At 73.3% G+C, this 57671-nt stretch carries 44 protein-coding genes and 1 pseudogene; 9 read left to right on the plus strand and 36 right to left on the minus strand.

The features are described from left to right. The first annotated feature begins 147 nt into the window (after positions 1-147). Positions 148-1110, plus strand: coding sequence for a porphobilinogen synthase (gene hemB, locus OERS_RS05320; RefSeq protein WP_068625070.1), 963 nt, complete (start codon positions 148-150; stop codon positions 1108-1110). Positions 1111-1115: 5 nt separating this feature from the next. Next, a complete protein-coding gene (gene hemL, locus OERS_RS05325) occupies positions 1116-2486 on the plus strand; it encodes a glutamate-1-semialdehyde 2,1-aminomutase (protein ID WP_068625023.1) in 1371 nt (456 codons plus the stop codon). Between the two features lie 173 nt (positions 2487-2659). Here the strand turns inward: hemL and OERS_RS05330 are convergent, their stop codons facing one another. Further along, positions 2660-3247: an HdeD family acid-resistance protein gene (locus OERS_RS05330; protein WP_056644498.1), complete on the minus strand. Its 588-nt coding sequence runs from the start codon at positions 3245-3247 to the stop codon at positions 2660-2662. Between the two features lie 270 nt (positions 3248-3517). On the opposite strand from OERS_RS05330, the gene OERS_RS05335 reads away from it, so the two are divergent. The 3 genes from OERS_RS05335 to OERS_RS05345 all read left to right on the plus strand — a co-directional run bounded on the left by OERS_RS05335 (position 3518) and on the right by OERS_RS05345 (position 7473). Beyond that, a complete protein-coding gene (locus OERS_RS05335; RefSeq protein WP_082608341.1) occupies positions 3518-3859 on the plus strand; it encodes a metal-sensitive transcriptional regulator in 342 nt (113 codons plus the stop codon). A 26-nt stretch (positions 3860-3885) separates the two neighbouring features. Continuing rightward, positions 3886-4254, plus strand: coding sequence for a heavy-metal-associated domain-containing protein (locus tag OERS_RS05340; RefSeq protein WP_068625024.1), 369 nt, complete (start codon positions 3886-3888; stop codon positions 4252-4254). A 378-nt stretch (positions 4255-4632) separates the two neighbouring features. Then, entirely contained in the window at positions 4633-7473 is a 2841-nt protein-coding gene (locus OERS_RS05345; protein WP_068625025.1) for a heavy metal translocating P-type ATPase, read from the plus strand. 162 nt (positions 7474-7635) lie between these two features. Here the strand turns inward: OERS_RS05345 and OERS_RS05350 are convergent, their stop codons facing one another. The 6 genes from OERS_RS05350 to OERS_RS05375 form a co-directional block, all read right to left on the minus strand. After that, on the minus strand, positions 7636-8169 hold the full coding sequence (locus OERS_RS05350; protein ID WP_139107710.1) for a hypothetical protein: 534 nt from the start codon (positions 8167-8169) through the stop codon (positions 7636-7638). 341 nt (positions 8170-8510) lie between these two features. Beyond that, positions 8511-9314, minus strand: a complete 804-nt coding sequence (locus OERS_RS05355; RefSeq protein WP_056644487.1) for an ABC transporter permease — start codon at positions 9312-9314, stop codon at positions 8511-8513. Continuing rightward, positions 9311-10567 (minus strand): ABC transporter ATP-binding protein, encoded by a 1257-nt coding sequence (locus OERS_RS05360; protein ID WP_322788281.1) that lies wholly within the window; start codon positions 10565-10567, stop codon positions 9311-9313. Before OERS_RS05360 ends, OERS_RS05355 begins: the two co-directional genes overlap by 4 nt. Further along, positions 10564-10869 (minus strand): transcriptional regulator, encoded by a 306-nt coding sequence (locus tag OERS_RS05365; protein ID WP_056644484.1) that lies wholly within the window; start codon positions 10867-10869, stop codon positions 10564-10566. Before OERS_RS05365 ends, OERS_RS05360 begins: the two co-directional genes overlap by 4 nt. Next, a complete protein-coding gene (locus tag OERS_RS05370) occupies positions 10862-11599 on the minus strand; it encodes a hypothetical protein (RefSeq protein ID WP_248948376.1) in 738 nt (245 codons plus the stop codon). Before OERS_RS05370 ends, OERS_RS05365 begins: the two co-directional genes overlap by 8 nt. Before the next feature lie 205 nt (positions 11600-11804). Next, positions 11805-12953: a hypothetical protein gene (locus tag OERS_RS05375; RefSeq protein ID WP_068625027.1), complete on the minus strand. Its 1149-nt coding sequence runs from the start codon at positions 12951-12953 to the stop codon at positions 11805-11807. Between the two features lie 293 nt (positions 12954-13246). Between OERS_RS05375 and OERS_RS05380 the strand changes: the two genes are divergently transcribed. Next, on the plus strand, positions 13247-13996 hold the full coding sequence (locus OERS_RS05380) for a CPBP family intramembrane glutamic endopeptidase (protein ID WP_068625072.1): 750 nt from the start codon (positions 13247-13249) through the stop codon (positions 13994-13996). A 94-nt stretch (positions 13997-14090) separates the two neighbouring features. Here OERS_RS05380 and OERS_RS05385 read toward each other — a convergent pair whose 3' ends face one another. From OERS_RS05385 to OERS_RS05405, 5 genes are all read right to left on the minus strand, one after another. After that, positions 14091-15821 (minus strand): dipeptide ABC transporter ATP-binding protein, encoded by a 1731-nt coding sequence (locus OERS_RS05385; RefSeq protein ID WP_068625028.1) that lies wholly within the window; start codon positions 15819-15821, stop codon positions 14091-14093. Then, positions 15818-16867 (minus strand): ABC transporter permease, encoded by a 1050-nt coding sequence (locus tag OERS_RS05390; RefSeq protein WP_056644471.1) that lies wholly within the window; start codon positions 16865-16867, stop codon positions 15818-15820. The genes OERS_RS05385 and OERS_RS05390 overlap by 4 nt, the downstream gene beginning before the upstream one ends. A gap of 1 nt (position 16868) precedes the next feature. Next, on the minus strand, positions 16869-17981 hold the full coding sequence (locus OERS_RS05395; RefSeq protein WP_082618128.1) for an ABC transporter permease: 1113 nt from the start codon (positions 17979-17981) through the stop codon (positions 16869-16871). A 148-nt stretch (positions 17982-18129) separates the two neighbouring features. Beyond that, on the minus strand, positions 18130-19776 hold the full coding sequence (locus OERS_RS05400; protein WP_068625029.1) for an ABC transporter substrate-binding protein: 1647 nt from the start codon (positions 19774-19776) through the stop codon (positions 18130-18132). Positions 19777-20087: 311 nt separating this feature from the next. Continuing rightward, entirely contained in the window at positions 20088-21059 is a 972-nt protein-coding gene (locus OERS_RS05405) for an HdeD family acid-resistance protein (protein ID WP_068625030.1), read from the minus strand. Positions 21060-21284: 225 nt separating this feature from the next. Here OERS_RS05405 and OERS_RS05410 point away from each other — a divergent pair, with 225 nt between their 5' ends. Then, entirely contained in the window at positions 21285-24158 is a 2874-nt protein-coding gene (locus OERS_RS05410) for a lysylphosphatidylglycerol synthase transmembrane domain-containing protein (protein WP_068625031.1), read from the plus strand. A 31-nt stretch (positions 24159-24189) separates the two neighbouring features. Here the strand turns inward: OERS_RS05410 and OERS_RS05415 are convergent, their stop codons facing one another. The 12 genes and pseudogenes from OERS_RS05415 to pdhA all read right to left on the minus strand — a co-directional run bounded on the left by OERS_RS05415 (position 24190) and on the right by pdhA (position 38197). Continuing rightward, a complete protein-coding gene (locus OERS_RS05415; protein ID WP_068625032.1) occupies positions 24190-25350 on the minus strand; it encodes an acetyl-CoA C-acyltransferase in 1161 nt (386 codons plus the stop codon). Then, on the minus strand, positions 25347-26204 hold the full coding sequence (locus OERS_RS22385) for a 3-oxoacid CoA-transferase subunit B (RefSeq protein ID WP_056761085.1): 858 nt from the start codon (positions 26202-26204) through the stop codon (positions 25347-25349). Before OERS_RS22385 ends, OERS_RS05415 begins: the two co-directional genes overlap by 4 nt. A gap of 1 nt (position 26205) precedes the next feature. Then, positions 26206-27078 carry a CoA transferase subunit A gene (locus OERS_RS05425; protein WP_083201242.1) on the minus strand — a complete coding sequence of 291 codons (873 nt, stop codon included), beginning with the start codon at positions 27076-27078 and terminating at the stop codon, positions 26206-26208. Then, entirely contained in the window at positions 27075-28001 is a 927-nt protein-coding gene (locus OERS_RS05430) for an HpcH/HpaI aldolase/citrate lyase family protein (protein WP_083201243.1), read from the minus strand. Before OERS_RS05430 ends, OERS_RS05425 begins: the two co-directional genes overlap by 4 nt. After that, positions 27998-28549 carry a MaoC family dehydratase gene (locus tag OERS_RS05435; RefSeq protein ID WP_082608336.1) on the minus strand — a complete coding sequence of 184 codons (552 nt, stop codon included), beginning with the start codon at positions 28547-28549 and terminating at the stop codon, positions 27998-28000. Before OERS_RS05435 ends, OERS_RS05430 begins: the two co-directional genes overlap by 4 nt. A gap of 104 nt (positions 28550-28653) precedes the next feature. Continuing rightward, a complete protein-coding gene (locus OERS_RS05440) occupies positions 28654-29838 on the minus strand; it encodes an acyl-CoA dehydrogenase family protein (RefSeq protein ID WP_056644454.1) in 1185 nt (394 codons plus the stop codon). After that, the gene (locus OERS_RS05445) at positions 29835-32099 is read right to left on the minus strand and encodes an ATP-binding protein (RefSeq protein ID WP_068625033.1); all 2265 of its coding nucleotides are present in this window, start codon (positions 32097-32099) and stop codon (positions 29835-29837) included. The genes OERS_RS05440 and OERS_RS05445 overlap by 4 nt, the downstream gene beginning before the upstream one ends. A 53-nt stretch (positions 32100-32152) precedes the next feature. Further along, the gene (locus tag OERS_RS05450) at positions 32153-33781 is read right to left on the minus strand and encodes a carboxyl transferase domain-containing protein (protein ID WP_068625074.1); all 1629 of its coding nucleotides are present in this window, start codon (positions 33779-33781) and stop codon (positions 32153-32155) included. 44 nt (positions 33782-33825) lie between these two features. Then, positions 33826-34554 (minus strand): 2-oxo acid dehydrogenase subunit E2, encoded by a 729-nt coding sequence (locus OERS_RS22420; RefSeq protein ID WP_457920624.1) that lies wholly within the window; start codon positions 34552-34554, stop codon positions 33826-33828. A 603-nt stretch (positions 34555-35157) separates the two neighbouring features. After that, positions 35158-35967 (minus strand): annotated as a pseudogene (locus OERS_RS22425) (biotin/lipoyl-containing protein); the annotation flags it as partial. Further along, positions 35967-36998, minus strand: coding sequence for an alpha-ketoacid dehydrogenase subunit beta (locus OERS_RS05460; RefSeq protein WP_068625034.1), 1032 nt, complete (start codon positions 36996-36998; stop codon positions 35967-35969). The gene OERS_RS05460 and the pseudogene OERS_RS22425, both read right to left, overlap by 1 nt. Continuing rightward, the gene (gene pdhA / locus OERS_RS05465; protein WP_068625035.1) at positions 36995-38197 is read right to left on the minus strand and encodes a pyruvate dehydrogenase (acetyl-transferring) E1 component subunit alpha; all 1203 of its coding nucleotides are present in this window, start codon (positions 38195-38197) and stop codon (positions 36995-36997) included. The genes OERS_RS05460 and pdhA overlap by 4 nt, the downstream gene beginning before the upstream one ends. Positions 38198-38356: 159 nt before the next feature. Between pdhA and OERS_RS05470 the strand changes: the two genes are divergently transcribed. Continuing rightward, a complete protein-coding gene (locus OERS_RS05470; RefSeq protein ID WP_056644442.1) occupies positions 38357-38830 on the plus strand; it encodes an Lrp/AsnC family transcriptional regulator in 474 nt (157 codons plus the stop codon). A gap of 258 nt (positions 38831-39088) precedes the next feature. Here the strand turns inward: OERS_RS05470 and OERS_RS05475 are convergent, their stop codons facing one another. The 7 genes from OERS_RS05475 to rpmB all read right to left on the minus strand — a co-directional run bounded on the left by OERS_RS05475 (position 39089) and on the right by rpmB (position 46216). Then, positions 39089-42892, minus strand: coding sequence for an SCO7613 C-terminal domain-containing membrane protein (locus OERS_RS05475; RefSeq protein ID WP_068625036.1), 3804 nt, complete (start codon positions 42890-42892; stop codon positions 39089-39091). 62 nt (positions 42893-42954) lie between these two features. Continuing rightward, complete coding sequence (locus tag OERS_RS05480; protein WP_083201245.1) at positions 42955-44262, minus strand: YibE/F family protein; 1308 nt, start codon at positions 44260-44262, stop codon at positions 42955-42957. 207 nt (positions 44263-44469) lie between these two features. Beyond that, positions 44470-44751, minus strand: a complete 282-nt coding sequence (locus OERS_RS05485; RefSeq protein ID WP_056644436.1) for an HU family DNA-binding protein — start codon at positions 44749-44751, stop codon at positions 44470-44472. Between the two features lie 391 nt (positions 44752-45142). Continuing rightward, on the minus strand, positions 45143-45448 hold the full coding sequence (locus OERS_RS05490) for a type B 50S ribosomal protein L31 (protein ID WP_056644431.1): 306 nt from the start codon (positions 45446-45448) through the stop codon (positions 45143-45145). Between the two features lie 48 nt (positions 45449-45496). Then, positions 45497-45802, minus strand: coding sequence for a 30S ribosomal protein S14 (gene rpsN / locus OERS_RS05495; RefSeq protein ID WP_056644428.1), 306 nt, complete (start codon positions 45800-45802; stop codon positions 45497-45499). Between the two features lie 10 nt (positions 45803-45812). Then, positions 45813-45980: a 50S ribosomal protein L33 gene (rpmG, locus tag OERS_RS05500; RefSeq protein WP_056644425.1), complete on the minus strand. Its 168-nt coding sequence runs from the start codon at positions 45978-45980 to the stop codon at positions 45813-45815. Then, positions 45980-46216, minus strand: coding sequence for a 50S ribosomal protein L28 (gene rpmB, locus OERS_RS05505; protein ID WP_056644422.1), 237 nt, complete (start codon positions 46214-46216; stop codon positions 45980-45982). Before rpmB ends, rpmG begins: the two co-directional genes overlap by 1 nt. Positions 46217-46330: 114 nt before the next feature. Here rpmB and OERS_RS05510 point away from each other — a divergent pair, with 114 nt between their 5' ends. Then, positions 46331-47650, plus strand: a complete 1320-nt coding sequence (locus tag OERS_RS05510) for a CobW family GTP-binding protein (protein ID WP_083201246.1) — start codon at positions 46331-46333, stop codon at positions 47648-47650. 120 nt (positions 47651-47770) lie between these two features. On the opposite strand, the gene OERS_RS05515 is transcribed toward OERS_RS05510, so the two are convergent. The 5 genes from OERS_RS05515 to OERS_RS05535 all read right to left on the minus strand — a co-directional run bounded on the left by OERS_RS05515 (position 47771) and on the right by OERS_RS05535 (position 57433). Then, positions 47771-52105, minus strand: coding sequence for an endo-alpha-N-acetylgalactosaminidase family protein (locus tag OERS_RS05515; RefSeq protein WP_083201247.1), 4335 nt, complete (start codon positions 52103-52105; stop codon positions 47771-47773). 52 nt (positions 52106-52157) lie between these two features. Continuing rightward, positions 52158-54038: a glycoside hydrolase family 35 protein gene (locus tag OERS_RS05520; protein ID WP_248948381.1), complete on the minus strand. Its 1881-nt coding sequence runs from the start codon at positions 54036-54038 to the stop codon at positions 52158-52160. Continuing rightward, complete coding sequence (locus OERS_RS05525) at positions 54035-54982, minus strand: carbohydrate ABC transporter permease (protein WP_248948383.1); 948 nt, start codon at positions 54980-54982, stop codon at positions 54035-54037. The genes OERS_RS05520 and OERS_RS05525 overlap by 4 nt, the downstream gene beginning before the upstream one ends. Beyond that, positions 54979-55932, minus strand: a complete 954-nt coding sequence (locus OERS_RS05530; protein WP_056761102.1) for a carbohydrate ABC transporter permease — start codon at positions 55930-55932, stop codon at positions 54979-54981. Before OERS_RS05530 ends, OERS_RS05525 begins: the two co-directional genes overlap by 4 nt. A 190-nt stretch (positions 55933-56122) precedes the next feature. Further along, entirely contained in the window at positions 56123-57433 is a 1311-nt protein-coding gene (locus tag OERS_RS05535; protein ID WP_068625039.1) for an ABC transporter substrate-binding protein, read from the minus strand. Positions 57434-57671: the final 238 nt, after the last annotated feature.

Raw genomic sequence — 57671 nt, forward strand, 5'->3', positions numbered from 1 at the left:
CACCAGCACCCCCACGTCCCCGGCCCCCCTCGACCAGTCGTCAGAAGCACACCGGGCCATACCCCGGCCCAGCTCTGACAACCCATCCCCCACAGAAGGCAGGAACCTCCCGTGATCCGTCCCCGCCGCCTGCGCTCGACCCCGCAGATGCGCCGGCTCGTCGCCGAGACCCGGCTGCACGCCGCCGACCTCGTGCTCCCCCTGTTCATCAAGGAGGGCCTGACGGCGCCCAAGCCGCTCGGGTCCATGCCGGGCATCGTGCAGCACACCGAGGCGAGCCTCGCCGAGGCCGTCGCACAGGCCACCGCGGCCGGGGTCGGCGGCGTCATGCTGTTCGGCATCCCCGAGCACCGCGACGCGACCGGCTCGCAGGCCGACGCCCCCGACGGGATCCTCAACCGGGCCGTCCGCATCGCGCGCGACGCCGCCCGGGACGCCGCCGCGGGCACGGGCCGACCGGGACCGGTCGTCATGGCCGACCTGTGCCTCGACGAGTTCACCGACCACGGGCACTGCGGGGTCCTGACGACCGGCCCGGACGGCGACCTGGTCGTGGACAACGACGCGACCCTCGTCCGCTACGCCTCGATGGCCCGCGCGCTCGCCGAGGCGGGCGCGGAGGTCGTGGCGCCGTCGGGCATGATGGACGGCCAGGTCGCCGTGATCCGCGAGGCCCTCGACGACGCCGGGCACGCGGGCGTGAGCATCCTGGCGTACAGCGCCAAGTACGCGAGCGCGTTCTACGGTCCGTTCCGCGAGGCCGTCGACTCGACGCTCCAGGGCGACCGCCGCACCTACCAGATGGACTCCGCGAACTTCCGCCAGGGCCTGCGCGAGGCCGACCTCGACCTGGCCGAGGGCGCCGACATGGTCATGGTCAAGCCCGCGGGCTCGTACCTCGACGTGCTCGCGGCCGTGGCCGAGCGCAGCGACGTCCCCGTCGCCGCCTACCAGGTCTCGGGCGAGTACGCGATGATCGAGGCCGCGGCCGCGAACGGCTGGATCGACCGGCGCGGCGCCGTCCTGGAGTCCGTGCTCGGCATCAAGCGCGCGGGCGCCGACATCATCCTGACCTACTGGGCCCTCGAGATCGCAGAATGGATTCGGTGACACCGATGACGATCCACCCCGCCGGCTCCCCGGCGCACGCGACCACCCTCCACGACAACCACGAGGCGTTCGTGCGCGCCCAGGGCGCGATCCCCGGCGGCGTGAACTCGCCCGTGCGGGCCTACGGCTCGGTCGGCGGCGACCCGCGGTTCATCGCGAGCGCGCGTGGCGCGTACGTCACCGACGTCACGGGCCGCGAGTACGTGGACCTCGTGTGCTCGTGGGGTCCCGCGCTCCTGGGCCACGCGCACCCAGCAGTCGTCGCGGCCGTGCAGGACGCCGCTGCGCGCGGACTGTCGTTCGGCGCCCCGACGCTGGGCGAGGTCGACCTCGCGGAGGAGGTCCGCCGTCGGGTCCCCGCCGCCGAGCGCGTCCGCCTGGTCTCGACGGGCACCGAGGCGACCATGACCGCGGTGCGCCTCGCGCGCGGCTTCACGGGCCGCAACCTGATCATCAAGTTCGCGGGCTGCTACCACGGGCACGTCGACTCGCTGCTCGCCGAGGCGGGATCGGGCGTCGCGACGCTCGCGCTGCCCGGCTCGGCCGGCGTGACCGAGGCCAGCGCGGCCGAGACCCTCGTGCTGCCCTACAACGACCTCGACGCCGTCGAGCGCGCGTTCACCGAGCGCGGCTCGGAGATCGCCGCGGTCATCACCGAGGCAGCCCCGGCGAACATGGGGATCGTCCCGCCGGCCCCCGGCTACAACGAGGGCCTGCGCCGCATCACGTCCGCGCACGGCGCGCTGCTGATCCTCGACGAGGTCCTCACGGGCTTCCGCGTGGGTCCGAGCGGCTGGTGGGGCCTGGAGTCGGGCATGGTCGCGGGCGCCCTCCCCGAGTACACACCCGACCTCTTCACGTTCGGCAAGGTCATCGGCGGCGGCATGCCCGTCGCGGCACTGGGCGGACCGGCCTCGATCATGGACCAGCTCGCGCCGCTCGGCCCGGTCTACCAGGCGGGCACGCTCTCGGGGAACCCGGTCGCGGTCGCGGCGGGCCTCGCGACGCTGCGCCTGGCCGACGCCGCCGCGTACGCGCGCGTCGACCACGTCGCGCAGGTCGTGGGGGACGCCGCGAGCGCGGCCCTCGCTGCCGAGGGTGTCGCGCACCGCCTGCAGCGCTCGGGCAACCTGTTCTCGATCATGTTCGGCGACTTCGCCGCCGCGGCCGGGGTCCGCAACTACGCCCAGGCGCAGGCCCAGGACGCGTTCCGCTACAAGGCGTTCTTCCACGCGATGCTCGACGCCGGGGTCAACCTGCCGCCGTCGGTCTTCGAGGCGTGGTTCGTGTCGTCGGCGCACGACGACGCCGCGGTCGAGCGCATCCTCGCAGCGCTCCCGGACGGAGCGAAGGCCGCGGCGCGAGCCACGGCCTGAGCCCTGCACACCCGGCCCGGGCGCGGGGTGAGGGGGCCTGGTGGGTGAGCGGCGCCGTCGGGCACCTTCCTCCGTGCCCGACGGCGCCGCTCACCTCACGCCCTGCCGCGCCGTGGTGCACGGCGCGGCAGGCGGCCCCGCCGGTCGAGGGGCGCTCGACCGACGCTGGCCGGTCAGTAGGTGACCTGACCGGCCTTCTTGCCGAGGCTGCGGATCTGGAAGCCGAACGCGATGAGCGAGATGCCCCACACGAGGGCCACGATCGCGAGGATCCAGACGATCGACACGACACCCGCGCCGACGTTGAAGAGCACGAGCAGACCGAACACGAGCGACAGCAGGCCCGCGAAGACTCCCCAGCCCCAGCCGCTGCCGGGGACCTTGCGCAGCTCGATGCTCGCGATCGCCTGGAAGATCCCGAGGACCACGGCCCACAGACCCACGATCCACACGAGGACCTCGGCGGTCTTGCCGGGCCACACGAGCAGCACGATGCCGACCGCGACGCTCACGAGGCCGACCGTGACGAGCGCTGCGGTGCCGCCGGTCCCCCGGCGACGGATGCCCTCGACGATCTCGAACAGGCCGTCGACGAGCGTGAAGATCGCGACGATCCAGATGAAGACGACGGCCGTGATCTCCGGCCACGCGAGCGCGACGATGCCGAAGAGGATCGCGATCACGCCGCGGATCACGGGCCAGTACCAGACTTGCTTGGCGGCGGAGGAGAAGGCTGTGAGGATCGGGTCCTGCGTTGTCATGGTGGGCTCCTGACGTCGGGTCGAGTCCCGCCAGGAACGCTGGAGCACCGTCCGTGCGGGCTGTTCGGTTCTCATCGAACACCCGAAACGGCACGATGTCGTGGCGAACGTCGCATTCGTCGCAGAGGGCGGGCTGCGCGTGCGCGGCCGGGGGGGCACGGGCTGCCTGCGCGGGACCTTCGGCCCCTTGACAAGGGGATACCCCTCCCGGGTACCTTGGAGGGTGGTACCCAGTAGGGGTATCTGCGAGAGCGAACACGGAGGCCCCGCATGAGCGACACGACCACCCAGCACCCGGTCGAGCCGGGTCTTGCCCCTGCCCACACCGGCCCGCACGGATACGCCTCCGACAAGGAGGCCTACCTCAAGCGCATGCGCCGCATCGAGGGTCAGGTCCGCGGGATCGCCCGCATGATCGACGAGGACGTCTACTGCATCGACATCCTCACCCAGGTCTCCGCGGTGACCAAGGCCCTCCAGGCGGTGTCCATCGGACTCGTCGAGGACCACCTCGGCCACTGCGTCGTCGACGCCGCCCGGTCCTCCGAGGCCGAGGGCGCCGCCAAGGTCCGCGAGGCGTCCGAGGCCATCGCCCGACTCGTCCGCAGCTGACACCCACCCCCTCTCAAGGAGCACCCATGAGCACCGTCACCACCCTCGGCGTCACCGGCATGACCTGTGGCAACTGCGTCTCGCACGTGACCAAGGACGTCGGCGCGGTCGCCGGCGTCGAGAACATCAGCGTGGACCTGAACGTCGGCGGGGCCTCCGAGGTCACCGTGTTCTCGGACGACCCGCTCGACGAGGCCGCGCTGCGCGAGGCCGTGGACGAGGCCGGCTACGAGGTCACGAGCTACGAGGTCCAGCTCGACGCCCAGGCTGCGCAGTCGGCCGAGCAGGCCGCGGACCGCAAGGCGCACAACTGCGGCTGCGGCTGCGGCACGGACTCCGCGGCGGACGCGGCCCCGGCCGTGAAGACGTACGACCTCCAGGTCCCCCAGGCCTGACGCTCCCGGTCGCGACGGATCAGTTGTCAGAACCACGCCGGTCCATGCACCGGCCACGTTCTGACAACTGATCCGCGCAGTGGGCTTCAGCGCCCGTGAGGCCCCAGCCCCACGCACGCCCTGACCGCTCGACCCGCCCGACGACGGAGCACCGGCCGGGCGCCCGGCCCACGCTCCGCCGTCGGGCACCGCTCCACCCGCATGCCGCGTGCCGACGCCTCGGCCACGCCGCCCGCTGGACCGACGGTCGCACACCGTGACCCGCGACAGCTCGTGGAGCGCCCCCACCGTCCTCCGCCCGCGAACAGCGGGCCCGCGACGGAGAACCCCACCCGGCGAGACCCGCCGGACGCATCACCGGACCTCCCAGGAGCAACCATGACCACCCCCACCGGCCTGACCGCTGGCCCCACGTTCGTCGAGGTCGACCTCGCGATCGAGGGCATGACGTGCGCGTCGTGCGTCGCGCGCGTCGAGAAGCGGCTCAACCGCGTCGACGGCGCCCAGGCCACCGTGAACCTGCCGCTCGAGAGCGCGCACGTCGTGCTGCCCGACGGCGTGACCGACGCCGAGCTCGTCGCAGCGGTCGAGAAGGCGGGCTACCAGGCGCGGGTCACGGGACGGCGCGTCGCCGCGTCAGCGGTTGCCGCGAAGGCGGCTGCTGCGGCGCCCGTCGCTGAGCCTGTGGCGCCCACCGGCGGCGTGGTGACGGGCGCTCGTGCTGCCGGGGCCGGGGTTGGTGTCGGCGTCGCGACTCCCGCAGCCGGGACCTCGACGCCCGCCGCGGCCGAGTCCGCACCGGCGAGCCCCTCGGTTCGCCCGATGTCCGACGCGGCCCCGGCCGCGACCGACACCTCGGCCCCCACGCGCGACCGCGGCGCCGACCTCGCCCGACGACTCAAGGTCGCCGCGGTCCTCACGCTGCCCGTCGTGCTGCTGTCGATGATCCCGGCGCTGCAGTTCCCGGGCTGGCAGTGGGTCGTCACGGCCCTCGCGCTGCCGGTCGTGACGTGGGGCGCGTGGCCCTTCCACACCGCTGCCTTCCGTGCGGCCCGCCACGGCGCCTCGACCATGGACACGCTCGTGTCGATCGGCGTGATCGCCGCGACCCTGTGGTCGCTGTGGGCGCTGCTGCTGGGCGGCGCGGGAGAGATCGGCATGCAGATGCAGGTCTCGCTGCTGCCGTCGCGGGAGCATGCCGCGATGCCCGAGCTCTACTTCGAGGTCGCGGCCGTCGTCACGACGTTCCTCCTCGCGGGCCGCTGGTCCGAGCACCGCTCGCGCCGCAAGGCCGGCGACGCGCTGCGCTCGCTCCTCGCGATGGGCGCCAAGGACGCCGAGCGCGTCACGACCGGGCCCGACGGTCAGCGCGTGACCGAGCGCGTGCCCGTCACCGCCCTGCGCGAGGGCGACCTGTTCACGGTCCGCCCGGGCGAGAAGATCGCGACCGACGGCGTCGTGGTCGAGGGCAGCTCCGCCGTCGACACCTCTCTCCTGACGGGCGAGCCCGTGCCCGTCGACGTGACGCCGGGCGACGACGTCACCGGCGCGACCGTCAACACCTCGGGCCACCTGCTCGTCCGTGCGACGCGCGTCGGCGAGGAGACGACGCTCGCGCAGATCGGTCGCCTCGTGAGCCAGGCGCAGACGGGCAAGGCTCCCGTGCAGCGCCTCGCGGACCGGATCTCGGCCGTGTTCGTGCCGATCGTCCTCGTCCTGGCCGTGCTCACCCTGGGTGGCTGGCTGCTCGCGGGGGCGAGCACGCAGTTCGCGTTCACGGCGGCCGTGGCCGTGCTCATCATCGCGTGCCCGTGCGCCCTGGGGCTCGCGACGCCGACGGCCCTGCTCGTCGGGACGGGCCGCGGCGCGCAGCTCGGCATCCTCATCAAGGGCCCCGAGGTCCTCGAGTCCACGCGCCGCGTCGAGGTGATCGTGCTCGACAAGACCGGCACCGTGACGCAGGGGCGCATGGCCCTCGAGCGTGTGGTCACGCGCGACGGCGAGCTCGACCTGTCGTCGGAGCCGGCGCGGGCTGCTGCTGGTTCGTCGAGCGAGGGACCCGACGGCGCCGCTCACCACGCCCTGCGCCTCGCCGGCGCTGTCGAAGGGTTGAGCGAGCACCCGATCGCGCAGGCCGTCGCGGCTGCCGCGGCGCGGGTCGCGGGGGTCGGACCGGGGTCGGCTGCTCCTGAGGTGCCTGCCGGTGCTGGCGGCACCGTCGCAGAGCAGGTCGGGACAGCGGCTCTCGCGGCCTCCCCCGATCAGGTGTCAGAAGTACACCGGGCTATCCCCCGGCCCAGCTCTGACAACTCGTCCGTGGCGGGGGTCGAGACCGGGGGTGTCGAGACCGGGGCCGACGGCGTCGTGATCGGCTCCGCGCAGGTCTTCGACTTCGTGAGCTCTCCCGGTGGCGGGGTCAGCGGCCTGGTCCGCACCGCGCACTCGGGCCTGTCCCCCGCGGGAGCGCTCAACGCGCAGCGGGTCCTGGTCGGACGCCCGTCGTGGCTCGCCGAGCAGGGCATCACGTTCGACGCCTCGGAGCCCTCGAGCCCCGAGGACGAGGCTCGCCCCGGCACCGCGGGGACCGACCTGCGCCGCGCGTTCGACGAGGCCGAGTCCACGGGCGCGACCGCCGTCGTCGTCGCCTGGAACGGCACCGCCCAGGGCGTCCTGGTCCTGCGCGACCCGGTCAAGGAGACCTCGGCCCAGGCCGTGGCCGAGCTCCGCGAGCTGGGCCTGCGCCCCCTCCTCCTCACGGGCGACAACGCGGGCGCGGCGCGGGTCGCCGCCCGGCAGGTCGGCATCGCGGAGGAGGACGTGATCGCGCAGGTCCTGCCGCAGGACAAGGTCGACGTCGTCGCACGCCTGCGCGCCGAAGGTCGGGTCGTCGCGATGGTCGGGGACGGCGTGAACGACGCCGCAGCACTGGCCGGCGCTGACCTGGGGCTGGCCATGGGCACGGGCACCGACGTCGCGATCGAGGCGAGCGACATCACGCTGGTCCGCGGCGACCTGCGCTCGGCCGCGACGGCGATCCGGCTCTCGCGCCAGACGTTGCGCATCATCAAGCAGAACCTCTTCTGGGCCTTCGCCTACAACGTGGCGGCGATCCCGCTCGCGGCGGCGGGCCTGCTCAACCCGATGATCGCGGGGGCGGCGATGGCCATGAGCTCGGTGCTCGTCGTCGGGAACTCGCTGCGGCTGCGCTCGGCGGGCTGAGCACGGGCCTGCGCGGGCGGGGTTCTGCGCGGGCGGGGTTTGCCGGGGTGCCGAGAACGAGGTTCCGCGCAGTCGAGAACGGGGTTGCGGTCGCTATCCACCGGATAACGACCGCAACCCCGTTCTCGGCACCTGGAGAGGGCTCGACGGTGCCGGTCAGGACTACGACGCCCAGCCGGCCGCGATCGTCGCGACCGCCCCCACCATGAAGACTGCCGTGCAGGAGCCCCCGACGATCCGGGCGACCCGCATCGCCGGAGGCGTCGGGCCCTCCCCCGGGTCCAGGAGCCCCAGGCGCGCAGGACCGGCGAAGGAGGGGCGGACGGGGACGTGGAACTGGCGGACGTCGTCGTCGGTCAGTGCCGGCGGGGGCTCGTGCGCGAGCGCCGCCGCGGTCCGCCGATCGCGCAGCCGGCCGACCTGCAGCGCGTAGAAGGCCAGGACGCCGTACTGGCTCAGGTAGAACAGCCCCAGCGCGAGCACCGTCACGCCGAGGCAGACCGTCACGGCCGACTGCGAGGACCAGAGCACGGCACCGCCGACGACCGTGATCGCCGCCCCGAGCAGCAGCCACAGCGGCACCGTCCCCCAGCTGCGGGAGTGATCGGTCGTGTAGCGCGAGGCCGACCTCGTCGGCCTGCTCGAGTCCGCGAGCTGGTCGGCCAGGCTCGGCTTCTCGTCCTCCCACCACGCCACGGGTTCCACCTCTCGTCGTGGCGGTCCGGCGACCACCGCCTGGGAACAGTAGCGGCCATGGACCCAGGGCTCAACGGGGAGGACTGCCCATCGGTCGGCACCGACCGCGTGCCCGGCCGATCAGCACGTGCGAGCTGGAGAAGCGTGGCGGTGCTCGGCGGACCGAGGAGAAGAGGTCCCTCGCTCAGTCGGTGGTCGTTCGTCCTGCCGAGCACGAGGTTCCGCGCTGTCGAGAACGAGGTTGCGGTCGCTTTCCAGTGGATAGCGACCGCAACCTCGTTCTCGGCACCTCGTCGGCACCTCGTCGGCACCTCGTCGGCACCTCGTCAGCACCCAGAGGGCTACTTGAACCGGCGCCCCTCGTCCCGCCGGTACGCCCACACCGCCAGGACCGCGAACACCACGGTCCATCCCACCAGCACGACCCACGCGAGCGCGTACGCCGGCTCGCCCGTGAGCGCCTGGACCAGCAGGTCGCGACCGGCACGCGTCGGGGTGGTCATCGAGATCGTGTCGAGCCACGGCGGGAACAGGAACGGCGGCAGGAACAGGCCGCCCGCGAACGCGAGCGGGAACAGGATGACCTGCACCACGGGCAGCGCGGCCTTGGCCGAGAGCGAGTACCCGATCGCGATGCCCAGCAGCACGAACGGCACCGACACGAGCAGCACGGTCCCGACTCCCGCGAGCAGCTGCGACCACGTCACGGTGGCCGCGGTCAGCAACCACCCGATGAGGATGAGCGGCACGAGCCCGAACAGCGAGAAGATCCCGCCGTTGAGGATGCGCGCGATCATGCGCGGCGCGGGGCCCGCCGGCAGCGAGCGCAGGAACGGGTCGAACGGCAGCGCCCGGTCCTCCGCGACGCCCAGCCCGTACGTGAACAGGCTCGCGGAGCAGATCGCGAACAGCCCGAGCGACGCGACGGCCGTGGTCGCCGCGACAGGGTTGTCCGCGACCTCCTTCTGCGGCACGACGAAGAAGAACATCGCGAGCGCCGGGAACAGCAGGTTCCCGAGGACCGCGATCGGCACGCGCACGGTCTCGAGGAACTGGTACTTGAGGTGGATCCAGGTGAGGGTCGCGGCGCTGGGCGGACGCCCGCTCACGCCGGGGGTCGTGGTGACTGCGTCGAGGGTGCTCATCGCGCGCTCTCCTCCTCGGAGGTCCGGTCCAGGGTGCCCGACGGCGCCACGCCCGTCGGGGTTCCCGCGTCACCGCGGGAGGGGGGCGCGTCGGGCCTGACGAGCCCGGTGCTCGTCGGGCGCGAGGCGCGGGCCGGCCGGCCGGTCCCGGGTGCGCGTCCCGGAGGAGCACCACCCGCAGGGCCGCTCGCGACCATCTGCTCGAACGCCTCCTCGAGGCTCGCGCCCCGGATCTCGAGCCCGTGGAACGGCAGGCCCGAGGTCACGAGCGTGCGGACGAGCTCGTCGGCGTCGGCCGTGTACAGCTCGTAGCGCCAGCCAGCGGCAACAGTTCCGGCATCCCTGGTTCCCATGCCCCCGGCTCCGGCCCCGCTCTCCACCGCGGCGGCCCCACCGGATCCGCCGGCTCCCCCGGCGCCCCCCGCACCGCCCTCAGCGGTCCGCTCCGAACGCACCACGCCCGGCAGGTCGGTCCCCAGGTCCGCGGAGCTGCGCACGACGACGCGCCGCAGCCCGACGCGGCGCAGGATCGCGTCGAGCGTGTCGTCGGCCTTGACCACGCCCTGGTCGATCACGACGACGCGCTGCGCGAGCGCCTGCACCTCCTCGAGGTAGTGGCTCGTGAGCAGCACGGTCCCGCCGCCCGCGTGGTACTCGCGGATCGCGGCCCACAACGCCTGGCGCGCCCCGACGTCGAGCCCCGTGGTGGGCTCGTCGAGCAGCACGACCCGGGGCCGCCCGACGAGCGAGAGCGCGACCGCGAGCCGCCGCTTCTGCCCGCCGGACATGGCCCCGGTCTGGCGCCCCGCGAGCTCGGACAGCCCGAACTGCTCGAGCAGCTGACCCGTGGGCACGGGGTTCGCGTAGTGCCTGCCGACGAAGTCGACGACCTCGCGCACCTTGAGCGTCGCGGGCAGCCCGGTCTCCTGCGGCGTCAGGCCGAGCCCTTGCCGGGACGAGGCGTCGCGCGGGTTGCCGCCGAACAGACGCACGACGCCCGAGTCGGGCTTGCGCTGCCCGCTCACGAGCGAGAGCAGCGTCGACTTCCCGGCGCCGTTGGGGCCCAGAAGGCCCACGAGCTCGCCGGCCCCGACCTCGAGGGTCACGTCGTCGAGCGCGACGACGTCGCCGAAGCGGCGGGTCACGTGCTGCGCGGACACGAGGGACCCGCCAGGTGCCGAACCTCCTCGCGCGGCGGGACGGGCGGTGGTCGGCGGGGTCTCCCGTCCGGCGGCTGGGTGCTGGGTGGTCACGATCCGGCTCCTCTCAGGAGCGTGCTCAGGGACTCGGTGTAGACCTCGAAGGCGCGGCGCCCCCGAGGGGTCAAGCTGATGTAGGTGGCCGGCGTGCGGCCCTCGTGGGTCTTGGTGACCGTCACGTACTCGGCGTCCTCGAGCTTGCGCAGGTGTGTCGACAGGTTGCCCGCGGTCATGTCGAGCAGCTTCTGGAGCTTGGGGAACGCGATCTGGTCGCCCGCGCCGAGGGCCGCGAGCGTCGCGACGACGCGCAGGCGCGACTGGGCATGGATGACCGGGTCGAGCTCGACGTCAGGCACGGGCGCCTCCCGCGATCCGGCGCCGGGTCCGCAGACGCAGCACCTGCTCGACGAGCGCCATGAGCAGGAACCCGCCGCCGCCCGCGGCGGCCATGACGAGGTACAGGCCTGGCTGCCCCACGATCGTCGCGGCCCCGGCGACGAGCAGGATCCACACGCCCAGGACGTACAGGCGCGTCTCCTGCCACATGGCCCCACCGGCGAGGTACATGATCCCGACCACCAGGCACGACAGGGAGTTGCTCGCGAGCGCCATGACCTCGGGATTCGCTCCCGCCCGGGCGAGGCCGCCCAGGACCATGCTCATGGCGGCGAACGAGATGAACCAGGCCCAGCCGTAGAGCGCGCCCGAGCGGGCGCTCGCCCCGCGCACCCCGCTCACGCGGGTCATGATGTGCACGATCGTGATCGCCACGGCGCTCACGATGAGGAAGCTGAAGGCGAGGAAGGCCCAGGGCTCGGGCTGCCCGACGGCGCCACCCGCCCCGGTCGGTCCGGTCACCGCCCCCGCGGCGTCGGCCGTGCGCAGCGAGCTCACGGAGAGCGTCGTGTAGCCCAGCAGCCAGGCCAGCCCCCAGACCCCGTAGAGGACACGGCCGTCGGGCTCGACGTCCTTGGCCTTCTCCTGCTGGGCCGCGATGAGGCGCAGGCTCTCGGCAGGGTCGAGCGGCAGGTCGTCGTCGGGCTCCTGGACGGGTCCGGCGGTCTGGTCGGGATTCTGGGCGGGCACAGGGGGCTCCTTCTTCACCACGACGGTCGTGGTTTGCGCTGCAAACTACTTTGTAGCCTGCCAGGAGGAGCGGTCGAGCGCAAGGGGTCTCGGGCACGGGAAACGCGAGCCGCCTGCGCCGAGAAGTGAGTAGATGCCCCTGATCCGCGTGGATCAGGGGCATCTACTCACTTCTCGGCGTCGGCAGGTACGGACCTGGTGCGCGTCAGGACGTCGCGGAACCCGAGGTGCCCGCGGCACCCTCCGCGCCCGTGCCGCTCCCGGTCCCGCTGCCCGTCCCTGTACCGGGCAGCTGCTCGAGGTCGGTGCCTCCCGAGCCCGAACCGGCACCCGAGCCGCCGGTGTCCCCACCCGTCCCCGGCGTCGGGTCCGGGGCCGGGGTGACCGGGGTGGTGGGATCGGGGTCCGGGACCGTGGTCGGCGGGTCGGTCGGTGCAGGGGCCGGCACGCTCTCGCTCGGCGCCGGGCTGGGCGTGGTGCCCGAGCTCGGCACGTCGGTCGAGGGATCGGTCGTGCCGCCCGTCGTGTCGCCGGTGTCCCCGGTCGAGGCGGGCTCGCGCGAGACGACGTGGCTGATGGTCGTCCCCGAGCCCTCCTCGCCGCGCAGGATCTCGCTCAGGGGCCGTCCGGCGATCACCTCGACCAGGGTCACGCCCACGAGGAGCACGACGAACACCGCGACGGTCGACAGGATCAGGGTCCGCCGGCTGGGCCGACGCGAGTCCGTCGGCTCGTCGCCCGCTTCCCCGTCGCCCGAGGCGCTGCCGTCCTCCAGACGGTCCGTGGCGCCGTCGGGCCCGTCCCCTGCCTGCGCGCCCGCCGCGGTGCGCAGGTCGTCGAGGTGCGTGCCCTCGAGGTCGTCGGGGCCCAGCACCGCAGTGTCGCCGAGCCGCGCGGTGTCGCCGACCGCGGGGAGCACCGCGGTGCCGCGACCCCCGGTCGCGTCCGTGCCCTCCCCCGACTCACCGGCGGAGCCGTCCGAGCCCCCGGCGCCCTGTCCGTGCGAACCCGCGAGCGTCGGCAGCAGGACCTTGCGCCCGTTCTTGCCGACCGGCAGGACCACGCCCGCCTGGAGCGCCGCCTTCATCTGGCGTCGCGTCTTGAGGATCGAGCGCGTGTAGATGTTGTTCCCGACGATCGTCAGGACCGAGGCGATGCCCGCACCGATGATCGTCCCGGCGACCCCCAGGTACGACAGCAGGACCGTCGAGCTCACCGCAGCGAGCGCGCTCGCCACGACCTGCGTGACGCTGATGCCTGGCGGCTTCTCGTCGAGGTCGTCGGCGGGGTCGTTCGGTGCTGCAGAGTCGTCTCGGGCGGTCGGGCTGATGGAGGGGGGTCTGTTCGAAGTCACGGTCCTCCCAGCGTAGGAAACGGGTCTGCACGCCCCCCGGACGCCTGTTGACCAACCCACGAGGATTGTGTGAAGACCGCTCGGCGCGCCTTCGCACGGGGTGCTATAACGACCAGGTGACCACTCCTCCCGGCACTCCCCCCGGCTCTGGCGCCGAGCCAGCAGCACCGACCGGCACGCCGCGCGAGCCCGGAGCAGCGGGGGTCGGTGTGGCACCCACAGGCGAGGCCGGGGGCGGGAAGCGGTCGCGCTGGGCCCCCACGACGGCCGACCGCCCCGAGACCCGCCGCCGCATCGGGGCCGAGATCTGGATCCTGCTGGGACTGAGCCTCGGCCGGTCCGGGGTCTACGCGGTCGTTAACATCGTCGCGCGCCTCACCGAGGGCACCCCGCTCGCCCAGCAGAGCGCGAGCCTCAACAACAGCCAGTCGCCCCGCCCGTACCTCGACCTGACCTACCAGATCCTCAGCATCGGGTTCGCGCTCATCCCGGTCGCGCTCGCGCTCTACCTGCTCTCGGCGCGCGGTCGGTCGGTCACGCGGGCGATCGGGCTCGACGGCAGCCGGCCGTGGCGCGACACGGGCTGGGGCGTCGCGCTCGCCGCGGTCATCGGCATCCCGGGCCTGGGGCTGTACGTCGCCGGGCGTGCCCTCGGGATCACGGTCGAGGTCAACCCGGCCAACCTCGCGGACTACTGGTGGACCGTGCCGATCCTGATCCTCGCGGCCCTCCAGAACGGCCTGCTCGAGGAGGTCATCGCGGTCGCGTACCTGTTCGAGCGCACCAAGGACCTGGGCTGGGGACGCGTGAAGTTCGTCGTGTGGAGCTCGCTGCTGCGCGGCTCGTACCACCTGTACCAGGGCATCGGGCCGTTCGTCGGGAACGTGGTCATGGGCGTCGTGTTCTCGTGGTTCTACACGAGCAGGTGGGGGCGGCACCGGGTGGTCCCGCTCGTGATCGCCCACACGATCCTCGACGTGGTCGCGTTCGTGGGCTACGCCCTGCTGCCGCGCGAGTGGCTCGAGGCGCTGGGCGTCGGATAGTGGCACATCGCTGAGTGCGGAGCTCTTGCGCGACACGCCGGGCGCGTCGCGCAAGAGCTCCGCACTCAGCGGACCGTCAGACCCGCAGCGGAACTCAGACCCGCAGCGCCGCCAGCTCCTCCCGGCGCTCGGCCTGGAGCACCGGGTCCGGCACGGGCAGCGAGGCCAGGAGCTGCTTGGTGTACGTGTGCTGCGGCGCGCCCAGCACCTCGGCCGACGTGCCCTCCTCGACGAGCCGGCCCCGGTAGAGCACCGCGATCCGGTCGGCGAGCAGGTCCACGACCGCGAGGTCGTGGCTGATGAAGAGGCACGCGAACCCCAGCTCGCGCTGGAGCTCGGCGAACAGCTCGAGCACGCGCGCCTGGACCGACACGTCGAGCGCAGACGTCGGCTCGTCCGCGACGAGCAGCTCGGGATCGAGCGCGAGCGCGCGGGCCAGGCTCGCGCGCTGACGCTGGCCGCCGCTCAGCTCGTGCGGGTAGCGGTCGCCGTACGCACGCGGGAGCTGGACCGACTCGAGCAGCTCGTCGACGCGTCCCCGGGCGTCCCCCGCGTCGGCAGCCCGCCCGTGCACCACGAGCGGCTCGGCCACGCACTCGGCGATCGTGAGCAACGGGTTGAAGCTCGACGCCGGGTCCTGGAACACGAACCCGATGCGCGGACGCACGGGCCGCACCTCGCGCTCCCGAGCGCCCCGCATCTCGACGCCCAGCACCGACAGCGATCCGCCCGTCACGGGCGTGAGACCGCCGATGGCCCGGCCGATCGTCGTCTTGCCCGAGCCCGACTCGCCCACGAGCCCCAGCACCTCGCCGGGACGGATCGACAGGTCCACCCCGTCGACCGCGACGAACGCGGGCTTGCGGAAACGCCCCGGGTACTCGATCCGCAGCCCCTGGGCCACGACGACGGGTTCCCCCTCGGCCCAGCCGTCGGCGCGGGCCTCGACCCGGGCCGCCGCGTTGACCACGCCCCCGCCGACGCGGGGCACCGCGTCCAGGAGCGCGCGCGTGTACTCGGCCTGCGGGTCCTCGAACAGCGACCGCACGTCGGCCTGCTCGACGACCTTGCCCTGGTACATCACGGCCACGCGGTCCGCGAGGTCCGCGACCACGCCCATGTTGTGCGTGATGAGCACGATCGCGGTCCCGAACTCGTCGCGGCAGCGCCGCAGCAGGTCGAGGATCTCGGCCTGGACGGTCACGTCGAGCGCGGTCGTCGGCTCGTCCGCGACGATGAGCCCGGGGTCGAGCACGAGCGCCATCGCGATGACGATGCGCTGCTTCTGCCCGCCCGAGAACTGGTGCGGGTACTTGTCGACCGCCGTCTCGGGGTCGGGGATCCCGACCCTGCGCAGCACGTCGACCGCCTGCCGGCGCCCTTCCGCACGGCGCACGCGCCGGTGCGCGCGCAGCCCCTCGACGATCTGCCACCCCACGGTGAAGACGGGGTTGAGCGCGGCCGACGGCTCCTGGAAGACCATCGCGACGTCCGTGCCGCGCACGGCCCGGAGCTGGGACCGGGTCAGGCTCACGACGTCGGACCCGCCCGTCCCCTCCTTGTTCGACAGCACGACGGCGCCACGCGCCGTCGCGGTCTCCGGCAGCAGACCGAGGATCGTCTTGGCCGTCACGGTCTTGCCGCTGCCGCTCTCGCCGACGACCGCGAGCACCTCCCCCGGGGCGACCTCGAGGTCGACCCCGTCGACCGCCAGGATCGGTCCGGCGTCGGTCGCGAACGAGACCGTGAGGTCCCGGATGGTGACGACCGCGCCCTGCTCGCGCGACGTCGTCGGGCCTTCGCATGCTGCCTGCTGCGCGCTCACGGGCGCACCTCGATTCCCTCGTCGCCCAGCGTCCCCGAACCTTCCAGACCACCCAGACCCGCCGGGCCGGCCACGAGCGAGCCTCCCGGCACGACCGACGTCTCCGCGACCTCGCCCGCACCGACGGCCGCCGCCCGGCGGCTGCGCAGGCGGGGGTCGGCCAGGTCGTTGAGGCTCTCGCCCACGAGCGTGATGCCCAGGACCGCGAGCACGATCGCGAGGCCCGGGAAGAGCGCGGTCCACCAGATCCCGCTCGTCACGTCGGACAACGACTTGTTGAGGTCGTAGCCCCACTCGGCCGCGGCCGTCGGCTCGATCCCGAAGCCCAGGAACCCGAGCCCCGCAAGCGTGAGGATCGCCTCCGACGCATTGAGCGTCACGATGAGCGGGAGCGTGCGCGTCGCGTTGCGCAGCACGTGCCGACCCATGATCCGGCGGTGCGGCGTGCCGATCACGCGCGCCGAGTCGATGTACGCCTCGGCCTTGATCCGCACGGTCTCGGCGCGGATCACGCGGAAGTACTGCGGGATGAAGACCACGGTGATCGAGAGCGCGGCCGCGAGGATGCCGCCCCACAGCTTGGACTGGCCTCCGCTGATGACGATCGCGAGCAGGATCGCGAGGAGCAGCGACGGGAACGCGTAGATCGCGTCGCACAGGACCACGAGCACGCGGTCGAGCCAGCCGCCGAAGTACCCCGAGACCAGGCCCAGCAGGATGCCGATCACGATCGACGCCGCGATCGCGACCACGATCACCAGGGCCGCGGTCTGCGCGCCCCAGATCACGCGCGACAGGACGTCGTAGCCGCCCACGGTCGTGCCGAGCAGGTGCTCGGCCGACGGCGGCTGCTGCGCGCCGAACGCCCCGTCCGCGTTGCGGAGCTGGCTGTACCCGTAGGGCGCGAGCAGCGGCGCGGCCAGGGCCGTGAGGAGGAAGAGCCCCGTGATGATCAGGCCCGCGACGAGCATGCCGCGCTGGAGCCCGACGCTCTGGCGGAGCTGGTGGACCACGGGCAGGCGTCCCCAGGAGAGTCGTCGTGCCATGTCAGTACCTCACCCTCGGGTCGATGAGCGCCGCGAGGACGTCCACGAGGAAGTTCGTGATCGCGACGATCACGGCCAGCAGGACGACGATCCCCTGGACCGCGACGAAGTCACGGGCCTGGAGGTACTGCGAGAGCATGAAGCCGAGGCCCTTCCACTCGAAGGTCGTCTCGGTGAGGACCGCCCCGGCCAGGAGCATCGCGATCTGCATGCCCATGACCGTGATGATCGGGATGAGCGCCGGCCGCCACGCGTGCGTGCGGACGAGGCGACGCTCCGAGACGCCGCGCGAGCGGGCCGCGTCGACGTAGTCGGTCGCGAGCGTCCCGATCACGTTGGTCCGGACGAGGCGCAGGAACACCCCGGCGGTCAGGAGCCCCAGTGCGACCCCGGGCAGGACCGCGTGCATCAGGACGTCGCCCAGGACGGCGGGGTCGCCCGTGCGGATCGCGTCCACGACGTAGAAGCCCGACGGGTCCGGGAGCGAGAGCATCTGCAGCTCGGCGCCGGTCGAGGCACGACCCGCGACGGGGAACCAGCCGAGGCCGACCGAGAAGATCAGCTTGAGCAGGAGGCCCGCGAAGAACACGGGGGTCGCGTAGCAGAGGATCGCGAAGACGCGCAGGAACGCGTCGGGGACCCGGTCGCGGTGGTGGGCCGCGAGCAGCCCGAGCGGGATGCCGACCAGGAACGCGATGATCAGCGCGTAGACCGCGAGCTCGAGCGTCGCCGCGCCGTAGGTCGTGAGGATCTCGGAGACCGGGCGGTTGTCGCTGATCGTGGTGCCGAAGTCGCCGCGCAGGATCCCGCCCAGGTACTCGAGGTACTGGACGATGATGGGGCGGTCGTAGCCGGCCGCGTGGATGCGCTCGGCGAGCTGGTCGGCCCGGAGCCTGCCGCCGAGCGCCGCGGTGATGGGGTCGCCCGTCGCGCGCATGACGAAGAAGACGGTCGTCACGAGGATGAAGACGGTCGGGATGATGAGGAGGAACCGGACCAGGACGTACCGCCCGAGCCCACCTCCTCCGGACGTCCTGGGCCGCGGGGTGGTGGGGCGTGGGGTCCTGGCGCCTGGCGGGTCGGCCGTGGTCACCTGGTCGGTCGTCGTGGTCATGTCGTCCGTTCGTCGTGGTCCGAGCCACGCTGCTCGGTTGCCTGCGGTGCTGCGGGCGCTCGGCGGAGGTCGCTCGCACGGCCCGCCGAGAGCCGTCGGGGCGGGGCGGCCCGGCCGTCGCCGGTCGGGCCGCCCGCGCCCTCGGGGATCAGCTCTTCGAGAGCGCCCCGTAGCGGAACTTGAACGACGCGTCGAGCGTGTCCTCGGTCCCGGCGACGCCCGTGCCGACGACCGCGACCTGTGCGCCCTGGAGGTACGGGACGGTCGAGAGGTCGGCGGCGACCTTCTCCTGGATCTCCTCGATGAGGGCCGTGCGGGCTGCCGCGTCGGGCGTGGCGGCCTGCTGGAGGATCAGGTCGTTGACCTCCTGGTTGTCGTAGTGGTTCGCGAGGAAGTTCTCCTGGAGGAAGAACGGCGTGAGGTAGTTGTCGGCGTCCGAGTAGTCCGGGAACCAGCCGAGCTGGTAGGCGGGGTAGACGTCGGCCGTGCGGTCCTTGGCGTACTGGACCCACTCGGTGGTCTGCAGGTCGACCGTGAACAGGCCGCTCTTCTCGAGCTGGTCCTTGATGAGCGCGTACTCCTCACCGGAGGACGGCCCGTAGTGGTCGTTGCTGTACTGCAGGTCGAGCACCACGGGGACGGTGACCCCGGCGGCCTCGAGCGTGGCCTTGGCCTTGTCGGCGTCGGCCCCGCCCTGCCCGTCGCCGTAGAGCTCCTTGAGCGGCTCGACCGCGCCGGTCAGACCCGCAGGGACGTACGAGTACAGCGGCGTGTAGGTGCCCTTGTAGACCTGGGTCGCGATCTCCTCGCGGTCGATCAGGTCCGCGACGGCCTGGCGCACGGCGAGGGCCTTGGCCGGGTCCGCGCCCTCGGCCTTGGCGCCGTAGGGCTGGGAGTCGAAGTTGAACGTGATGTAGCGGATCTCTCCGCCCGGGCCGTCGACGACCTTGACCTTGTCGTTGCCCCGGAGGTCGTCGATGTCGGTCGCGGACAGGCTGCGGAAGGCGACGTCGATGTTGCCCTCCTGGATGTCGAGCTTCAGGTTGGAGGCGTCGGTGTAGTACTTGGTGTTGACCTTCGCCGTCTTGGCCTCGCCGAGCACGCCCTGGTAGTCGGGGTTGGCCTCGTAGGAGATCAGGTTGTTGAAGTCGTACTTGGCGATCGAGTACTGCCCGGCGAACGCCTTGCCCGCGACGATGTCGGCGTCGGGCGTGAGCGCGTCGGCCGCGAACACCTCCTCGTCGACGATGGGGCCGGCAGGGCTCGACAGGATCTGGGGGAAGACCTGGTCGTCGGGCGACTTGAGCGTGAAGACGACGGTCGTGTCGTCGGGCGTCGCGACGCTCTCCAGGTTGTAGAGCAGCGAGGCGGGGCCGTTCTCGTCGTTGATGGCGACCTGCCGGTCGAACGTGAACTTCACGTCGGAGGACGTGAGGTCGTGGCCGTTGGCGAACTTCAGGCCCGGCTTGAGCTTGACGGTGTACTCGGTGGGCGCAGTGAACTCGGCGGACTCCGCGATGTCGGGCTCGACGTCCGGGCTCCCGTAGGGGGTGTTGAGCAGGAACGGGAACACCTGGTTCATGACCGCGAACGACCCGTTGTCGTAGGAGCCGGCCGGGTCGAGCGTCGTGACCTTGTCGGTCGTGCCGATCGTCAGCGCGCCTCCTGCGCTCGCGTTGCTGCTGCCGCCGTCGTCGTTCGTCCCGCTGCCGCTGCCGCACGCCGTGAGCGTGAACGTCACGACGGCGATGCCTGCCGTTGCGGCGAGGAGCCGCTTCCTCGAAACGGTCGTCATCCGTCACACCTCTTCTTCGGGGTCATGAGGTGGGTGCGCGGTGGCGCTCCCACGGCCTGGTTCTGCGACCAAGGTCCGTGATGTCTAACACACTGTTGTTTCGGTCAAGCACCCCGGAACGGCTCAGCACGGCGGTTCCGAGCATCTTGTTACCGGGTCGTAACCCCCGCCGCCACATGGTGAGACGGATCACAGTCGTGAAGTTACCGAGGAGTACGTTCCGGTGCGTCACGGCTATTTCGAGGCGGTGGACCCCCGCCGTGCGGGGTCGCCCGCTCGGGACCGCCAGCGCTGTCACCGGCGGCGCACGCTCAGCGCCCGGACGTCTCCTGCCCGACGTCGGAGCCCGGCTCGCGCGGCCCGGTCACCTCGTCGGGAGCGGGGGTCGGCAGGCGGTCCTCCGCAGGGACGTCGGGCACGCTCCCGGCGCCGGCGCCACCGAGCTCCTCGACCGGGCGAGCCGGCGACGGCTCGCCGCCCGACCCGGCCGGCCCGCCCGACCCGGCCGCCGTCCCGGTGACCTCACCGCCCGCGGTGAGCTCCGCCGTCGGGCCCGACGCCGGTACGCCCTCCGGAGCGGGCGTCGCCGCGGCCTCCGCGACCACCGGGGCCGTGGCCCCCGCGCCCAGCACCGACCCGCCCGTGACGACCACGCCCGCCGCGACCGCCTGCGCACGCAGGTCAGCGAGCTCGCGCGCGACCGACCGGACCCCGAAGCCCGAGACCACGTGGATCGCCCCCGCGACGAACGCGTACAGGCCGAACACGACGACCGTCAGGCTCAGGACGTCGTCGGCGTCGACGGGGCGCGTGACGAGCAGCAGGCCGAACAGCGTCGAGACGATGCCGAACGTCAGCAGCCACGGCCACCCCAGGTCCCTGTTGCGCACGAGCCCGGCCGCACCCACGATCGCCGTGACCCCCAGGACCAGGACCCACACGACCAGGACGTAGTAGAGCGCGGTCACGCTGAGGTCCGGCCAGAACATGACCGCGGCGCCGAAGAGCAGGTTGACGACGGCCTGCGCGAGCCACCAGGTCCACCCGACCTGCTTGCGGTGCGCCAGGCCCTGGACCGCGACGAGGACCGCGTCCGCCACGAGGAAGATCCCGAAGACCCAGCGCAGCGTCTCGAACGCCTCGAGCGGCTGGATCATGAGCAGCAGCCCGAGCACGACCAGGAGCAGCCCGCGCACCACGGGGAGCCACCAGACGTTCTTGAACGCGTTGAGCGGTTCGGGGATCTCGACCGTGTCCCGCCCTCTGCGCCTGCTCCGGACCATGCGCCACCACCGTTCGTCGTGCGCCGTGCACCCTGCCCCGCGCCCAGGGCGATCGCCCTCGGCGCGCCTGCCAGGATGGGAGCGCTACCTGCGTTCATCCTGCTGGAGGTTGGTCACACTCGCCCGGCGAAGCATGCTGGACAACGGGAGCAAGCGGGCAAATCACCCGGCAGAAAGTGGCGTAATACCGCGCCTCTCGGGACCTCCCGCCCTAGACTCGCAAGCATGTCTGCGCGTGCTCACGACCCGGCCGGTCCTCCGGCGACGGCCGAGCCACGCCCCCAGGTCCACGAGGTCGGGTCGTTCGAGACGACCGAGCACGGGGCACCGGACCCCCGCTCGTTCCGTGCGTTCCTCGCGACCCCGCGCGCCGTCGGCGACGGGACGGACCCCACGGTCCAGATCGTCGACACCCCCGAGGCGCGCGTGCGCCACCCGAGCGACCTCGTCGGGATCGTGCTGTGCGCCCTGGGCGTCGCGCTCGTCATGTTCATGTCCGTGTACGCGCACGGCACCACCGCGGGCGTCGCCGAGGACGTCCAAGGGTTCTCCGACCTCCTCGCGAGGATCCTCTTCATCCCGGTCGCGGTCCTCGAGGGCCTCGTGACACTCGCGATCCCCACGGCCGTCCTCATCGAGCTCGGCATCCGCAAGCTCGGACGCCAGGTCGTCGAGTCGATCGCCGCGGCCGCGATCGGCATGCTCCTGGGCATCGCCATGACCTACTCGGTGCTGACGTTCGGGTCGGCCGACCTGATCCAGGGCCTGTCGGTCCGCATCCGCGGCGAGTGGCAGCTCAGCATCCCCGGCTACGTCGCCGCGATCAGCGGACTGCTCACCGCGGCCGGCCCCCGCACCCGGCGCCGCACGGTCGCCTGGTCCTGGAACCTGCTGTTCATCGCGCTCGGCGTCGTCCTCATCACGGCCCAGGTCTCGCTGCCGGGCGCGATCATCACGCTCCTGCTCGGCCGGATCGCCGGCAACGCCGTCCGGTGGGTGTCCGGGGTGCGCAGCGAGCGAGCCTACGGACCGCACCTGGTCGACGGCGTCAGGCGGGCCGGGTACTCGCCCACCGCCCTCGTCCGCGTGCGCGACGTGTCCCAGCCCGCAGAGCTCGCCGAGGCGGCAGAGGACCCCATCACCGAGGTCAACGCCGACGGCGAGATCACGGGTGAAGTGCACGTCGGCGTCGTGCGCATCGCCGGCACGGACGAGGACTCGGCGCTCACCGCGGACGCGCGCATCACGGGCGACCACCTGTCCGGCGCCCTGGGCGACGGGGTCAGCGAGCCCGCCGAGGCCCCGTCGGACCCCGCGGCCATCGCGCTGACCCGCTCCGGGGACAACCGCGTCTACGCGATGTTCACCGAGGACGGGGTGCGGCGCGACGTCGTGGTGCTCGACGGCGACCGGCAGGTCGTCGGCTTCATCACGCGGTTCTGGCGCTCGCTGCGCCTGCGAGGCATCGAGGGGCGCGCCGCGATCTCCCTCAAGGCCGTCGCCGAGCGCACCGCGCTGCTCGCCTACGCGGCCCGCGCCGCAGGGGTCCGGACGCCGCGCCTGCTGGGCGTGGCCGAGGCCGACGACTCGATGATCCTGGTCCAGGAGCACGCGGTCGGCGCGGTCTCGCTGCGCGACCTGCCCGACGACGAGGTCACCGACGCCGTCCTCACCGAGGCCTGGCACCAGATCCAGCTCGCGCACGACGCCGGGCTCTCGCACCGCGCCCTGACCTCCGACGTCATGCTCGTGAGCCGGGGAGAGCCGGGAGGCGCCTCGACGCACCCGGCGGGGACCGGCCCGGGCACGGGCCCCGCGTCGGCGGCGGTCGACCTCCGCCCCGAGGGCGTCGAGGCCGGCCCCGACGACTCCGAGGTCAAGGTCTGGCTGACCGGGTGGGAGCAGGGAGACATCGCGTCGTCCGAGCTGTCGCGCCGCATGGACCTCACGCAGATGGTCGCGCTCCTCGCGCTCCGCGTGGGCGCGCAGCGCGCCGTGGCCTCGGCCGTGAACGTGCTGCCCAACGAGGACATCGCGGCGATCGGGCCGCTCCTCCAGTCGATCGCGCTGCCCGTGAGCACGCGCGAGGAGATGCGCGCCAACAAGGAGCTCTTCAAGGACCTGCGGGCCGCTCTCGTCGAGCGCCTGCCGGAGACGGACGTCGAGCCCCAGCGCATCACGCGCTTCGGGGCCCGGACGATCATCACGCTGACGCTGACGATCGTCGCGGTGACCGTGGTCGTCACGACCATGAACTTCCAGCAGATCGCCGAGGCCGTCTCCCAGGCCAACCCCTGGTGGGCCGTCATCTCGTTCGCGCTCGGCATCCTCACCTGGTTCGGCGCCGCCCTGACGTTCGTGGCGTTCTCGCCCGTGAAGCTGCCCATGATCCGCGCGACGCTGACCCAGATGGCCGGGTCGTTCGTGGCCCTCGCGGCACCGGCCGGGATCGGACCGGCGGCCCTCAACCTGCGCATGCTCACCAAGCGGAACGTGTCGACCCCCATGGCCGTCGCGACCGTGGCCCTGGTCCAGGTGTCGCAGTTCGTCATCACGATCCTGCTGCTGGTCGTCCTGTCGATGACGGCCCGGTCGGGCGGTCTGATCAAGCTGCCCTCGACCACGGTGCTGCTCGCGATCACGGGCGTCGCGCTCGCCGTGATCGCGACGCTGCTCGTCCCGGCCGTCCGGCGCTGGGTGCTCGCCAAGATCCGGCCCACGGTCCAGCAGGTCTGGCCGCGACTGTCGGAGATGCTCAGCCAGCCGGGACGCCTGGCCCTCGGCTTCGGCGGGAACATCATCATGACGCTCGGCTACGTGCTCGCGTTCGACGCGGCACTCGCGGCGTTCGGCCAGGAGCTCGCGCTCGTCGACGTGGCCGTGATCTACCTGGTCGGCAACGCCGCGGGCGCGGCGGTCCCGACCCCCGGCGGCCTGGGCACGATCGAGATCGCCCTGACCGCCGGCCTGACCGCCGCGGGCATCCCGCCAGCGATCGCCACCTCGGCCACGATCCTGTTCCGTGTCGCGACCTACTGGGCCCGCATCCCCATCGGCTGGGCCGCGATGCGCTTCCTGCAGCGCAAGGGCGACCTCTAGCGCGCGAGCTCCCGCAGCCGCTCCGGATCACCTAGCCCTGCAGCACCACCGCCGACCCCTGTCCCCCGCCGCCGCACAGCGCGGCCGCCCCCACGGCGTCGCCGCCGAGAGCCGCGAGCCGCCGCGCCAGGTGACCGACGATGCGCGCGCCCGACGCCCCGATGGGGTGCCCGAGCGCGATGGCTCCGCCGTTGGCGTCGACGATCGCGGGGTCGACGCCCAACAGGTCCGTCGACGCGAGGGCCACGACCGCGAACGCCTCGTTGATCTCGATCGCGGACAGCTCCCCGACCTCGAGACCCGCCCGGGCGCTGGCCGCGCGGATCGCGTTCGCGGGCTGCGCGTGCAGCGAGACGTCGGGCCCCGCCACGAGCGCATGACCCAGGATGCGGGCGCCGGTCAGTCCGCGCCGCTCCGCCTCCTCGTCGCTCACGAGCACGAGCGCCGCGGCGCCGTCGGAGATCTGCGAGGCGTTCCCGGCCGTGATGGTGCCGTCCTCGCGGAAGGCGGGACGCAGCCGCGCCAGGACCTCGGCCGTGGTGTCGACGCGCACGCCGTCGTCGGCCTCGACCAGGCGCCCGCCCCGCCCGGGCGTCTGGAACGGCGCGATCTCGCCCCGCAGGAAGTCGGCCGCCGCGGCTGCCCGCGCGTGCGACGACGCCGCGAACGCGTCCTGGGCCGCTCTGCTGATCCCGAGCCCCTCGCCGTGGCGCTCGGTGCTGAGCCCCATCGAGTCCCGCTCGAACGCGTCGCGCAGCCCGTCGTGCGCGAGCGTGTCCACGAGGGTCACGTCGCCGAGCTTCCGGCCCGCCCGCGACCCGACCCACGCGTGCGGTGCGAGGCTCATGGACTCCTGCCCCACGGCCACGACGACCTGGGCCTCGCCCGCGGTGATGAGCCGGTGCGCCTGCACCACGGCCTCCATGCCGGACAAGCACACCGCGTTGAGCGTCATCGCGGGCACCGAGTACGGCACGCCCGCGCCGACGGCGGCCTGCCGTGCCGGGTTCTGACCGGCCCCGCCCTGGAGCACCTGTCCGGCGAGGACGAGCTCGACGTCGTCGGGCACCAGTCCTGCGTCCGCGAGCGCCGCGCCCAGCGCGTGCGCCCCGAGCGTCGCGGCGGGCACGGTCGCGAAGGCGCCGTTGAAACGCACGAAGGGGGTGCGCGCGTACCCCACGATGACGGTCATGCTTCCTCCTGGTGTCCTGGGCGGGTCTGGGTGCGGGTGGTCGCCCCGGCCGCGGGCCGCGGTTCCTCCAGCCCGACGGCGTAGCTCGCCTCGGTCGCGTCGCGCACCTCGTCGAGGGTCACGCCGGGCGCGACGGCGCGGAGCACGAGGCCGCGGCGCGAGGCCCCGGGTGCTGCCGGTACTGCACCGGTCCCAGCTCCGAGACCCGCCCCCGATGAGTTGTCAGAAGGTGGCCGGGGAATACCCCGGCCACGTTCTGACAACGAGTCCGTGGCGGTCGGGACCCCGGGGGATGCGGGCGGCGCGAGGTCGACGACGTCGAAGACCGCGCGGTCCGTGATGATCCGGTCCACCACGGCCTGCCCCGTGAGCGGCAGCCCGCACACGTGCCGGAGCTTGGGTGACCCGTCGCGCGCCACGTGGTCCATGAGGACGACGATGCGCGGCGTGCCCGCGACGAGGTCCATGGCCCCGCCCATGCCCTTGACGAGCTTCCCGGGCACGGTCCAGTTGGCGAGGTCGCCCGTCTCGGACACCTCGAGCGCACCGAGGATCGCGATGTCGACGTGCCCGCCCCGGATCATGGCGAACGACGTCGCGGAGTCGAAGTAGCTCGCGCCCGGCAGCGCCGTGACGGTCTGCTTGCCGGCGTTGATGAGGTCGGCGTCCTCCTCGCCGTCGAGCGGGAACGGCCCGATCCCCAGCATCCCGTTCTCGCTCTGCAGCGTGATCGAGACTCCGGGCGGCAGGTGGTTCGCGACGAGCGTGGGGATGCCGATCCCGAGGTTCACGTAGTCGCCGTCGTGCAGCTCGGCCGCGGCGATCGCGGCCATCTGGTCCCGGTCCCAGGGCATGTCAGGCCTCCTTTCCTGCGGCGGGCACCGGGGCGGCGGCCTCGGCACCCGTGCTCGGTCCCGCGCCGTCCCCGCCCGCCGCGGGCGCGGCAGCCCCCGGCGCCGCCCCGCGAGCCCGCACGGTGCGCTGCTCGATGTCCTTGACCCGCGGCCGCGCGGGCACGAGCCGGTCGACGAAGATCCCGGGCGTGACCACGACGTCGGGATCGAGGGGCTCGTCGGCCAGGATCTCGGCCTCGACCACCGTGACGCGGCCGGCCGTCGCGACGAGCGGGTTGAAGTTGCGCGCCGTGAACCGGTAGGTGAGGTTGCCGTAGGCGTCGGCCCGGTGCGCGTGCACCAGGGCGAGGTCGGCGACGATGCCGCGCTCGAGGACGTAGCGACACCCGTCGAACTCCTCGACGGGCTTGCCCTCCGCGACCGGTGTCCCGACGCCCGTGGCCGTGTAGAACGCGGGGATGCCTGCTCCGCCGGCGCGCAGGCGCTCGGCGAGCGTGCCCTGCGGCACGAACTCGACCTCGAGGTCGCCGTCGAGGTACCGCTGCGCGAACAGCTTGTTCTCCCCCACGTAGGAGGACAGGACCTTGTCGACCTGGTCGCTCTCGAGCAGCAGCCCGAGCCCCTTGCCGTCGACGCCCATGTTGTTGGACACCACGGTCAGACCCCGCACGCCCGAGTCACGCACGGCCTCGATGAGGTCGGCCGGGATGCCGCACAGCCCGAACCCGCCCACGGCGATCGTCATCCCGTCGCGCAGCAGCCCGTCGAGGGCGGTGGCCGCGTCGGGGTAGCCCTTGGCGCCCTGCGGGTCGCTCCTCGCGTCGCGTCGGGCCGGGGCGTCGTCGCTCACCGGCCGGGTTCCGTCGGTCGTCATGTCGGCCTGCTTCCTGTGCGGAGGGCGTCCGGGGCCGTGCGCCCGGTGGTGTCCGGGGTCTCGAACGATCCGGCGGTCCGTGCCGACCCGGCCGCGTCGGCCTCGTCAGCCTGCCCGGCCGCGTCGGCCCGCCGCAGCACTGCCTCGGCGTGCCGGAGCGAGGGGCCGTCGATCATCACGCCGTCGTGCACGAACACGCCGTCGTGCCCGCGTGCGGCGGCCAGCAGCGTGCGGGCGCCCTCGACGGCGGAGCGCGGGGGCGCGTACGCGGCCCGGATCACGGGGACGTGCGACGGGTGGATGCACGCGGTCGCGGCGAAGCCGACGGCCGCGGCGTCGAGCGCCTCGTCGCGCAGACCGTCGAGGTCCTCGATCGCGAGGTGCACCGCGTCGACCGCGGCGATGCCCGCGGCCCCCGCGGCGAGCAGCACCGCGGAGCGCGCGGCGCGCGCGACGTCCCGGTAGCCCCCGTCGGGGAACCGGCTCGACGTCCCGCCGAGCGAGGCGACCAGGTCGTCGGCCCCCCACATGAGGGCCACGACGCCGGGCCGGCGGGCCAGCTCGGGCGCAGCCAGCACTCCCGCGGCCGTCTCGCACAGCGCGACCACGCGCAGCCCGCCGAGGTCGAGCGGCAGCCGCTCGTCGGCCTTGGGCACCATGACGGTCCGGTAGGCGGTGCGGGCGAGCGCGGCCAGGTCGGCGAGGTGCTCCGGGGTCCCGACCGCGTTGACCCGCACGATCGTCCGCGCCGGGTCGAGGGGTTCGGCGAGCAGCGCGTCGCGGGCAGCGGCCTTGCGGTCCGGCGCGACCGCGTCCTCGAGGTCGAGGATCACGGCGTCGGCGCGATCGAGCGCCTTGCGGTACCGGTCCGGCCGGTCGGCGGGGCAGAAGAGGAGCGCGGGCCCCAGGTCGAAGGTCGTCACGAGGGGTCGCCCTCCTGCCCGACGGCGTCACGCGCCCCCGCGCCCGGCCCACCCTCCGTGGTGGTCGCGACGGCCGTCTCGTGCGCGGCGCGCGTCCACACGAGCGTCGACCGCACGGCCCGGGCCACGAGCACGCCGTCCTGGTTGTGCCCGCGGTGCTCGAACGTCACGACGCCCTGCCCGGGCCGCGAGGCGGAGGGCCGCTTCTCGAGCACCACGGTCGAGGAGTACAGGGTGTCGCCGTGGAACACCGGGTGCGGGAACGCGACCTCGGCGAACCCGAGGTTGGCGACGATCGTGCCCTGCGTGAGCTGCGCGACCGAGGCCCCGACGAGCGTCGAGAGCGTGAGCATCGAGTTCACGAGGCGCTGCCCGAACGGCTGGGTCGCGGCCCACGCGGCGTCGAGGTGGAGCGACTGGGTGTTCATGGTCAGCGTCGTGAACAGGACGTTGTCGGCCTCGGTCAGCGTGCGCCCCGGGCGGTGGACGTAGCGGACCTCGGTCTCGAGCTCGTCGTAGTAGAGCCCGCGCTGCTCGATCTCCCGCATCCTGCGCTCCTTCCTGCTGGTCTGATGTGTGTCCCAGGTGCCGAGAACGAGGTTGCGGTCGTTCTGGCCGGCATACCGACCACGACCTCGTTCTCGACCGCGGCTCAGGCCGTGAGCCCCAGCCCGCGCGCGATGATCATGAGCTGCACCTCGGTCGTCCCCTCCCCGATCTCGAGCACCTTGGAGTCCCGGTAGTGGCGGGCCACGGGGTTCTCGTTGAGGAACCCGTAGCCGCCGAAGATCTGCGAGGCGTCGCGCGCGTTGGCCATGGCCGCCTCGCTGCCCACGAGCTTCGCGATCGACGCCTCGACCTTGAACGGCGCGTCGTTCGCGAGCTTCGACGCCGCGTCGTAGTAGCAGAGCCGTGCCTGGTGGACGCGGGCCGCCATGCGCGAGAGCGTGAACGCGATGTGCTGGTTCGAGCCGATGTCGCGGCCGAACACGTTGCGCGTCCGCGCGTACCGCAGCGCCTCCTCCAAGCACCCTTGGGCAGCCCCCGTGGCGAGCGCCGCGAACGCGACGCGGCCCTCGTCGAGCACGCGCAGGAAGTTCGCGTACCCGCGCCCCTGCTCGCCCAGCAGGTTCGCCTCGGGGACCCGGACGTCCTCGAAGGTCAGCGGGTGGGTGTCGGACGTGTGCCACCCGACCTTGTCGTACGCCGGCCCGACCGTGAACCCCTTCGTCCCCGACGGCACGAGGATGCTCGACAGCTCCTTCTTCACGGTCCCGTCGGCCCGGGTCTCCTCGCCCGTGACCGCGGTGACGGTGACGACGCTCGTGATGGGCGTCCCGGAGTTGGTGATGAACTGCTTGCTGCCGTCGATGACCCACACCCCGGCGCCGCCGTCGGGCCCGGTCTCGATCTGTGCCGTCGTGCGCGTCGCGCCCGCGTCGGAGCCCGCCTCGGCCTCGGTCAGCCCGAACGCCGCGAGAGCCCGTCCCGTGACCAGGTCCGGCAACCACCGCTCGCGCTGCGCGGCGGTCCCGTGCCGGACGATCGGCATGATGCCGAGCCCGACGCCGGCCTCGAGCGTGACCGCGATGCTCTGGTCGACGCGCGCGAGCGCCTCGACCGCGAGGCACAGCGAGAGGTAGTCCTTGCCCTGGCCGCCGTGCTCGACGGCGAAGGGCAGGCCGAACAGCCCCAGGTCGCCCATCTCGCGGATGATGTCGAGCGGCAGGCGGCGCTCGGTGTCGTACGTGTACGCCGCGGGCGCGACGACGGTGTCCGCGAACTCGCGCACGGTGTCGCTGAGCTTGCGCTGCTCGTCGGTGAGCTCGGTGTTCATGGCGCTCCTGGGGTGTGGGAGGGGACGGGGACGGCCGGGGTACCGGCCTGGGTGGGGACGTGCGAGGGCGGCGTGACCACCGCGGGGGCAGGCCCGTCCGCCGGGGCGGGAGACACGTCGTCGGGCACCTGGTCGACGCGCGCGACCACCTCGTCGCGGCGCACCAGGTCTCCCGGGCGGATCGTGAGCCGCACGACGCCCGCGTGCGGGGCCCTCAGCGCGTGCTCCATCTTCATGGCCTCGACCGTGACGAGGACCGCGCCCGCGGCGACGGTCTCGCCGTCCGCGACCGCGACCGTCACGACCGTGCCGGGCATGCCCGCGCGGACGTCGGGGCTCGTGAGAACGTCGGCGCCGTCGGCGTAGGCACCGCGGGCGGCGGCGCGGAGGGCGAGGAGCTCGGCGCGCGTCGGGACCGCGACCTGGACCACCCGGCCCTCGCGCGCGAGCCACACGCTCGCGTCCGTGTGGTCGGCCGCCAGGTCCACGGTCTCTCCCACCCCGTCCACGACGTAGCGCCACGCGTGCGCGCTCCCCGCGACGGGGGTCAGCGCGGCCCGCCGGGCTGCCCCCGGCCGTGGGTCCCCGTCCACGTGCACGACGGCGTCGCTCGCCTCTCCCGTCACGGTCACCTCGCGGGGTGCACGCGTCGGGGTCGTCGTGCCGGGCGCCGTGTCGACCAGGGTGACCCTGCGTGGGCGCGGCGCGGCGTTGAGACGCCAGCCGTCGTCTGAACCCCACGGGCCGGTGGCGTGCGGCGTCGCGCCCCGGGAGCCGGGAGCGCGCGCCCCTAGCGAGAACAGCGCGACGGCCACGAGGTCGTCCTCGGTCGCGGTCCCCGGGGGCACTCCCCCGGCCGCCACGAACCGCTCGATCAGCCCCGTGTCGAGGTCGCCGGACCGGACGTCCGGGTCCCCGAGGAGCGCCCGCAGGAAGCCGATGTTGGTGTCGACCCCCAGGACGAGCGTCTCCGCGAGCAGGCGGTCGAGCCGGTCGAGCGCCTGGGCGCGGTCGGCGCCGTGCGCGACGGCCTTCGCGAGCAGCGGGTCGTAGTCGCCCCCGACGCGGAGCCCCTCGGTGAGGCTGCTGTCGAGACGCCACCCCTCGCCGTCGGGCTCGGTGAGCGCGAGGACCTCGCCCGTCGCGGGCAGGAACCCGCGGGCCGGGGACTCCGCGTAGACGCGGGCCTCGATCGCGTGGCCCCGCAGGACGACGTCCTCCTGCGCGAACCCCAGCGCCTCCCCCGCCGCGACGCGCAGCTGGGCCTCGACCAGGTCGAGGCCCGTGACCATCTCGGTCACGGGGTGCTCGACCTGCAGGCGCGTGTTCATCTCGATGAAGAAGAACGTGGTCGGGTCGTCGGCGGGCACGAGGAACTCGACCGTCCCGGCGCCCTCGTAGTCCACGCTGCGCGCGACCTCGCACGCGGCGGCACCGATCCGGGCACGGGTCGCAGCGTCGAGCAGCGGCGACGGCGCCTCCTCGACCACCTTCTGGTGACGGCGCTGGAGGGAGCACTCGCGCTCCCCCAGGTGCACGACGGCGCCGCGCGAGTCCGCGAGCACCTGCACCTCGATGTGGCGCGGCCGGGCGACCAGGCGCTCGACGAGCAGCGTGCCGTCGCCGAACGACCGGGTCGCGACGCGTCGGGCGCTCGCGAGCGCAGCCGGGAGGTCGTCGGCCGACGTCACGACCTGCATGCCCTTGCCGCCGCCCCCCGCCGAGGGCTTGACCAGCAGCGGGAAGCCGACGTCGCGCGCGGCCCGCGCGAGCGCCTCGTCGTCGAGCGCTCGGCCCGTCACGGGGTCGCGGCCCGTGCTGCCCGGCACGACTGGGACCCCGCGCGCCGCGACGATCTCCTTGGCCGTGATCTTGTCGGCCATGGCCTCGAGCGCCGCGACGCTCGGCCCGACGAACACGATGCCCGCGTCCGCGCAGGCCCGCGCGAGCTCGGGGTTCTCCGACAGGAAGCCGTAGCCGGGGTGGACCGCGTCGGCGCCCGTCGCGCGGGCCGCGTCGATGATCGCGGGCACGCTCAGGTACGACTCGGTCGCGGGGGCCGGGCCGATCCGCACCGCGACGTCGGCGAGGGACACGTGGCGCGCGCCGGCGTCGGCGTCGCTGTGGACCGCGACCGACCGGATGCCGAGGCGCCGCAGCGTGGCGATGGTGCGGCACGCGATCTCGCCGCGGTTGGCGACGAGGACCGTGCCGAAGGGGCGCCGCCCCGCGGACGAGTTGTCAGAGCTGGGCCGGGGCATACCCCGGCTCGCTTCTGACAACTGGTCGGTGGTGTGCTGCGGGAGCATGGCCCTCACATCCTGAAGAGCCCGAACCGCGGGCCCTCGGTCGGGGCCAGAGGCGTGCGGGCGCACACGTCGAGCGCGAGTCCCAGCACGCGGCGCGTGTCGGCGGGCTCGATGATGCCGTCGTCCCAGAGCCGGGCCGTCGCGTAGTACGGGTCGCCCTGCTCCTCGTAGCGCGAGCGGATGTCCTCGCGGAACGCGGACTCGTCGTCGGGCGCCCACTGCTCGCCCCGCGTCGCGAGCTGGTCGGCCTTGACCGTCGCGAGCACCGACGCGGCCTGCGGGCCGCCCATGACCGAGATCCGGCTCGCGGGCCACGACCACAGGAAGCGCGGCGAGTACGCGCGCCCGCACATCGAGTAGTTGCCCGCCCCGAACGACCCGCCGACCACGACCGTCAGCCTGGGCACGCGCGTCGTCGCGACGGCCGTGACCATCTTGGCGCCGTCCTTGGCGATCCCCCCGGCCTCGGCGTCCGTGCCGACCATGAACCCCGAGATGTTCTGCAGGAACACGAGCGGGATGCCGCGCTGGTCGCACAGCTCGACGAAGTGCGCGCCCTTGAGCGCCGACGGGCTGAACAGGACCCCGTTGTTCGCGACGATCCCCACGGGGTGCCCGTGCAGGTGCGCGAACCCCGTGACCAGGGTGTCGCCGTACTCGCGCTTGAACTCGTGGAACACGCTGCCGTCGACGAGCCGCGCGACGATCTCGCGCGCGTCGTAGGGCGCCTGGACGTCGACCGGGACCGCACCGTACAGGCTCTCGCCCGGCCCGCCGGGCTCGTCCTGCCCGACGGCGGGCGGGACGCTCTCTCGCACGGCCCACGCGGGCGCGGGGTCCGGCGGGAGCGTCGAGACGATGCGGCGCACGATCGCGAGCGCGTGCTCGTCGTCCTCCGCGAGGTGGTCCGTGACGCCCGAGCGGCGCGCGTGCAGGTCGCCGCCGCCCAGCTCCTCGGCCGTGACGACCTCGCCGATCGCGGCCTTCACGAGCGGCGGTCCGCCCAGGAAGATCGTGCCCTGGTTCCGCACGATCACGGTCTCGTCGCTCATCGCGGGCACGTACGCGCCGCCCGCGGTGCACGAGCCCAGGACCGCCGCGATCTGCGGGATGCCCGCGGCCGAGAGCCGGGCCTGGTGGTAGAAGATCCGGCCGAAGTGGTCACGGTCGGGGAAGACCTCGGCCTGGAGCGGCAGGAACGCGCCGCCCGAGTCGACCAGGTAGACGCACGGCAGCCGGTTCTCGAGCGCGATCTCCTGGGCCCGCAGGTGCTTCTTGACCGTGAGCGGGTGGTAGGTGCCACCCTTGACCGTCGCGTCGTTGCACACGACCAGCACCTGGCGGCCCTCGACCAGGCCGATCCCCGCGATCACGCCCGCACCGGGCCACTCGCCGCCCAACATCCCCTCGGCCGCGAGCGGCGCGATCTCCAGGAACGGGCTGCCCTCGTCGAGCAGGTGCTCGACGCGCTCGCGCGGCAGCAGCTTGCCGCGCGCGACGTGCCGCGCCCGGGACGCCTCGGGGCCGCCGAGCGCGGCACGGGCCGTGCGCTCGCGCAGCCCCGCGACGAGCGCTCGCTGGGCCGCGTCGTTGGCCCGGGCCGTGGCGGAGGCCGGGTCGACGGTCGTCCCCAGGACGTCGCCGACGCCCGGCGCGCGCGTGCTCGGGAGGGTCGCGGTCACGACGTGCCCCCCGTCCGGCGAGCGGCCTGGTCGTCAGGGTCAGCCGGGTCGCCCGGGTCGCCCGGGTCGCCCGCGAGCAGCAGGGCGAGCGCCGGGTCGGCGAGCAGCGCACCGAGCTCGGCGAGGAAGCGGGCGCCCTGCTCGCCGTCGACCACACGGTGGTCGAACGACAGGCTCAGCGTCACGACGTCGCGCAGCGCGACGTGCCCCTCGTGCTCCCACGGGCGGCGGCGCACGGCCCCGACGCCCAGGATCGCGGCCTCCCCCGGGACCAGGATCGGCGTCCCGGCGTCGACGCCGAACACCCCGACGTTGGTGATCGTGATGGTCCCGCCCGTCAGCCGCTCGGGCGCGGTGCGTCCGCTGCGGGCCGTCGCGGTGAGGTCCGCGAGCGCCTCGGCGAGGCCCGTGAGCCCGAGCGTGTGCGCGTCGGGCACGTGCGGCACGACGAGCCCTCGCTCGGTCGCGACCGCTATCCCCAGGTGCACGCGCGGGCTGTGGACGATCTCGGCGCTCCCGTCCGGCAGGTCCTCCCACCGGCTGGCGAGCGACGGGTGCCGCGGCAGCACGACGCACAGCGCCCGCGCCACGAGCGCCAGGACCGTGATGCGCGTCCCGCGGGCGAGCGGGTGGCTCCGGAGCCGGTCGAGGAGCTCGGTGCTGGGCGTGACATCGACCGTGAGGAAGACGGTCGCCTGGGGAGCGGTGAACGCGCTCGCGACCATCGCGGCGGCGGTGTGCTTGCGCACGCCGCGCACGGGGGTGCGCGTCTCGCGGGTACCAGGGTCGCCCGTCCGGCGGCCGGGGGTCCCGTCGGCGCGCAGGCCCGACGGCGTCGCTCCCGGCCCGTCGCCAGGTCGCGCGGCTGCCGCACGGTCGCCACGAGCACCACGGTCCGACGGCGTCGCTCCCGGCTCGTGGCCCGGCGCGGTCGGCGTGCTGTCCGCGTCGGGCGGGGGGAAGCTGCCGGCACGACGGGCTGCCGCGCGGGCCAGCCCGGACTGGCCGAGGATGTCGCGCAACGAGGTCGGCGCGAAGCGCCCCGTGGTGCGGAGCGCGGCCTCGTCCCCGTCTGTCCCGGTGGTGTCGTGGCCCGCCGTGTCGCGGTCGGCGACGTCGCCGGTCACGAACCCTCTGGACAGCGGACCCGCGGTGGCCGTGCTCGGCAGGCCGTGGACGCCGTTGCGCTCGCGCCCCGTCCCCGCTCCTCGACCGGCCGGGGCGCCGGTCCCTGTCCCGGTCCGGTGGCCCGTCGCCTGTTCGGGCCCTGCGGCCGTGCCGTCCCTGGCCCCGGCCTGCGCGCAGCTCACGGCCGACAGGACGTCCTCGCGGGTCACGAGCCCACGGGCACCTGTCCCGACGACCCGTTCGAGGTGGACCCCGAGCAGCTTGGCGAGCCGGCGCACGGGCGGCGTCGAGCGCGGTCGCTCGGCCGGGACGGCCTCACCCGCACCCGCACCCGCGATGGTCCCCGTACCGGTGCCGGGACGCTGGCCGGGCGCCGGCTCGTCCGTCGAGATCGGGCTGGTGGGGGTTCCGACCGGGCCTTCGACCCCCGTACGCCCGTTCTCGATCGCGGCGCGAGCCGGAGCACGTCGGGCACGTCGCGCGGGTCGGCCCGACCGCTCCGGCCGCGCCCCGTACCCGACGAGGTTCGGCTGAGGCGCCTCCTCGGCGACCTCCGCGTCACCGCCGGCCGAGTCCCCCGCGGAAGCCGCGCCGTCGGGCACCCGAACCGCCGTACCAGCGCCCGCCGAACTGCCCGCGGACGCACCGCCGTCGGGCGCTCGACCCGCCTGACCCTTGCCGGACGCCCTCCCCACGGACGCACCGCCGTCGGGCCGCGTGCCCGCGGCACCGCCTGACGAGGGCGTGCCTCCCGGCGCCTCGCCCTCGTCGGGGACCTCGAACGTCACGAGGGGTTCGCCGACGTTGACCGTCTGCCCCGGCTCGGCGTGCAGCACCGTGACGACCCCGGCGTAGGGCGAGGGGAGGTCGACGAGCGCCTTGGCGGTCTCGACCTCCGCGATGACCTGGTTCAGCTCGACCGTGTCGCCCGCGGCGACGTGCCAGCTCACGAGGTCGGACTCGGTGAGGCCCTCACCGAGGTCGGGCAGGCGGAACTCGCGCGTGCTCATCACCGTGCCGCCCCCTCGAACGCCGGGCTGCCGGACTCGTCGTACGCCCCGCGCCCCAGGACGCGGTCCACGCCGTCGAGCAGGCGGTCGAGGTCGGGGACCTGGTGCTGCTCGAGCTTGGCGGGCGGGTACGGGACGTCGTGCCCCGTGACGCGGAAGGGCGCGGCCTCGAGATGCTCGAAGCAGCGCTCGGTCGCCGCCGCGGCGATCTCGGCGCCCAGGCCCGCCTGGTGCGGCGCCTCGTGCGCGACGACCAGGTGGCCCGTCTTGCGGACCGACGCCGCCACGGTCGCGTGGTCGATGGGCGAGAGCGAGCGCAGGTCCACGACCTCGACCGACACACCCTCGTCGGCGGCGGCGACGGCCGCGTCCCGGGCCGTCGTCACGAGCGACCCGAACGTCACCAGCGTGACGTCGGTGCCGGGCACGACGACGCGCGCCGCGTCCATGGGCGGCGCCGAGCGGAGGTCGGCCGCCTCGTTGACCTCGCCCTTGAGGTGGTAGCGACGCTTGGGCTCGAAGAACACGACCGGGTCGTCGCACGCGATGGCCTGCTGGAGCACGGTGTAGGCATCCTGCGGGTCGGAGACGGTCACGACACGCAGTCCCGCGGTGTGCGCGAAGTACGCCTCGGGCGACTCCGAGTGGTGCTCGGCCGCGCCGAGCCCCCCGCCCACGGGGATGCGGATCGTGATCGGCAGGCGCACCGCACCGCCCGTGCGGGCGTGCATCTTGGCGAGCTGGGACACGATCTGGTCGAACGCGACGTACACGAACCCGTCGAACTGGATCTCGCACACGGGCCGGTAGCCGCGGTACGCGAGCCCCACGGCCGTGCCCAGGATGCCCGACTCGGCGAGGGGCGTGTCGAGCACGCGGCGCGGCCCGAACTCCTTCTGCAGCCCGTCGGTCACGCGGTACACGCCGCCGAGCCGGCCCACGTCCTCGCCCATGACGACGACCTTGTCGTCGTTCGCGAGCGACCGGCGCAGCCCCGCGTTGAGGGCCTTGGCGAGCGTCAGGGTGGTCATCGGGCGCCTCCGGTCGGTGCGTCGGTGCCGGTCGCAGGGTCGGTGGTGCCGGCGGCGGGGTCGGCGAGCCCCTCGCCGTCCGCACCGTCGGCGAACCCTTCGAGGTACTGCGCGTACGCGGCGCGCTCGGCCGCGAGCGCCGCGTGCGGCTCGGCGTAGACATGGTCGAAGATCGTGAGCGCGGGCGGGTCCTCGAGCGCGATGCACCCGGCCCGCAGCTCGGCCGCGGCCCGGTCGGCGACGCCCTGGACGCGGGCCTCCTCGTCGGCGGTCAGCATGCCAAGCCCCGTGAGGTAGGTCCGGTAGCGGGAGATCGGGTCGCGGCCGGTCCAGGTCTCGAGCTCCGCGGGGTCGCGGTAGCGCGTGGGGTCGTCGGCCGTGGTGTGCGGCCCCATGCGGTAGGTCACGGCCTCGACGAACGTGGCGCCGCCGCCGGTGCGGGCCCGGTCGAGGGCCTCGTGCGTCACGGCGAGGACCGCGAGGACGTCGTTGCCGTCGACGCGCACGCCCGGGAGCCCGAACCCCGCGGCGCGGTCGACGAGCGGCACGGTCGACTGGAGCGTCACGGGCTCCGAGATCGCCCACTGGTTGTTCTGGCAGAAGAACACCACGGGGGCGCCGTAGGTCGCGGCGAAGACGAACGCCTCGTTGACGTCGCCCTGGCTCATGGCGCCGTCGCCCAGGTAGGCGACCGCGACGGCGTCGGCACCGTCGTTCTGGATGCCCATGGCGTAGCCCGTCGCATGCAGGGTCTGGGCGCCGATGATGACCTGAGGCGTCGCCATGTTGACCGCGTACGGGTCCCAGCCCGACGCCGTCACGCCGCGCCACACCCGCACGAGCTCGACGAGCGCGACGCCCCGCGTGTACGCCACGGCGTGCTCGCGATAGCTCGAGAACACGAAGTCGTCGGCGCGCAGCGCCCGGCCCGACCCGATCTGCGCGGCCTCCTGGCCCAGCAGCGGGGGCCACAGCGCGAGCTCGCCCTGGCGTTGGAGGGCCGTGGCCTCGGCATCGAGGCGCCGCACCACGATCATGTCCTCGTAGAGGCGCAGCGCGAGCGCGGGGTCCGCGTCGAGCCCTTCGAGCCATCGGTCGTACTGCGTCGATCCGTGCCGTGCACCGGTCTCGTCGAGCAGCTGGACGGCGTCCAGCCCCGTTCCCCGCACTACCCGGCTGTCCACCTGGCTGGGCGTCATCGCGTCACCTCGCGTCTGCTCCCGTGCTCACCGTCGAGCACCCCGGCGCTCCTCGTCGAGCACCGGATACCGCGAACGTAACCCCACCCCGCACATGGCTCCAGTCATCACGGAAAGGCTGGGCAGTGTGCTGCGCGTCACAGGGATAGGCTGAACACTGTGCGCAGCTACGATGCCGTCGACCTCGATCTCCTCGTCGCGCTCGCGAAGGACCCACGCGGCACGATCGTCGCGCTCGCCGAGCGCCTGCGGCTCTCGCGGAACACGGTGCACGCACGCATGGCCCACCTCGAGGAGGCCGGTGCGTTCCTCGACTTCGACCGGCGCATCGACCCGGAGTTCCTGGGGCACCCGCTGACGGCGTTCATCGAGGTCGAGGTCAAGCAGAAGGAGCTGAGCCGCATCGTGGCGACGCTCGCGGAGATCCCCGAGGTCCTCCAGGCCCACGGCCGCTCGGGCACGTCGGACCTGCGGGTACTGGTCGCGTGCCGCACCACGGACCACCTGTTCCGCATCGACGCCGCGATCCTCGCGATCGACGGTGTCGAGCGCACCGAGACCTCGCTCTCGATGGGCGAGCTCATCCCCTACCGGGTGCGGCCGCTGATCGAGCGGGCGCGCAAGACCCTCTGACGAGGGCGGGGGCTCACCCAGCGGCAGAGAGGTCGACGGCGGAGTAGTCGACGGCGGAGTAGTCGACGGCGGAGTGGTCGGCGGCGGGGGCTGGCAGCGGGGGCCTCAGCGAGCGGCGGAGTCCTTGACGAGCAGGTTCGGCTGGGCGGGAACAGCGTTCGCTGAGCAGGAGACGCTCCTGGTCAGCCGAACAGCCCCGACACAAGCCCCCGGACCCGGCGTGGGCCGGGCCAGCGGGGGCAACCCGTTCCCTCGTCCTCACCGCAGGTCGCGCAGGTACGCCGCAGCGCCGTCGAACGCGGCCATGCGCCGCTCGTAGTAGACCGCGAGGATCAGCAGCAGCCCGCCCGCGGCGGTCAGCGTGAGCATCCACGGCCCGGCCGAGATGGCCGTCCCGAGCTGGCTCACGAACACCACGAGGATCTCGACCGGGAGCACCACGACGCCCAGGACGAACGGTGCCGCGAGGTGCAGGCGCGTCCCGACCAGCACGGCCGCGAGCGCGAGCCCGACCACGAGCACGGCCCGCCAGGTCCGGGCGTCGGTGTAGGTCGCGAGGACCGAGGGGCCCAGCGTCGCGGCGATCCCGACCGCGAGCGTGCGCCACGAGCCCACGAACCCGACGGGCCAGTCCGCGAGCCGCGCCACCGGCGCTCGTCCCGGCGCAGGCGCAGGACCCGACGACGCCACGAACGCCAGGTACCCCGCGACCAGCAGGCCCGCCCCGAGGGGCAGGGAGAAGACCTCGACACGCAGCTCGCGCGGGGACCAGGCGCCGATCGCGGTGACGAGCGCGAGCCCCCACACGAACCACGCCGGGGGCCAGCGCAGGTCCTCGGGCGCCGTCGCGCGCAGCGCCTGGCGCACGGTGTGCACGACGAGCACCAGGAGCGCGACCTCGAGGGACCAGGTCAGGACGATCGCGGTCCAGCTCTCGCCGACGGCGGCCACGGGCCCGACGACGGCGAGCACCATCGCGGGCGCGACCCACCACCGCCGGGCCGCGGGGGCGAGCGGGAGGTGGGCGACGTCGTCGGGCCCGGCGCCCGTCGCCCCTGGCCCCGTGGACGCCGCCGACACCAACCGGTGCCCCGCGAGCGCCGCGAGCGCGGCCCCGGCCGCGGACCAGGCGAGCGCCCCGAGGTAGGTCGCCGTCGGGTCGTCCCCGACGGCACCCGAGGCCGCGACGAACCGCAGCGCGGCGGCCAGGCCGCCGACCGACGCGAGCACCGCCGCGAGCGACAGGTACGTCGCGGCATCCCTCGCCCACGAGGTGCTGACGCGGGTGCCGCGGGCCGCGAGCCGGCGGGCGACCTCACCACCGACGACGAGCACGAGCCCCAGGGCGAGGAGCACGGGGTTGCGCCACGGACCGGCGTCGGGCAGGAGGATCGAGACGAGCAGCGACGGCACCACGAGCAGTGCGAGGCCCCCCGCGACCAGGCGTCGTCCACCCGGTCCGCGGCGCGCGAGGATCCCGCCGACCACGACCGCCGCGAGCGCGGGCGGCGCGGTGTACGCCTCGACGAGACCGACCCCGAGCAGACTCAGCAAGGACCACAACGCCCCGACCCACAGCGCGGCCGCGAGCCACCACGTCCAGCGGCGGGCGGGTCGACCCGCGACGACCGCGGCGCCGGTCCCCAGGACCAGGAGCACGATCATCGCGGTCTCGGGCCCCGCCGAGACGCGCACCAGCGAGAGCAGGACCGCGACCGCGGCCGTGACGAGCGTGCTGACCTCGACCGCCCGGCCGACCGGCTCGGTGTGCGCGTCCGGGAGCCCGCGCGCGCCGAGGAACGCGAGGGCCTGCGGGACGGCCACGGCCGCGCCGGCCGTGAGGATCGCGACGAGCGGGAGCACGACGGGCGACCCGCTGCCCGGGACGAGCTCCGCGCCCAGGCACACGAGCACGACCGAGGCCGTCGGGAGCAGGAGCCCGGCCGCCGCGACCCGCACAGCGCGCGTCATCCCGGGGCGTCGTGTCAGGACCAGGACGGCCTCGAGCGCGAGCATGGTCGCGGCGGCCGCGGCCGACCAGTAGCTGCGCTCCTCGAGGACCGAGGCCACGCCCAGGACGAACGGCACCGACGTCGTGACCAGGACGGCCCACCACGAGGGACGGTCGACGGCCCGCAGGCGCGTCACGACGATCGCCACGACCGAGGCCGTGACCGACACGACCGCGAGCGCCTCGACCCCCGCGAGGCCCGCCCACCCGAGCGTCATGCCCAGGACCAGGAGCGCGTACCCGTAGCCGAGGCCCACGAGGTACGGGCGGACCCCCGCGGGCACGACCCGTCGGGCGAGCAGCAGGAGCCCCAGCACGACGGCGCCGCCCAGGACCGCAGTCGGGCGCGCGGCCCAGGACACGACGGCCGCCATGCCCGTCAGGGCGAACGTGCCCGTGAGGGCAGCTGCGGACCACGGGGCCCGGCGCGCCGCAGCCGACCGGTCGGCGAGCACGAGGAGCGCGAGGGCCAGGGCCGCGAGCAGCCCGAACGACGTGAGCGCAGCCCACGCCGGGTGCAGCGCGATCCCGGTGAGCAGGAAGAGCACGACCCACGGCAGGCCGGCGCGGGCACCCGAGCCGAGCCACGTCCCGAGGCGGAGCACGCTCAGGCCGAGGAGCGCCAGGGCGAGCGCACCGACCCCGACGAGCGCGGCCGTCGTCGTCGCGTCGTCGAACACGCCGTCCTGGGCGAGCGGGACGTCCGTGAGCGACCACTGCGGACCTGCCGCCCGGACCGATGTCAGCGCGACCAGCACGCGCGCGGCCAGGTACCCGACCGCCGGGAGGGTCGCCGTCGCGAAGACCACGAGCGCGCCCGTCACGAGCGCCTCCCGGGAGCGTGCCGTGGCCCGCGCGGCCGTCGCGGCCGCGACCAGGACGGCGCCGGCCGCGAGCCCGGCGACGGGGGCCAGGCCGATCGACCACGGCCAGTGCCCGACGCCGAGGAGCACCGCCGCGAGGACCGCCACCGCGCCCGTGACCCACCACCAGAGCCGCTGCCCCGTGCACCGGGCCAGGATCGCGGCCGTCGCCGCACCCCCGACCATGACCAGGGCCGCGCCGCTCCACCCGGGGAGCCACGAGACCGGCGGGACGGCCATGCCGACGAGGAGCGCGGTCGGGTACACGAGGTAGCGCGCGACCTGGAGCACGGTCGTCTCCGCGACCAGACGGGATCCGAGCCTGGTACCCGAGACGCGCGCGACCGGCAGCTCCAGGAGGGTCACGAGGCAGGCCGCGAGCATGCCGACCGCGTACACCCCGGACTCCGTCCCGAGGTCCCCGGACGCGCCCCCGGCGACCGCGCCCGCGAGGACCACGGGAACCACCGGGGCGAGGATCAGCCCGGCGGCGCTCCAGGTCCGCATGCGCACCAGGTGCCCGGCCACCAGCAGACCCGCCGAGACGAGGAGCAGCAGCATGCCGCGCGCGAGCGCCGGGTCCGTGCCACCGAGCAGCCCGGCGCTCAGGAACAGCTCGACGTCGACGAGCAGCAGGACGACGCCGAGCGCACCGATCGACTCGGCCGAGGCGCCCATGCCCCGCAGGCGCAGGAACACGGCGGCCCCGAGCGCGAGGAGGGTCACGACGCCCGTGACGAGCGCCCGGACCGCGAGGTCGTCCGCGAGCGTGAAGAAGACGAACACGATCGTCGCGACCGCGAGCAGCCCGGCCCCCGCGCTCGCGAGGATGGGCTGGAGGCCGACGCTCGACCGGGTCGGTGCCGGTGCCGGTGCCGGTGCCGCGGGAGCGGTGTACACCGGTCGGCGCGCTGCGCCCGCCACGGGCACGGGGGGCTGGGGGCGGGCCGGGGCCCCCTGGGCGCGGAGCCGCTCGTCCGCGGACCGCAGGGCGCGCAGACCGGCGGCTCGCCGGTCGAGCGCGGCGGCCGCGTCGCGCGACGCGCGCAGCACCTCGACCGCCCACGGCCCCGACAGGGCGAGGCCGCACGCCTCGCAGCGGGTCGACGTGAGGACGGTCCCGCACCCGGGGCACGCGTGCTGGTCGCGCAGCCGCTCCGTCGCGACCTCGACCCACTGTTCGCTCATGCGCACATCATGGCGAACTCCCAGGTCAGGCATCGGCCCGTCCCGTGGGGTGTCGGTGTCGATCAGGTGAAGGGGGTGCTCCGGGCCAGGTCGTCGTCGCGGTCCGGGTCCACCGTCCCGCCCGCGGCGCCCGCACGAACCACGGTGTCCGCGGCATCGACGGTGCCCAGCACGCCCGTCGGCACCGTCACGGCCGCGATCGCGGTCGTGAGCGGGATCGCGAGCACGAGCCCGATCGACCCGACGAGCGTCCGGACGACCTCCTCGGCGATCTCCCCCGAGGTCAGGCTCACGCCGAGCGCCTGGTCGGACAGCCAGACCGCCATGAGCAGCGGCAGGGCCGCCCCCACGTACGCGAACGCGATGGTGTAGACGGTCGAGGCGATGTGGTCGCGGCCGATCCGCATGGCCCGGGAGAAGAGCTCGCGCCGTGAGGCGCCCGGCGCGAGCGCGCGCAGCTCCCACACGGTCGACGCCTGGGTGATCGTGACGTCGTTGAGCACGCCCATCCCCGCGAGGACGATCCCGCAGATCGCGATGCCCTGGAGGTCGATCGCGGGGGCGTAGGACGGGAGCCAGAGCGCCTCCTCGGACGTGAGCCCGGTGATGTGCGAGGTCCGGGCGCCCCACGCGGCCAGGACGGCCGTCAGCGCCAGACCGACGAGCGTGCCGACCATGGCGGTCGACGTCCGGGCCGTGAACCCGTGGGCCACGTAGAGCACCACGAACATCACGGCCGACGACGTCACGAGGGCCACGTAGAGGGAGCTCTGGCCCGAGAGCAGCGCGGGCAGCGTGAACTGCCCGATCACGACGAGCGCGACGGCGAGCCCCGCGAGCGCCGCGAGCCCGCGCAACCGGGCGACCGCGAGCACGAGGACCGCGTAGGCGATTGCGAGCAGGGCGATCGGGATGCCGCGCTCGAAGTCCAGGAAGACGTAGGGGGTCCCCCCGTCGCCCGCGGCCTGCTCGATGTGGAGGAGGCGGAGCCTGTCGCCGACCTCGAAGCCGTGGTGGACGTACTCGGGTGGTGCGACCACCTCGACCTCGGTGCCGTCGTCGAGACGTACGGGGACCAGACCGGTCTCGACCTCAGCCTCTCCGGTCACCTCGCCGAACACCACGAACGCGCCCTGGGCGGTCACCGGGATCTGGTCCGGCACGTCGGCACCGCGGGGCCAGAGCGCGACGAGCCCGACGATCGTCAGCACCAGCGCGGGGACCAGGATCGCCGCGAGCACGAGCCGGACCCGTCTGCTCGCAGGGGGCGTCGGGCCGTCGCCGTGCGCGTGCGCGTGGGCGGGCCCGCCACGGTCAGGACTGCTCCGTGCTCGCCGTGCTCGCCTCGTCGGGTGCTGCGGGACGCTCATGGTGCCCTTCGGTCGGGGTCGGGCGCACGCCCTGGACCCGCCCACCTTAGAGAATGAGAACAGTTATCGCTAGCGCTCCACGCCCGACCGCCACGCACCCAGGGCACGACACAGGCCCGGGTGCCCGACGTCGTCGGGCACCCGGGCCTGTGTCAGTGGTGCGGGGCGCGGCCCCGCGGTGCGGCACGCCTCAGCGTGCCGCGAGGATCACTTGGTGACGGCCTTCTTCAGGAGGCTGCCGGCGCTGATCTTGACACCGAAGCCGGCGGGGATCTGGATCTCCTCGCCGGTGCGGGGGTTGCGGCCCGTGCGAGCGGCACGCTCGACGCGCTCGACCGAGAGCAGGCCGGTGACCTTGACGGCCTCGCCGTTGCCGAGCGACTCGACGAGGACTTCCTGGAACGCGTTGAGGGCGTTCTCGGCCTGAGCCTTGGTCAGGTCGGACTTTGCGGCGATGGCCGAGACGAGCTCAGACTTGTTGAGCGACATGCGGATCCCTTCATCGGTTCACGCCTCGCGGTGGGCACCGCGCGACGTTGAGGTCTCAGTTTGCCAGCCGTGAGGCGGGACTTCGTGGACAACACTAAGGAATCTACGGGGGTTTCCGCGCGTTTCCGCGCCGAACGTGTTTCTCTGAACGCGGAATCTTGCCCGTTTTGCCCTGAATGTGACCTACTTGGCGCCCCCGGGACCCCCGGAGGAGCTCCACGCGCACAAGATCCGCACACGCGAGAGGCGCTCGACGACGCGCCCACAGCCCCGTTCGCCGTCACTCGGCGCGCTGCAGCACGCCCCGGTACGCACGGAGCCGCCCACCCCGAGGGGTGGGCGGCTCTCCTGGCCACGAGCTGGCGACCGCGGCCCGACGACGAGCGACGGCTCAGCGGCCCTCGCTCTTCGCGGCACCTCCCGTGGCGCCCTTGCCGTAGCGCTGACGGAACTTCTCGACGCGGCCGGCGGTGTCCACGACGCGCGCGGTACCCGTGTAGAACGGGTGGCTCGCGCTCGAGATGTCGACGTCGACGACCGGGTAGGTGTTGCCGTCGGTCCACACGATCGTCTTGTCCGGACGGCCAGGACCCGACGCGCTGGTCCCCGCGAGGGTGGAACGCGTCAGGAACGCGAAGTCGGCCGAGATGTCGCGGAACACGACCGGTCCGTACTCGGGGTGGATGTCCTTCTTCATGGGTGCTCCTCTACGACTCTCGACTGCTGGGCTCTCGACGGGTGTCGACTACCAGCTGGACTTGGTGACGCCCGGCAGCTCCCCGCGGTGCGCCATGTCGCGCAGCCGGATGCGGGAGAGGCCGAAACGCCGGTTGTACGCGCGCGGACGACCGTCGACCACGTCGCGGTTGCGCAGGCGGGTCGCGCTCGCGTCGCGAGGCTGCTTGCGCAGCTCCGTCGCGGCCGCCTCCTTCTCGGCGTCCGAGGCGCTGGGCGACGCGATGATCCTCTTGAGCTCGGCGCGCCGCTCGGCGTACCGAGCGACGATCACCTCGCGCTGCTCGTTGCGCGCGATCTTGGACTTCTTGGCCATGCGGCTCCCCTTACCGTTCCTCGCGGAACGCGACGTGTGCCCGGGCGACCGGGTCGTACTTGAGCAGGGTCAGCCGGTCCGGGTCGTTCCGACGGTTCTTGCGGGTCACGTACGTGTACCCGGTCCCTGCGGTCGAGCGCAGCGTGACCACGGGACGCAGCTCGGTGCGTGCTGCCATCAGACCTTCTCCCCTCGAGCGATGATGCGTGCGACGACCGCGTCGATCCCTCGACGGTCGATCGTCCTGATCCCCTGGGCGCTCACTCTCAGCCTGACATGCCGGCCCAGTGACGGCACCCAGTAGCGCTTGTGCTGGATGTTGGGGTCGAAGCGACGCCTGGTCCGCACGTGCGAGTGCGAGATCGAGCGGCCGAACCCCGGCGAGGTGCCGAGCACCTGGCAGACGGCGGACATGAGCTTCCCTTCGGTGGGTCGTGGAGACCCGACGGTACTTACTGAGAACGATTCTCGTCAAGAGGTATGCTCTCGACTGATGAGAACCGTTCTCTGTAGAGGTGGAGCGTCCAGATGCCCGCAGATATTCCCGGGGCCCCCGGCACGGCAGCGAGCCGCCGCGCGGCCTCACCGGCCCCGACGAGCAGCGGCTCGGCCGCCGACCCGAGCGACGCGCCGGGCCGCATCCCGCTCAGCGCGCTCGCCACGATCGACCCGGTGCTGCGCGACACCGCGGTCTTCGGGCTCGTGACCGACACCCCGCGGTCGGTCGTCCTGCGCCACGACATCCACGCCGAGGACGGGACCCTGCGCCGACTCGTCGTGGACGCGTCCGGGGTCGTCGAGGACACGCTCGTCGACCTCGAGCACGCGTGCCTGTCGTGCGCGGTCCGCGAGGACGCGATCCCCACGCTGCGCGGCCTCGCACGCGACGGACGCTGGGACCAGGTGCTCCTCGCCCTGCCCGTGTCGGCCGAGCCGCTGCCGGTCGCGCGGGCCCTGGGCGGGGCTACCCGGCCCGGCGGCGCGCTCGACGGGTTGCGGCTCGCCACGGTCCTCACGGTCGTCGACCTCGCCGCGGTCGAGACCGATCTCCTCGACGACGACCTGCTCGAGGAGCGCGGCCTCGCGCTCACCGCCGCCGACCACCGCTCGGTCGGCGAGGTGCTCGCGGCCCAGGTCGAGCACGCCGACCTCGTGGTCACGACGGGCGCGCCCTGCCCGGCCCTCCTGGACGGTCCCGGGACGCCCACCCGACGCCCCCTGCCCGACGGCGCCTCCCACCCGGGCACGTCCGCGGCGGTCCGCGCCGCGCAGGACAGGCGGCACGCGAGCGCACGCACGGGATCGGGCCTCGTCGACAGGCTCAGGGCCGACGGCTCGACCCGGCTCGACAGCCTCGACGGGCTGCATCTCGCGGACCTGTCCGCGGCGACGCACGACGCGACCCGCGCCGAGCGCCGCGCCCACCCGTTCGGGGCGCGCGCCGTCGTCGGGCAGGACGAGGAGACCGGGACCTGGACCCTCGAGCTGTCCTCCGACCTGCCGTTCGACCCGCAGCGCCTCCTGCACCAGGTCCGGCGCCTCGGGACCGGGCGCCTGCGCAGCCGCGGCGTGTTCTGGGTCCCCAACCGGCCCGACTCGATGTGCGCGTGGGACGGCGCGGGCGGGCAGCTGAGCATCGGAGAGGTCGGGACGTGGGAGGACCTCGCGCCCCGGACCCGGCTGGTCTTCACGGGGGCGGCCGACTCGGCCGGGGACCGCGACGAGCTGCGCGCGGCGTTCACCGAGATCCTCGCGACGCGCGAGGAGGTCGCCGACGGCGGGCTGCGCTGGCTCGGCCGTGAGGACGTGCTCGCTCCCTGGCTCGGGGCGCGCACCGACGCCGTCTGACGACGGGCAAGGCCCCGGGAACCGTCGTGGGTCCCGGGGCCTTGCTCGTGGTGCTCGACGGCCGGCTCGCACCGGCCGCCGACCGTCCGCCGGGAGCACCCCCGGCGGACGCCTCGCGGGCTAGCCGCAGCTCGTGGCCGCGTACTCGCTCTCGATCGTGGTCGTGACCTCCTTGCCGTCGACCGTGGCGGTCGCCGTCACGGTCGCCGTGCCCGCCTCGATCGCGTCCTTGCGGGTCGCGAACGTCTGGCTGGCGCTCTTGCCCGGCTGGACCTGCTGGAAGGTCTTGGTGCCGAACGGCGTGGAGATCTTCACGTCGACCGGGAAGTCCTCCTCGTTGACCGCGCGGACCGCGAGCTGGACGCGCGAGGCCGTGCACTGGGCCTTGGCCGTCGTGGTGACCTCGAGCTCGGGCTCGGGCTCGACCGGGTCGGCGCAGGACACCTTGGCGGAGCCCCAGTCGGCGTGGTCGTTGCCGTTGCCGTCGCCGCCGTCGGTCACGATCAGGTCGAGGTAGCGGACCCCCGTGACCGGCACGTCCAGGTCGACGGTCTTGCCGCCGCCCTTGAGCACCTCGGTCTGGGCGAGCTGGGTGCCATCACCCACGACCTTGAACTGCACCGTGCCCTTGGTGCCCTGGACGTCGTCGACCCCCACGGTCGCCGTGAACGCGTCGCACTGCGCGGCGAGGAAGACCCGGACCGACGAGTTCGCGTGCGTGCCGAGGCCCTTCTCGTGCGCGACGCCGCGCAGCGAGAGCGGCTTGCCGTCCTTCTCGCCCTGCTCGCCGTTGGACAGGTCGCGCTCGACCGGTCCCCACCCGTTGGTCGTCGAGACGAACGGCAGGTCGCTGACCCAGTTCTCGCCACCGTTCGGCGGCACGACGACCCACACCGACTGGCCGGCCTCGACCGACCGCTCGCCGACGGGCGCTGCCGTGGTCGTGTACGAGCCGCCCGAGGTGAGCGTGTAGGCGTCGGCGGTGATCTTGCCGTGCGGGGTGACCTGCCACGTCGTGGTCAGGACGCCGCCGGCCGGGAGCGTGGCCGCGGTCGAGGCGTTGGTCGCCTCGACCTCCCAGCCCTCGGGCACGTCGAGCGTCACCGCGACGTCCGCGACGGCCACGGGCTCGTGGACCGTGAGGCGCGTCGTGACGGTGCTCGCGACGTCGGGCTCGAACGCGACGGGTCCGGGGGACACCGTCAGGGACGCGCAGGCCGGGGTGGCCTCGGCCGGACCCAGGTCCACGACGCGGAAGTCGTCGAGGATCAGGTCGGACTGGTTGCCGCCCGCGGTGAGCTTGCGCAGCCCCACCCAGGTGTCGCCGCAGCCGCTGGCCACGACGTCCTCGGAGAACGTCGCGGTCGTGCGCTGCTGCCCCAGCGGGGTCGCGTGGGTCTCGACCGACGCCGGGGCGCCGCTCGCGACCGAGTCGTAGCCCGTGACCCACTGGTACTCGCCGCCGTTGCCCGACTGGTAGTCGAAGCTCACGCGGTACTGACGCCCCGCCTCGAGCTTCACGGTGCTGGGCACGGTGCGGTAGACGAGGCCCTTGTTCTCCTCGTGCGCCTTGAGCGACCAGTCGCCGGACAGCGCGTCGTCGACGAGCTTCCCGTTCCAGCCGGCCTGCGTGTAGGGCGCGTTGCGCTGGGCGATGTGCGTGCGCGGGTCGGTCACGCCGCCCGCGTCGCCCTTGACGAACGGTCCCCAGCCCTGGGGCACGTTCTCGAAGTCCTCGAACGCGACGACCGTGCCGGTCTCGCCCTCGACGGCCGGGGCCACCGAGCGCGTGGCGCTCACGACGCGCAGGTCGTCGACCCGCACGACGGCGTCGCCCGCCGAGGCGGAGACCGTCAGCGTCGGGCGGGCCGGGCCCGTGACGTCGACGAGCACCTGGACCCGCTGGTAGTAGCGGTTGTTCTTCTCGTCGGCCGCGACGAGGTTCTTGGCGGTCGAGCGCTCGACGACGGTGCTCGCGGTCTGCGCGACGCCCTCGCCCGAGACGGACAGGGTGGTCGAGCGGGACTTCCCGGGCTGGACCTCGACCCACGCGCTCACGGCGTAGGTCCCGGTCGAGAGCTCACCGAGCTGCTGGCTCAGCGACGAGGCGCCCGCACCGAGCGTCGCGACGCGCTGCCCGTTGGACAGGGTCTCGATGCCCGTGGTGCCGGTCGTCTCGTACGCGTCGAGCGTCGCGGCGTTGAAGCCGGGGTCGACGATGCCGCTCGCGGCGCCCCACGCGACGTCCTCGGCCGAGGGGGTCGCGACGCCCTGCGGGTACAGCACGTAGGGCTGGCCCGCGGTCGCGTCGACCGTGACCTTGCCGCCCGTGACCGGGACGTCCGCGACCTTCTCGCGGCCCGTGGTCGTGAGCTTGTACATGGTCAGGCTCGTGGCCCCGGCGAGCTCGTCCGTGAGGGTCCACGTGGTCGAGCCGCCGGCCGGGTTGTAGTGGTAGAGCTTGCTGCCCTCGGCAGCCTCTCCCTCGAGCCCGGGGGCGTCGGACGCGTTCCACGGCAGGAGGTAGGTGCCGCCCTGGGCGACGACGGCGTCCCCGACGAGGATCTGCCGGTCGGCCGCGGTCGTGCCGCGGGCCGAGACGTCACCCGTGAAGTCGATCCGGTCGGTGCCCCAGCGCACGATCTCCTGGTGCTGGAGGAACTTGGTCGGGACGTTGGTCGTCCAGATGTTCTTGTAGAACGCGTTCCAGTCGGTCTGCCCGGTCCAGCCCTCGAACTCGACGAGCCGCGCGTTGCCGAGCAGCGGGTGCGGGTTCCAGGTGTCCTTCTCGGCGTTGTCGATGAAGCGCACGATCTGGGAGTTCAGGCCCTTGTTCGCGGCGCCGCCGTAGTTCTCGTCCGCGGACCAGTGGCTCCACAGCGAGTTCGCCTCGAACTTGTCGGACCACTCGGTCGCGATCTGGAGGTCGTTGGCGCGGGCCGCGTCCGCGAGGGCGCGGGCCTGCCAGCCGAAGTTGTAGTAGACGTCGACGTAGAGGAGGTCCAGGTTGCCCTGGGTCTCGTCGGCGAGCTGGCCGATGCGTGCGGCCAGGTCGCCGCTGTTCACGTCGCGGCGCTGGTCGATGTAGTACGACTGGCCGAGCCAGTTCCAGCCCTTGGCCGAGGGGTCGACGAGCTCGTCGGAGAAGGCGTTCGCCTCGGCGTAGGCCTCGGTCGCGTTGATGTGGACGCCGAAGTCGGCGTTCCAGTCGCCACCCTGCGCGAGCAGCGTGTTCATGTCCTCGAGGCCGCCCGCGCGCTCGTTGTAGTTGCCGCCGTAGTCGGGGTGCGCGGAGTCGTGCCCCTCGGAGCCGTAGCCCTTGAGCAGCGCCATCTGCCCCAGGCCGTCGGTCGCGAGCGAGATGCGCTTGACGTCGTCGAGCGTGCGCAGGAACGGGTGCGTGGCCTGCGAGGCGAAGTTGAACGGGATGTGGGTCACGACGCGGTCGGCGACCTGGTCGGCGCCGAGCGCCTTGGGGGCGGTCGCGCGGAACGCGATCGCGCCGTCCTGCCAGTCGACCTTGTCGTCGGCGTTGGCGTCGGCCGTCACGACGACGGTCGCGTACGGGAGCTCCTCGGTGACCGGCGAGCCCTGGGCCCGGTAGGTCCACGCGCCGCTCCAGACGCCCACGCGCACGCCGCCGTCGGCCGCGCGCGCCTGGCGCTGCAGGCGGTTGCCGTCCGCGGCGGCCTTGCCGTTGGCCTCGTCGTAGACGCTGTTGGTCACGATCGTGGCCGACAGCGCGCTCGTGCTCACGATCGCGTACGCGGACCCGACCGGGTTCGCGTTGACGGGGGTCTGCCCCGTGACGGACGTGAACGTGTCGCCGACCTTGCCGCGGTCCGGGCTGATGACCGCCGAGGCGACCACGGCCGACGGGTCGGCCGACGAGACCGAGAGCAGGTCGTGGCCCGGGACCTCGATGGTCCCGACGCGGAACGCCTCGGTGTCGGTCACGCCCGTGACGCGGAACGTCACGGCGCTGCCCTCGACCTCGAGGCGCGTGTCGATGCTGACGCCCGCGAGGTCGGGGAACGTCAGGCGGTAGTCCCGGTTCGTCTCGCCGGGCTCGCCCGCCTCGACCGCGACGGCCCGGTCGGTGCCGTTGAGGCGCACCTTCGTGACGGTCGCGGTGCTGCCCGCGAGCGAGGCACCTGACGCGCGGTCGGTGTAGCTCAGGACCCGCGGGAAGTCCGCGGCGACCTGGACGTCGAGCTGCGCCGAGCGCAGCGTGGCCGCGCCCTCGACGCTCGCGGCCGCGACCTGCTCGGCCGTCAGGCCGAGGGCCGAGAGCGACGTCGCGCTGCTCGCCGGGGTGTGGACCGCCGCGGCCGCGGCGGGCAGCGCCGCGAACGGCACCACCACCGCGGTCGCGAGCGCCACGAGGCTGCGGGCACGGCGCGAGGCGCCACCCGGGTGGGAACCGGCCCGAGGGCCAGGGGAATGTCGAACCATGTGCTGATCTCCTTCGATAGCAGTTCATCGGCCGTCCCCCGACCGACGGGCGTCACAGCTCTTCGACGTACTCCTCGGGCTCGCCGAGGACGGCCTCGTCCGTCAGCTCGAGGTCGGAACCGACCGCGTGCAGCTCGAGGACCGTGACGGTGTTGCTCCCCGCGCGCAGCAGCGGCGCGGGGACGTAGAGGGTGTGCTGGGGGCCGCGCTCCCAGTAGCGGCCGAGCAGCACGTCGTTGACCCACACGAAGCCCTTGGTCCAGCCGGGCAGGGTCAGGAAGGTGTCGGCGGGCTCGTCGAGGTCGAGGGCCGTCCGGGCCAGGACGCCCTGGGGCCCGACGGCGTGGCGAGGCACGCTCGGGGCGTCCGCGGCGTCGGGCTCACCCGCCGCCCACAGCCCGTCCACGGGCAGCAGGTCGAGCGGCAGCGACCGCGAGGTCCAGCCGTGCACGATCCGGCGCTCGACCAGGACGTCGCCCAGGATCCCCTTGTGCTCACCGAGCCGGGGGCCGTAGTTGATGCGGCCGAGGTTCTCCACGAGGATCTCGAGCCGCACGGGCACGCCCTCCCCGTGGACCGTGAGCCCGCGGTGCGAGGTCTCGCGCTCCAGCACGCCGACCTCCCGGCCGTCGACGTAGACCGTCGCGCGGTCGTGCAGCCCGAGGACCGAGAGCGTGCTGTCTCCCGGAGGGAGCACGGGCGTGGCCGTGTGGAGCACGAGCCCGGCGTTCTGTCCGAGCTCCTCGAACGTCAGGGGCGACGACCGGACGACCGCAGCGCCCGACGCCCGCAGCGCGGGCAGGAGCGGGCGCGTGCTCACGGGCGGCAGGGCGCGCGCGGCGAGCTTGGGCGACGGCACGATCCACCGGTCGTCCTGGGCGTCCTCGGGGATCCGGGTCCCGTGCGCGGCGTGCTCGGACAAGACCTTGCGCAGCGCGAAGAACTTGGGGGTCACGCTCCCGTCCTCGGCCACCGCGGCGTCCGAGTCGTAGCTCGTGACCGTGGGCTGCAGGCGGGTCCCGTCGTGGTTCGCTCCGGCCGTGAGCCCGAAGTTGGTGCCACCGTGCGCCATGTAGAGGCTCACGGAGCCGCCGAGGTCGAGGAGGTCGCGCACGTCGGCCGCGGCGCTGTCCGCACCGCGCACGTGGTGCGGGTCGCCCCAGTGGTCGAACCAGCCGTTCCAGAACTCGGCGCACACGAACGGCTGCTCCCCGCGGCGGGCCGTGAGCTTGTCGAGCGCCTGTCCGGGACGGCTGCCGAACGTGGCCGCCGCCAGCACGCCGGGGAGCGAACCGCCGTCGAGCATGAGGTCCGTGGGGCCGTCCGCCGTGAAGAGGAGCTCGTCGATGCCGCGTTCCACGAGCGCGTCGTGGACCCACGCCATGTAGGCGTGGTCGTCGCCGAAGCTGCCGTACTCGTTCTCCACCTGGACGGCCACGACCGGGCCGCCGCGGTTCGCCTGGAGCGCCGCGATGCGCGGCAGCAGCTCGTCGAACCAGGCCGCGACCGCGGCGAGGTAGGCCTCGTCGCTGCACCGGAGCCGGATCCCGGGCGTCGCGGTGAGCCACGCGGGCAGGCCGCCGTTGTCCCACTCGGCGCAGATGTACGGCCCGGGGCGCACCACCACGTCGAGTCCCAGGTCGCCCGCGAGGCGCACGAACCGCTCGACGTCGCGCCACCCGGTGAAGTCGAACGTGCCGCGCGCGGCCTCGTGCCAGTTCCACGGGACGTAGGTGTCGACCGTGTTGAGGCCCATGGCGCGCAGGCGCAGGAGGCGGTCCTCCCACAGGTCCGGGTGGACCCGGAAGTAGTGGACCGAGCCCGAGAGCATCCGGTGGGGCACGCCGTCGCGCACGAGGGTCGCGCCGTCGGCGCGCAGGGTCTGGCCGCCGGCCGGGCTCGAGGCCCGGTCGGCTGGGTCGTGCTGGCTCACTTGATAGCCCCCGCTGCAAGTCCGGAGCGCCAGAAGCGCTGGAGGGAGAGGAACGCGACGATGAGCGGGACGACCGCCACGAACGCGCCGATGATGACCATGTGCCGCTCGATCTGGCCGGCCTGGACCAGGGCGTTCCAGCTCACCAGCCCGACCGTGACGGGCCGCAGGTTCTCGGAGATGAGGACCTGCGAGGGGAGCAGGAAGTTGTTCCAGATCTCGACGAACTGGAAGAGGAAGATCGTGACGAGCGCGGGGGCCATCATCTTGAGGCTGACCCCGAAGAAGATGCGGCCCTCGTTCGCACCGTCGAGACGCGCGGCCTCGATGACCTCGTCGGGCACCGAGCTCGCGGCGAAGATGCGGCCCAGGTAGACGCCGAACGGGCTCACGATGCTCGGCAGGAGCACCGCGAAGTAGGTGTTGACGATGCCCGTCGCGGAGAACATGAGGAACAGCGGGAGCGTGAACAGCACCTTGGGGATGAGGACCGCACCGAGGACCACGCCGAACAGCAGGCCCTTGCCGCGGAACTCGTACTTGGCCAGGGCGTAGCCCGTCGCGACCGCGATGAGCGTCCCGAGCCCCGCGCCGACGATCGAGTAGAGCGCCGAGTTCGCCATCCAGACGGCGAAGATCCCGTCCTTGTACGCGAACAGGTCCTGGATGTTCCCGAAGAGGTCGAAGTTCGAGAACCACAGGGGGCTGCCCGCGAACGTGAACCCGGCGTCCTTGGTCGCCGCGACGAACAGCCACCACAGCGGGAACAGGAAGTACACGGCGGTCAGCGCGAGCACCGCGGTGACCGCGATGCGGCTCGTGGCCGTGGTCTCGATCGAGTCCTTGCGCAGGCCGTCCGGGGTCCCCTTCGGGGTGGAGCGCTTGCGGCGCAGGCGGTTGCCCGCGGTCTTCTCGGCCACGACGGGCACACTGCTCGTGGTCACGAGGACCTCCTGGACGTCAGACGGAAGAAGAGGACGGACAGCACGGCCACGCCGACGGCGAGGAGCACCGACTGGGCTGCGGCGTACGGGTAGTTGGCCGACTGGAGCGAGGCCTGCGCGGCCATGATCGGCGTGTAGCTCGCGTCGATCGCCCCGGTGCTCTGCTTGAGCACGAACGGCTCGTTGTAGAGCTGCGCCGAGCCGATGATCGAGAAGATCGTGGTGAGGAGGATCGCGGGCCGCACGAGCGGGATCTTGATGCTCCACGCGGTGCGCCACGGCGAGGCCCCGTCGAGCTTGGCGGCCTCGAGCACCTCGCCCGGGACCCCCTGGAGCGCGGCGTAGATGATGATCATGTTGTAGCCCGTCCAGCCCCACGTCACGACGTTGGCGACGGCCCACAGCGCGAGGTCCTGGCTGAGGAAGTTGACCTCGATCCCGAACCACCCGAGCACCTGACCCATGGGACCGTTGGTGGGCGAGTAGAGGAACGACCACATGAGCGCCGAGACCACGGTCGGCACCGCGTAGGGCGCGAAGCTCGAGAGCCGGAAGAACCCCTTGGCCCGGGCCGAGGCAGAGTCGATCAGGAGCGCGATCCCGAGCGCGAGGACCAGCATGACGGGCACCTGCACCACGCCGAACAGGAGAACGCGCCCGATCGAGCTGATGAACTTCTCGTCACCCAGCGCGTACGCGTAGTTGAACAAGGGGTCGAAGATCTCCTGCGTGCCGCCCAGGCCCAGCGCGTCACGCTGGATCCGGAACAGGCTCTTGTAGAGCGCGAAGAGGATCGGTGCGACGTACATCCCGACGAACAGCACCACGAACGGTCCGACGAACCAGATCGCGTACCGGCTGGTCCGGCTGCGCGGCCGCCTGGGCGGCGTGGCCGCCGTGGGCTTGGTCTCCACCGGCGGCGGTGCCGCCGACGTCAGGCTCGTGGTCATGGTGGGTTCCTCAGGGGGATGCGTCGTGGTGCCCGACGACGTCACGCGCCAGGGTGCACCGGTGCTCGGAGGTGCGTGGCGTCGTCGGGCCTTCTGCTGCTGTGCTGCGGTGATGCTCGGGTGATGCTGTGCCGGTCGGTGCGACCCGGCCGTCGAGACCGGGTCGCACCGCTCGTGCGAGACCGTCAGGTCACTCGTTGACGGCGATGCCCTGCTGCTTGAGCTCGGACTCGGTCGCCTCGCGGGCGCCCGTGAGCGCGGTCGCGACGGTCGCGCCGCCCTCCTTGGCGTAGGCCTGCTTCATGCCCGTGGCGAGCGTGCCGACCAGGGTCGAGACGCCGGGGCCCCAGGCCCAGTCCTCGTTGACCTGACCCGAGGCGGTCTTGAAGACGTCGGCGACGACCTGTCCGCCGAAGTAGTCGTCACCCGAGGTGAGGAGCTCGGACTCGAGGCCCGCGACCGAGGCCGGGTAGACGCCGCCGCCCTCGATGAGCGAGTCGACCGAGCCCGGGTCGGTGCTGAGCCAGTTGGCCACGGTCCAGGCGGCCTCGGGGTCGTCGCAGCCCTTGAGGACCGCGGAGAGGCTGCCGCCCACGTTGCCGGTCTTGGCGTCGCCGGCCTCCCACTGCGGGAGCTCGGCCACGGCCCAGTCGCCGGCCGAGGCCGCCGCGGAGTCCTTGAGGATGCCGGAGAACCAGGCCGCGCCCACGATCGTGGCGATCGAGCCGTCACCGAGGCCCGCGGACCACTCGTCGCTCCAGATGCCCGCACCGATCAGGTCGGCGTCGATCAGGCCCTGCCAGTAGCTCGCGACCTCAAGGTTCTCGGGCGAGTCGGGCGTGATGGACCAGGCGCCGTCCTTGATCTCGTACCAGGGGGCGCCGGCCTGCCAGGCGAAGCCCGAGTAGTCGTAGTCCTCGTAGGTGCCCGTGAGCTTGACGCCCGCGGCCTTGAGCTGCTCGCCCGCGGCCTGGTACTCGTCCCACGTGGTCGGCACGGCCACGCCGTTCGCCTCGAAGACGGTCTTGTTGTAGAAGAGGACCATGGGGCCCTGGTCCTGCGGGGCGCCGTAGATCTTGTCGCCCACGGAGACGCCGGCCCAGCCCGCGGGGGCGTAGAGGTCCTTGTCGGCCGAGGCGAACTCGGTGACGTCCACGACGTTGCCCTCGGCGACGAAGCTGGGGAGGGTCTCGAAGCCCACCTGGGCGAGGCACGGGGCGTTGCCCGCGGTGATCGAGTTGCGGATCTTGTCGTAGCCGCCCTTGTTGCCGGGCTCGATCTGCGTGTACTTGATCTGGATGTCGTCGTGCGCGGCGTTGAACGCCTTCGCGGCCTCGTCGTACCCGGCGGCCCAGGTCCAGACCTCAACCTCCTTGACCTTGCCGTCGCCCTCGGCCGATCCGCTGCCGGACGTCGAGTCGGACGAGCAGGCGGTCAGGCCGCCCACCGTGAGGGTGAGGATCGACGCGACCCCGGCTGCCTTGATGATCGATGACTTCATGACTCTCCTTCTGACCACACTGTGCTGAGGATGGAGCGGCGACGGCGCCGCGGTCTGCGTGGGGCACACTCTGACACACCGTTGATATGGATCACAACCCTTGCAACATCTGGATGCTCGGTCTGCGTGAATCCGTCACTTTTCGCTGCATGTTCTGACTGTTATGGTCAACACAGGTAACAGTTGGGTGACGGCGACGTGGGCCAGGCAGGCCTGCGGTGTTGACGTCCACTACGCT

Source organism: Oerskovia enterophila, assembly GCF_001692445.1.
Taxonomy (GTDB): domain Bacteria; phylum Actinomycetota; class Actinomycetes; order Actinomycetales; family Cellulomonadaceae; genus Oerskovia; species Oerskovia enterophila.

What these genes read in the sequence shown, in the direction of transcription:
- hemB (WP_068625070.1), top strand. Translation starts at nt 148, where the DNA reads ATGCGCCGGCTCGTCGCCGAGACCCGGCTGCACGCCGCCGACCTCGTG.
- hemL (WP_068625023.1), top strand. Translation starts at nt 1,116, where the DNA reads ATGACGATCCACCCCGCCGGCTCCCCGGCGCACGCGACCACCCTCCAC.
- OERS_RS05330 (WP_056644498.1), bottom strand. Translation starts at nt 3,247, where the DNA reads ATGACAACGCAGGACCCGATCCTCACAGCCTTCTCCTCCGCCGCCAAG.
- OERS_RS05335 (WP_082608341.1), top strand. Translation starts at nt 3,518, where the DNA reads ATGAGCGACACGACCACCCAGCACCCGGTCGAGCCGGGTCTTGCCCCT.
- OERS_RS05340 (WP_068625024.1), top strand. Translation starts at nt 3,886, where the DNA reads ATGAGCACCGTCACCACCCTCGGCGTCACCGGCATGACCTGTGGCAAC.
- OERS_RS05345 (WP_068625025.1), top strand. Translation starts at nt 4,633, where the DNA reads ATGACCACCCCCACCGGCCTGACCGCTGGCCCCACGTTCGTCGAGGTC.
- OERS_RS05355 (WP_056644487.1), bottom strand. Translation starts at nt 9,314, where the DNA reads ATGAGCACCCTCGACGCAGTCACCACGACCCCCGGCGTGAGCGGGCGT.
- OERS_RS05390 (WP_056644471.1), bottom strand. Translation starts at nt 16,867, where the DNA reads ATGGCACGACGACTCTCCTGGGGACGCCTGCCCGTGGTCCACCAGCTC.
- OERS_RS05395 (WP_082618128.1), bottom strand. Translation starts at nt 17,981, where the DNA reads ATGACCACGACGACCGACCAGGTGACCACGGCCGACCCGCCAGGCGCC.
- OERS_RS05400 (WP_068625029.1), bottom strand. Translation starts at nt 19,776, where the DNA reads ATGACGACCGTTTCGAGGAAGCGGCTCCTCGCCGCAACGGCAGGCATC.
- OERS_RS05405 (WP_068625030.1), bottom strand. Translation starts at nt 21,059, where the DNA reads ATGGTCCGGAGCAGGCGCAGAGGGCGGGACACGGTCGAGATCCCCGAA.
- OERS_RS05410 (WP_068625031.1), top strand. Translation starts at nt 21,285, where the DNA reads ATGTCTGCGCGTGCTCACGACCCGGCCGGTCCTCCGGCGACGGCCGAG.
- OERS_RS05415 (WP_068625032.1), bottom strand. Translation starts at nt 25,350, where the DNA reads ATGACCGTCATCGTGGGGTACGCGCGCACCCCCTTCGTGCGTTTCAAC.
- OERS_RS22385 (WP_056761085.1), bottom strand. Translation starts at nt 26,204, where the DNA reads ATGCCCTGGGACCGGGACCAGATGGCCGCGATCGCCGCGGCCGAGCTG.
- OERS_RS05425 (WP_083201242.1), bottom strand. Translation starts at nt 27,078, where the DNA reads ATGACGACCGACGGAACCCGGCCGGTGAGCGACGACGCCCCGGCCCGA.
- OERS_RS05435 (WP_082608336.1), bottom strand. Translation starts at nt 28,549, where the DNA reads ATGCGGGAGATCGAGCAGCGCGGGCTCTACTACGACGAGCTCGAGACC.
- OERS_RS05440 (WP_056644454.1), bottom strand. Translation starts at nt 29,838, where the DNA reads ATGAACACCGAGCTCACCGACGAGCAGCGCAAGCTCAGCGACACCGTG.
- OERS_RS05445 (WP_068625033.1), bottom strand. Translation starts at nt 32,099, where the DNA reads ATGCCCCGGCCCAGCTCTGACAACTCGTCCGCGGGGCGGCGCCCCTTC.
- OERS_RS22420 (WP_457920624.1), bottom strand. Translation starts at nt 34,554, where the DNA reads ATGGTCGCGAGCGCGTTCACCGCTCCCCAGGCGACCGTCTTCCTCACG.
- OERS_RS05460 (WP_068625034.1), bottom strand. Translation starts at nt 36,998, where the DNA reads ATGACCACCCTGACGCTCGCCAAGGCCCTCAACGCGGGGCTGCGCCGG.
- pdhA (WP_068625035.1), bottom strand. Translation starts at nt 38,197, where the DNA reads ATGACGCCCAGCCAGGTGGACAGCCGGGTAGTGCGGGGAACGGGGCTG.
- OERS_RS05475 (WP_068625036.1), bottom strand. Translation starts at nt 42,892, where the DNA reads ATGAGCGAACAGTGGGTCGAGGTCGCGACGGAGCGGCTGCGCGACCAG.
- OERS_RS05480 (WP_083201245.1), bottom strand. Translation starts at nt 44,262, where the DNA reads ATGAGCGTCCCGCAGCACCCGACGAGGCGAGCACGGCGAGCACGGAGC.
- OERS_RS05485 (WP_056644436.1), bottom strand. Translation starts at nt 44,751, where the DNA reads ATGTCGCTCAACAAGTCTGAGCTCGTCTCGGCCATCGCCGCAAAGTCC.
- OERS_RS05490 (WP_056644431.1), bottom strand. Translation starts at nt 45,448, where the DNA reads ATGAAGAAGGACATCCACCCCGAGTACGGACCGGTCGTGTTCCGCGAC.
- rpsN (WP_056644428.1), bottom strand. Translation starts at nt 45,802, where the DNA reads ATGGCCAAGAAGTCCAAGATCGCGCGCAACGAGCAGCGCGAGGTGATC.
- rpmG (WP_056644425.1), bottom strand. Translation starts at nt 45,980, where the DNA reads ATGGCAGCACGCACCGAGCTGCGTCCCGTGGTCACGCTGCGCTCGACC.
- rpmB (WP_056644422.1), bottom strand. Translation starts at nt 46,216, where the DNA reads ATGTCCGCCGTCTGCCAGGTGCTCGGCACCTCGCCGGGGTTCGGCCGC.
- OERS_RS05510 (WP_083201246.1), top strand. Translation starts at nt 46,331, where the DNA reads ATGCCCGCAGATATTCCCGGGGCCCCCGGCACGGCAGCGAGCCGCCGC.
- OERS_RS05515 (WP_083201247.1), bottom strand. Translation starts at nt 52,105, where the DNA reads ATGGTTCGACATTCCCCTGGCCCTCGGGCCGGTTCCCACCCGGGTGGC.
- OERS_RS05530 (WP_056761102.1), bottom strand. Translation starts at nt 55,932, where the DNA reads ATGACCACGAGCCTGACGTCGGCGGCACCGCCGCCGGTGGAGACCAAG.
- OERS_RS05535 (WP_068625039.1), bottom strand. Translation starts at nt 57,433, where the DNA reads ATGAAGTCATCGATCATCAAGGCAGCCGGGGTCGCGTCGATCCTCACC.